Annotated in this window: 57 protein-coding genes, 2 tRNA genes, 1 pseudogene and 1 riboswitch (1 of these 61 cut by a window edge); of the genes and pseudogenes, 40 read left to right on the plus strand and 20 right to left on the minus strand. The window is 65.7% G+C overall.

Annotated features, from left to right (window positions below):
• Together QP045_RS15590 and QP045_RS15595 are read right to left on the minus strand one after the other, a co-directional pair.
• A pseudogene (locus QP045_RS15590) lies at positions 1-366 on the minus strand (hypothetical protein); the annotation flags it as partial.
• Positions 367-375: 9 nt separating this feature from the next.
• Positions 376-1569 (minus strand): toxic anion resistance protein, encoded by a 1194-nt coding sequence (locus QP045_RS15595; RefSeq protein ID WP_422515917.1) that lies wholly within the window; start codon positions 1567-1569, stop codon positions 376-378.
• Between the two features lie 262 nt (positions 1570-1831).
• On the opposite strand from QP045_RS15595, the gene typA reads away from it, so the two are divergent.
• The 3 genes from typA (at position 1832) to QP045_RS15610 (ending at position 4647) form a co-directional block, all read left to right on the plus strand.
• On the plus strand, positions 1832-3670 hold the full coding sequence (gene typA, locus QP045_RS15600) for a translational GTPase TypA (protein WP_422515918.1): 1839 nt from the start codon (positions 1832-1834) through the stop codon (positions 3668-3670).
• 195 nt (positions 3671-3865) lie between these two features.
• Positions 3866-4273, plus strand: a complete 408-nt coding sequence (locus QP045_RS15605) for a hypothetical protein (RefSeq protein ID WP_422515919.1) — start codon at positions 3866-3868, stop codon at positions 4271-4273.
• A 92-nt stretch (positions 4274-4365) separates the two neighbouring features.
• Entirely contained in the window at positions 4366-4647 is a 282-nt protein-coding gene (locus QP045_RS15610; RefSeq protein WP_422515920.1) for a DUF3297 family protein, read from the plus strand.
• Between the two features lie 60 nt (positions 4648-4707).
• Here the strand turns inward: QP045_RS15610 and QP045_RS15615 are convergent, their stop codons facing one another.
• From QP045_RS15615 to ligA, 4 genes are all read right to left on the minus strand, one after another.
• Complete coding sequence (locus QP045_RS15615) at positions 4708-5514, minus strand: LytR/AlgR family response regulator transcription factor (RefSeq protein WP_422515921.1); 807 nt, start codon at positions 5512-5514, stop codon at positions 4708-4710.
• A complete protein-coding gene (locus QP045_RS15620; protein WP_422515922.1) occupies positions 5511-6617 on the minus strand; it encodes a sensor histidine kinase in 1107 nt (368 codons plus the stop codon). The genes QP045_RS15615 and QP045_RS15620 overlap by 4 nt, the downstream gene beginning before the upstream one ends.
• Before the next feature lie 136 nt (positions 6618-6753).
• A complete protein-coding gene (locus QP045_RS15625; protein ID WP_422515923.1) occupies positions 6754-9282 on the minus strand; it encodes a TonB-dependent receptor in 2529 nt (842 codons plus the stop codon).
• A gap of 136 nt (positions 9283-9418) precedes the next feature.
• A complete protein-coding gene (gene ligA, locus QP045_RS15630; protein WP_422515924.1) occupies positions 9419-11548 on the minus strand; it encodes an NAD-dependent DNA ligase LigA in 2130 nt (709 codons plus the stop codon).
• Positions 11549-11670: 122 nt separating this feature from the next.
• Between ligA and QP045_RS15635 the strand changes: the two genes are divergently transcribed.
• Entirely contained in the window at positions 11671-13191 is a 1521-nt protein-coding gene (locus QP045_RS15635) for a fumarate hydratase (protein ID WP_422515925.1), read from the plus strand.
• A 6-nt stretch (positions 13192-13197) separates the two neighbouring features.
• Here QP045_RS15635 and QP045_RS15640 read toward each other — a convergent pair whose 3' ends face one another.
• The 4 genes from QP045_RS15640 to QP045_RS15655 all read right to left on the minus strand — a co-directional run bounded on the left by QP045_RS15640 (position 13198) and on the right by QP045_RS15655 (position 16220).
• A complete protein-coding gene (locus tag QP045_RS15640; RefSeq protein WP_422515926.1) occupies positions 13198-13707 on the minus strand; it encodes a hypothetical protein in 510 nt (169 codons plus the stop codon).
• The gene (locus QP045_RS15645) at positions 13707-13952 is read right to left on the minus strand and encodes a helix-turn-helix transcriptional regulator (protein ID WP_422515927.1); all 246 of its coding nucleotides are present in this window, start codon (positions 13950-13952) and stop codon (positions 13707-13709) included. Before QP045_RS15645 ends, QP045_RS15640 begins: the two co-directional genes overlap by 1 nt.
• A 146-nt stretch (positions 13953-14098) precedes the next feature.
• Positions 14099-15163, minus strand: coding sequence for a threonine aldolase family protein (locus tag QP045_RS15650; RefSeq protein WP_422515928.1), 1065 nt, complete (start codon positions 15161-15163; stop codon positions 14099-14101).
• 42 nt (positions 15164-15205) lie between these two features.
• Positions 15206-15314: riboswitch (SAM-I-IV-variant riboswitch) on the minus strand.
• Positions 15315-15407: 93 nt separating this feature from the next.
• On the minus strand, positions 15408-16220 hold the full coding sequence (locus QP045_RS15655) for a ferredoxin--NADP reductase (protein ID WP_422515929.1): 813 nt from the start codon (positions 16218-16220) through the stop codon (positions 15408-15410).
• Between the two features lie 158 nt (positions 16221-16378).
• Between QP045_RS15655 and uvrB the strand changes: the two genes are divergently transcribed.
• Both uvrB and QP045_RS15665 read left to right on the plus strand, forming a co-directional pair.
• The gene (uvrB, locus tag QP045_RS15660) at positions 16379-18571 is read left to right on the plus strand and encodes an excinuclease ABC subunit UvrB (protein WP_422515930.1); all 2193 of its coding nucleotides are present in this window, start codon (positions 16379-16381) and stop codon (positions 18569-18571) included.
• Between the two features lie 105 nt (positions 18572-18676).
• Positions 18677-19312: a TetR/AcrR family transcriptional regulator gene (locus QP045_RS15665; protein WP_422515931.1), complete on the plus strand. Its 636-nt coding sequence runs from the start codon at positions 18677-18679 to the stop codon at positions 19310-19312.
• Positions 19313-19340: 28 nt separating this feature from the next.
• Here QP045_RS15665 and QP045_RS15670 read toward each other — a convergent pair whose 3' ends face one another.
• A complete protein-coding gene (locus QP045_RS15670) occupies positions 19341-19988 on the minus strand; it encodes a DUF2490 domain-containing protein (RefSeq protein ID WP_422515932.1) in 648 nt (215 codons plus the stop codon).
• A 111-nt stretch (positions 19989-20099) separates the two neighbouring features.
• Entirely contained in the window at positions 20100-20795 is a 696-nt protein-coding gene (locus tag QP045_RS15675) for an HAD family hydrolase (protein WP_422515933.1), read from the minus strand.
• A gap of 138 nt (positions 20796-20933) precedes the next feature.
• On the opposite strand from QP045_RS15675, the gene QP045_RS15680 reads away from it, so the two are divergent.
• From QP045_RS15680 to QP045_RS15700, 5 genes are all read left to right on the plus strand, one after another.
• The gene (locus tag QP045_RS15680; RefSeq protein WP_422515934.1) at positions 20934-21452 is read left to right on the plus strand and encodes a hypothetical protein; all 519 of its coding nucleotides are present in this window, start codon (positions 20934-20936) and stop codon (positions 21450-21452) included.
• Positions 21440-21982 (plus strand): hypothetical protein, encoded by a 543-nt coding sequence (locus QP045_RS15685; protein ID WP_422515935.1) that lies wholly within the window; start codon positions 21440-21442, stop codon positions 21980-21982. Before QP045_RS15680 ends, QP045_RS15685 begins: the two co-directional genes overlap by 13 nt.
• Before the next feature lie 448 nt (positions 21983-22430).
• Positions 22431-23663, plus strand: a complete 1233-nt coding sequence (locus QP045_RS15690) for an AI-2E family transporter (RefSeq protein WP_422515936.1) — start codon at positions 22431-22433, stop codon at positions 23661-23663.
• Between the two features lie 21 nt (positions 23664-23684).
• Positions 23685-23761 (plus strand) — tRNA-Asp (locus QP045_RS15695).
• A gap of 212 nt (positions 23762-23973) precedes the next feature.
• Positions 23974-24050, plus strand: a tRNA-Asp gene (locus QP045_RS15700).
• A 119-nt stretch (positions 24051-24169) separates the two neighbouring features.
• Here QP045_RS15700 and QP045_RS15705 read toward each other — a convergent pair.
• The 4 genes from QP045_RS15705 to QP045_RS15720 all read right to left on the minus strand — a co-directional run bounded on the left by QP045_RS15705 (position 24170) and on the right by QP045_RS15720 (position 25634).
• On the minus strand, positions 24170-24376 hold the full coding sequence (locus tag QP045_RS15705; protein ID WP_422515937.1) for a DUF2842 domain-containing protein: 207 nt from the start codon (positions 24374-24376) through the stop codon (positions 24170-24172).
• Positions 24376-24927: a 5-formyltetrahydrofolate cyclo-ligase gene (locus tag QP045_RS15710; protein WP_422515938.1), complete on the minus strand. Its 552-nt coding sequence runs from the start codon at positions 24925-24927 to the stop codon at positions 24376-24378. Before QP045_RS15710 ends, QP045_RS15705 begins: the two co-directional genes overlap by 1 nt.
• A gap of 180 nt (positions 24928-25107) precedes the next feature.
• Positions 25108-25446, minus strand: a complete 339-nt coding sequence (locus QP045_RS15715) for a cell division protein ZapA (RefSeq protein WP_422515939.1) — start codon at positions 25444-25446, stop codon at positions 25108-25110.
• Entirely contained in the window at positions 25446-25634 is a 189-nt protein-coding gene (locus tag QP045_RS15720; protein WP_422515940.1) for a hypothetical protein, read from the minus strand. Before QP045_RS15720 ends, QP045_RS15715 begins: the two co-directional genes overlap by 1 nt.
• A 126-nt stretch (positions 25635-25760) precedes the next feature.
• Between QP045_RS15720 and tkt the strand changes: the two genes are divergently transcribed.
• The 4 genes from tkt to QP045_RS15740 are packed head-to-tail and all read left to right on the plus strand — an operon-like array spanning position 25761 to position 30483.
• Positions 25761-27728, plus strand: coding sequence for a transketolase (gene tkt, locus QP045_RS15725; RefSeq protein WP_422515941.1), 1968 nt, complete (start codon positions 25761-25763; stop codon positions 27726-27728).
• 48 nt (positions 27729-27776) lie between these two features.
• Complete coding sequence (gene gap, locus QP045_RS15730; RefSeq protein WP_422515942.1) at positions 27777-28784, plus strand: type I glyceraldehyde-3-phosphate dehydrogenase; 1008 nt, start codon at positions 27777-27779, stop codon at positions 28782-28784.
• Between the two features lie 5 nt (positions 28785-28789).
• Complete coding sequence (locus tag QP045_RS15735; protein WP_422515987.1) at positions 28790-29296, plus strand: MOSC domain-containing protein; 507 nt, start codon at positions 28790-28792, stop codon at positions 29294-29296.
• Positions 29293-30483 carry a phosphoglycerate kinase gene (locus tag QP045_RS15740; RefSeq protein ID WP_422515943.1) on the plus strand — a complete coding sequence of 397 codons (1191 nt, stop codon included), beginning with the start codon at positions 29293-29295 and terminating at the stop codon, positions 30481-30483. The genes QP045_RS15735 and QP045_RS15740 overlap by 4 nt, the downstream gene beginning before the upstream one ends.
• A gap of 67 nt (positions 30484-30550) precedes the next feature.
• On the opposite strand, the gene QP045_RS15745 is transcribed toward QP045_RS15740, so the two are convergent.
• Together QP045_RS15745 and QP045_RS15750 are read right to left on the minus strand one after the other, a co-directional pair.
• Positions 30551-31024, minus strand: a complete 474-nt coding sequence (locus QP045_RS15745; protein WP_422515944.1) for a hypothetical protein — start codon at positions 31022-31024, stop codon at positions 30551-30553.
• Between the two features lie 17 nt (positions 31025-31041).
• A complete protein-coding gene (locus QP045_RS15750; RefSeq protein ID WP_422515945.1) occupies positions 31042-31521 on the minus strand; it encodes a vgr related protein in 480 nt (159 codons plus the stop codon).
• A gap of 154 nt (positions 31522-31675) precedes the next feature.
• Here QP045_RS15750 and QP045_RS15755 point away from each other — a divergent pair, with 154 nt between their 5' ends.
• Positions 31676-32584, plus strand: coding sequence for a class I fructose-bisphosphate aldolase (locus QP045_RS15755; protein WP_422515946.1), 909 nt, complete (start codon positions 31676-31678; stop codon positions 32582-32584).
• 173 nt (positions 32585-32757) lie between these two features.
• Here QP045_RS15755 and QP045_RS15760 read toward each other — a convergent pair whose 3' ends face one another.
• Positions 32758-33507, minus strand: coding sequence for a DUF72 domain-containing protein (locus QP045_RS15760; protein WP_422515947.1), 750 nt, complete (start codon positions 33505-33507; stop codon positions 32758-32760).
• Here QP045_RS15760 and thiE point away from each other — a divergent pair.
• From thiE to QP045_RS15880, 24 genes are all read left to right on the plus strand, one after another.
• Positions 33506-34210: a thiamine phosphate synthase gene (gene thiE, locus QP045_RS15765; protein ID WP_422515948.1), complete on the plus strand. Its 705-nt coding sequence runs from the start codon at positions 33506-33508 to the stop codon at positions 34208-34210. The two genes, QP045_RS15760 and thiE, sit on opposite strands and share 2 nt — an antisense overlap.
• Positions 34211-34357: 147 nt before the next feature.
• Complete coding sequence (locus QP045_RS15770) at positions 34358-34963, plus strand: M23 family metallopeptidase (RefSeq protein WP_422515949.1); 606 nt, start codon at positions 34358-34360, stop codon at positions 34961-34963.
• 69 nt (positions 34964-35032) lie between these two features.
• Positions 35033-35596: an elongation factor P gene (gene efp, locus QP045_RS15775; RefSeq protein ID WP_422515950.1), complete on the plus strand. Its 564-nt coding sequence runs from the start codon at positions 35033-35035 to the stop codon at positions 35594-35596.
• A gap of 17 nt (positions 35597-35613) precedes the next feature.
• On the plus strand, positions 35614-36021 hold the full coding sequence (locus QP045_RS15780) for a hypothetical protein (protein ID WP_422515951.1): 408 nt from the start codon (positions 35614-35616) through the stop codon (positions 36019-36021).
• Positions 36022-36026: 5 nt separating this feature from the next.
• Complete coding sequence (locus QP045_RS15785) at positions 36027-36842, plus strand: inositol monophosphatase family protein (protein WP_422515952.1); 816 nt, start codon at positions 36027-36029, stop codon at positions 36840-36842.
• Positions 36843-37144: 302 nt separating this feature from the next.
• On the plus strand, positions 37145-37519 hold the full coding sequence (ndhC, locus tag QP045_RS15790) for an NADH-quinone oxidoreductase subunit A (RefSeq protein ID WP_422515988.1): 375 nt from the start codon (positions 37145-37147) through the stop codon (positions 37517-37519).
• Between the two features lie 2 nt (positions 37520-37521).
• Complete coding sequence (locus QP045_RS15795; RefSeq protein WP_422515989.1) at positions 37522-38082, plus strand: NuoB/complex I 20 kDa subunit family protein; 561 nt, start codon at positions 37522-37524, stop codon at positions 38080-38082.
• Positions 38079-38936 (plus strand): NADH-quinone oxidoreductase subunit C, encoded by an 858-nt coding sequence (locus QP045_RS15800; protein ID WP_422515953.1) that lies wholly within the window; start codon positions 38079-38081, stop codon positions 38934-38936. Before QP045_RS15795 ends, QP045_RS15800 begins: the two co-directional genes overlap by 4 nt.
• Positions 38936-40168 (plus strand): NADH-quinone oxidoreductase subunit D, encoded by a 1233-nt coding sequence (locus tag QP045_RS15805; protein WP_422515954.1) that lies wholly within the window; start codon positions 38936-38938, stop codon positions 40166-40168. The genes QP045_RS15800 and QP045_RS15805 overlap by 1 nt, the downstream gene beginning before the upstream one ends.
• Positions 40168-40845 carry a complex I 24 kDa subunit family protein gene (locus tag QP045_RS15810; protein WP_422515955.1) on the plus strand — a complete coding sequence of 226 codons (678 nt, stop codon included), beginning with the start codon at positions 40168-40170 and terminating at the stop codon, positions 40843-40845. Before QP045_RS15805 ends, QP045_RS15810 begins: the two co-directional genes overlap by 1 nt.
• On the plus strand, positions 40842-41012 hold the full coding sequence (locus QP045_RS15815) for a hypothetical protein (protein WP_422515956.1): 171 nt from the start codon (positions 40842-40844) through the stop codon (positions 41010-41012). Before QP045_RS15810 ends, QP045_RS15815 begins: the two co-directional genes overlap by 4 nt.
• Positions 41013-41014: 2 nt before the next feature.
• Positions 41015-42319 carry an NADH-quinone oxidoreductase subunit NuoF gene (nuoF, locus tag QP045_RS15820; RefSeq protein WP_422515957.1) on the plus strand — a complete coding sequence of 435 codons (1305 nt, stop codon included), beginning with the start codon at positions 41015-41017 and terminating at the stop codon, positions 42317-42319.
• Entirely contained in the window at positions 42319-44319 is a 2001-nt protein-coding gene (nuoG, locus tag QP045_RS15825) for an NADH-quinone oxidoreductase subunit NuoG (protein WP_422515958.1), read from the plus strand. Before nuoF ends, nuoG begins: the two co-directional genes overlap by 1 nt.
• The gene (nuoH, locus tag QP045_RS15830; protein ID WP_422515959.1) at positions 44316-45371 is read left to right on the plus strand and encodes an NADH-quinone oxidoreductase subunit NuoH; all 1056 of its coding nucleotides are present in this window, start codon (positions 44316-44318) and stop codon (positions 45369-45371) included. The genes nuoG and nuoH overlap by 4 nt, the downstream gene beginning before the upstream one ends.
• The gene (nuoI, locus tag QP045_RS15835; protein ID WP_422515960.1) at positions 45368-45853 is read left to right on the plus strand and encodes an NADH-quinone oxidoreductase subunit NuoI; all 486 of its coding nucleotides are present in this window, start codon (positions 45368-45370) and stop codon (positions 45851-45853) included. Before nuoH ends, nuoI begins: the two co-directional genes overlap by 4 nt.
• Before the next feature lie 127 nt (positions 45854-45980).
• A complete protein-coding gene (locus QP045_RS15840) occupies positions 45981-46592 on the plus strand; it encodes an NADH-quinone oxidoreductase subunit J (protein ID WP_422515961.1) in 612 nt (203 codons plus the stop codon).
• Positions 46589-46894: an NADH-quinone oxidoreductase subunit NuoK gene (nuoK, locus tag QP045_RS15845; RefSeq protein ID WP_422515962.1), complete on the plus strand. Its 306-nt coding sequence runs from the start codon at positions 46589-46591 to the stop codon at positions 46892-46894. The genes QP045_RS15840 and nuoK overlap by 4 nt, the downstream gene beginning before the upstream one ends.
• Before the next feature lie 7 nt (positions 46895-46901).
• Positions 46902-48980: an NADH-quinone oxidoreductase subunit L gene (nuoL, locus tag QP045_RS15850; RefSeq protein WP_422515963.1), complete on the plus strand. Its 2079-nt coding sequence runs from the start codon at positions 46902-46904 to the stop codon at positions 48978-48980.
• 109 nt (positions 48981-49089) lie between these two features.
• Positions 49090-50658, plus strand: coding sequence for an NADH-quinone oxidoreductase subunit M (locus QP045_RS15855; RefSeq protein WP_422515964.1), 1569 nt, complete (start codon positions 49090-49092; stop codon positions 50656-50658).
• Positions 50658-52118 carry an NADH-quinone oxidoreductase subunit NuoN gene (nuoN, locus tag QP045_RS15860; RefSeq protein WP_422515965.1) on the plus strand — a complete coding sequence of 487 codons (1461 nt, stop codon included), beginning with the start codon at positions 50658-50660 and terminating at the stop codon, positions 52116-52118. Before QP045_RS15855 ends, nuoN begins: the two co-directional genes overlap by 1 nt.
• Positions 52115-52828, plus strand: coding sequence for a biotin--[acetyl-CoA-carboxylase] ligase (locus tag QP045_RS15865; protein ID WP_422515990.1), 714 nt, complete (start codon positions 52115-52117; stop codon positions 52826-52828). Before nuoN ends, QP045_RS15865 begins: the two co-directional genes overlap by 4 nt.
• Positions 52829-52866: 38 nt before the next feature.
• On the plus strand, positions 52867-53661 hold the full coding sequence (locus QP045_RS15870; protein ID WP_422515966.1) for a type III pantothenate kinase: 795 nt from the start codon (positions 52867-52869) through the stop codon (positions 53659-53661).
• A gap of 73 nt (positions 53662-53734) precedes the next feature.
• Positions 53735-55372: a ribonuclease J gene (locus QP045_RS15875; protein WP_422515967.1), complete on the plus strand. Its 1638-nt coding sequence runs from the start codon at positions 53735-53737 to the stop codon at positions 55370-55372.
• A gap of 5 nt (positions 55373-55377) precedes the next feature.
• Complete coding sequence (locus QP045_RS15880) at positions 55378-55638, plus strand: DUF1467 family protein (protein WP_422515968.1); 261 nt, start codon at positions 55378-55380, stop codon at positions 55636-55638.
• A 120-nt stretch (positions 55639-55758) separates the two neighbouring features.
• On the opposite strand, the gene QP045_RS15885 is transcribed toward QP045_RS15880, so the two are convergent.
• Positions 55759-55915 carry the 3' portion of a hypothetical protein gene (locus QP045_RS15885; protein ID WP_422515969.1) on the minus strand. 2117 nt of this gene lie beyond the right edge of the window, so the window shows 157 of its 2274 coding nt (coding positions 2118-2274); its start codon lies beyond the right edge, outside the window; its stop codon occupies positions 55759-55761.

The raw sequence follows: 55915 nt of genomic DNA on the forward strand, positions 1-55915 counted from the left end.
GGGCAGGGCGGGGCGCTGAGTCTCCAGCCATCGTTCAGTCTGCTGCGGTAGCGCCTTGAGTGGAGCGGTCGCGAAGGTTTCGGGCGTCGCCGCCTTTACCACGGGGAAGATCGCGAACAGGGCGGTGGCTGCGATCAGCAGGGCCATCACCAGCATGGCGCCGCCGATGCCCAGCGGCACGAACCAGCCGACCACCATTGCCCCGATCACGATCGCAAGGTCCGCCGCCGCGATGCGGCCGACGCGGCGCAGCACCTCGGCCTCGCGCCGGCGCTTCACACGTTGCGAACCGCCGCGATAGCGGTCGCGGGCGCGCTCCAGCACTTCTGTCGATCGGGCGATCTGGTGGTCGACTTCGCTCTGCATGGCGGTTCCTTACAGCGCCTCGAGCTTGAAGGTCTCGCCGCCGCCACCGGCGTTCTGCGCGGCGCCTTCGGCCCTGGCGATATAGCCCTTCGAACGCTCGACCTCGTTCGACAGCGTGTTGACCGTGGCCTTCATGCTGTCGAGCGACTTGAGCTTGAACGCATCGATCGCATCCATGGTGTCATAGATGTTCTGGAACGCGCGCTGCAGCGTCTCGACCGGGATGGTGGAGGCTGCCGCCTGCTCGTGGATCTGCGCGGTCTGCGACTTCAGTAGCTTGCCGGTCGAGTCGATGATGTTCGCGGTTGTGGTGTTGAGCGCGGTGATCTGTTCGAGCACCAGCTTCTGGTTGGTGAGCGCCTGCGCGACCGTCACCGCCGTGCGCAGCGCACCGACCGTGGTGGTGGAGGCGCGATCGACGCCCTTCACCAACTCGACATTGTTCTTCTTGACCAGATCGAGCGCCAGATACCCTTGCACCGTCACCGCCATCTGCGTCAGCAGGTCCTGCGTACGCTGGCGGACGTAGAACAGGGCCGTCTCGCGCACGGCCTTTGCCTTGGCCGGGTCGGTATGGTCGAGTTCGTTGGCCCGGTCCTCAAGCTTGCGATCCATCTCCTTGGACAGATAGATCATCTGCTCCAGCCGGCCCATCGCCGCCCACAGGTTCTGCCGTTCCACGTCGATCGCGGCATTGTCCATCAGCAGCTCGTCCTTGCCGGACTGCAGGCTCTTCAGGATCTGCGCGATGTGAGTCTGCGAGCTTTTGTAGCTGTCGAAATAATCCCGCATCTTGTTGCCGAACGGGACGATGCCGAACAGCTTCTTGGGCGCCAGCAGGTTGCCCTGCTTGCCGGGATCGAGGTCCTCGATGGTCCGGCGCAGCTGCGCCAGGTCGGCGCCGACGCCGTTCTCGCGGTCCATCGCCTTGACCGGACGATCCAGGAAGCGGTTGGACTGGCCGGCCGCCTCGCGGATTTCCCGCGCGCCCATGTTGGTGATCGCGTCCACGCGCTTGCCGAACTCGGGGCTGTTGACGTCCTGCGCGATCAGGTCATCGATGAAGCTGTCGACACGGGACTCCAGCTCGGACTTCTTGGTGTCGTCGACCGGCACGAGCCCGGCGGCCTTGGCAGGCACGACGGCGGGCACGGGATCCGGTGCTTCGAGCTTCAGCTCCTGTTCCGCCAACTCCGTCGCCATACCGTCTCCTGTCCTTGTGGTCCCTGAGGATAGTTGCTTGCCGCGGCCGCGCAAGTGTATCAGTCAAATAACACGCTATGCTGTCCCGCCAAGATGGGCCGCCGATGCGGCGCCGAAGCCATGAACTAACGCCCATGTCGACCAGGCTGGCGGTGCAGAATGGGACACGCTTTTTCGAATGACCTTTCCGCGAGAGCCAAAATAAGCTAAGGGCCGCGCCGAAACCGCCTGCGCCTTGCGTAGGCCACTTCCGGGAAATTGAATGAGCCTGCGCAACATCGCCATCATCGCGCACGTCGATCATGGCAAAACCACCCTTGTCGACCAGCTGTTCCGCCAGTCGGGTACCTTTCGAGACAATCAGCGCGTGGAAGAGCGCGCAATGGACTCCAACGACCTCGAGAAGGAGCGCGGGATCACCATTCTCGCCAAGCCGACCTCGGTCGAGTGGGCACCTCCGGGTGGTGGCGAGCCGGTCCGCATCAACATCGTCGATACCCCTGGCCACGCCGACTTCGGCGGCGAGGTGGAGCGCATCCTCTCGATGGTCGACGGCGTGATCCTGCTGGTCGACTCGTCGGAAGGCGCAATGCCGCAGACGAAGTTCGTGACCGGCAAGGCGCTGAAGCTCGGCCTGAAGCCGATCGTGGTCGTCAACAAGATCGATCGTTCGGACAGCCGCGTTCAGGAAGTCCTGGACGAGGTGTTCGACCTGTTCGTGTCGCTCGACGCTACCGACGAGCAGCTCGACTTCCCGGTGCTCTACGCTTCGGGTCGCAACGGCTATGCCTCGACCGACCAGGATGCGCGCGAAGGCACGCTGATCCCGCTGTTCGAGAAGATCGTAGAGCATGTTCCGGCGCCGAACCTCGACGAGGAGGCACCGTTCAGCTTCCTGGTGACGCTGCTCGACCGCGACAACTTCCTCGGCCGCATCCTGACCGGCCGCGTCCAGTCGGGCACGGTGAAGCTTAACCAGCCGATCCACGCGCTCGACATGGCGGGCAACGTGATCGAGACCGGTCGCGCCTCCAAGATCATGACCTTCCAGGGTCTTGAGCGCGTTCCGACCGACGAAGCCCGTGCCGGCGACATCATCTCGCTCGCCGGTCTGGCGGTCGCGACCGTGTCGAACACCATCTGCGATCCCTCGGTCACCGAGGCGATCCAGGCGCAGCCGATCGATCCGCCGACGCTTTCGATGCGCTTCGCCGTCAACGACTCGCCGCTGGCGGGCCGTGAGGGCAGCAAGGTCACGAGCCGCATGATCCGCGACCGTCTGGAGCGCGAAGCCGAGTCCAACGTCGCGATCAAGGTTACCGAGAGCGAGGACAAGGACAGCTTCGAAGTCGCCGGTCGCGGCGAGCTTCAGCTGGGCGTTCTTATCGAGACGATGCGCCGCGAGGGCTTCGAGCTCGGCATCAGCCGTCCGCGCGTGCTGTTCGGCACCGACGAGGAAGGCAAGAAGACCGAGCCGTACGAGACGGTCGTCATCGACGTGGACGACGAATTCTCGGGCACGGTCGTCGACAAGATGAACCAGCGCAAGGCCGAGATGACGGACATGCGTCCGTCCGGTGGCGGCAAGACCCGCATCACCTTCTCGGCACCGTCGCGTGGCCTCATCGGCTACCATGGCGAGTTCCTGTCGGACACGCGCGGTACCGGCATCATGAACCGCCTGTTCGAGCGCTACGGTCCCTTCAAGGGCACCATCGAGGGTCGCAAGAACGGCGTGCTGATCTCGAACGGTGCCGGCGAAGCCCAGGGCTATGCGCTCGGCCCGCTCGAGGACCGCGGCGTCCTGTTCGTCGGTCATGGCGAGACGCTCTACGAGGGCATGATCATCGGCGAGAACGCCAAGACGGATGACCTTGAGGTCAACCCGATGAAGGCGAAGCAGCTGACCAACTTCCGCGCATCGGGCGGCAAGGATGATGCCATCCGCCTGACCCCGCCGAAGAAGATGACCCTGGAGCAGGCCATCGCCTACATCGACGACGATGAGATGGTGGAAGTCACGCCGAAGAACATCCGCCTGCGCAAGCGCTACCTGGACCCGAACGTGCGCAAGCGCATGTCGCGTGCAAAGGCTGCCTGATCCGGCCTGACCGTCGCGATCTGCGAACCAACGAATGGGCGTCGGATGCACCAGCATCCGGCGCCTTTTTCGTCGATAAACGGCGGCTGAACAGTCGGTTTCCGGTCGGTTCAGCGCTGCCACGATACGGTCTTAGCTTCGGCGTCCGTCCTGCGTTTGCCGCTCAAGCCCCGGGCGCCAAGAGAGGAGTTGGGAATGAAGACGTTGCTGAAGAAGGCTGGCCTGGGCGTGGCGCTTGCGGCGACCGCGCTGACGGCGGCGGCCCCGGCGGAGGCGCAGCGCTACCGCGGCGGCTATTATCCGCGCTACCACCACCATTACCACGGCCGCAGCTCGGCCGGCCCCGCGATCGCCGCAGGTGTCGTCGGCGTCGTGCTCGGCGCGGCTCTCGCATCCAGCGCGAACGATCGGCGCTACCGCGAAAGCTACTATCGCGACCGCGGCTACGACTATGATTACGACGATCGCTACTATCGCGACCGGGGCTATTATCCGGCCGACGGCTACTACGCCCACCGTTACCGCAACTATCGCCAGTGTTGGAACGAGCAGCGCTTTGATCCGTATTATGGCTATCCGGTGCGCGTGCGCGTCTGCAACTGACGCTGCCACCATCGGGGAAGGCGGCGCGGGCAGGGGCCACGCGCCGCCTTTTTTTGTTGGCGCGGGCGCGCTTTTGGGCCATGCGGCCGCGCATGAGCGATACACCCCCGGACCATCTTTCGATCAACCCGCGCAGCCCGTACTTCGACCGTGAGGCACTGGAACGCGGCGTCGGCATCCGCTTCAAGGGCGTCGAGCGCCGCGACGTCGAGGAATATTCGATTTCCGAGGGCTGGATCCGAGTCGGTCTCGGCAAGAAGGTCGATCGTCACGGCCAGCCGCTGACCATCAAGCTGATCGGCCCGGTCGAGGCATGGTTCCAGACCGGCACCGAAGACGCCGCCGCCGAAGCTTCCGAAGAGTCGCAGGGCTGAACGAACAAGGGCCACCCCGCAGGGTGGCCCTTCTTACATCGGCAGGGGTCGCGCGCCGCCTCAGTGGACGAAGCGTGCCACCACGTCGCGATAGCTGCGGCTGACCTTTACCTGTGCGCCGGAGTCGAGCACCAGGAAGCACTCGCCGTTGGTGTGCGGTTTCACCTGCTTGACCAGGTCCAGGTTGACGATCGTCGAGCGGTGCACCCGCTGGAACCGCCTGGGATCGAGCCGCTTCTCCAGGTCCTTCATCGTCTCACGCAGGATCAGCGTGTTGTCGCCGGTGTAGATGCACATATAGTCGCCGGCGGCGTCGATGCGCTCGATCGTGTCGACGTCGACGCGGAAGATCTGCCCGCGATCCTTGATGTTGATGAGCTTTTCGAACCGGTTCGCATTGTGGGCGCCGCCATCGCCGCTGTCCGACAGGGTTTCCGCGGCCTCGGGGGCGACTTCCGCCAGCACTTCCTTCAGCCGGTCGACCTCGGCCTGGCCGCGCTTCTCGTTCAGCCGCTGCCGCACACGATCAAGCGTGTCCGCCAGCCGCGCATCGTCAACGGGCTTCATGAGATAATCGACCGCCTGCGCTTCGAACGCGCGCAGTGCGTGGTCCGAATAAGCGGTCACGAACACCACCAGCGGTGGTTCGACCTCCATGAGGCCCTGGACGACCGAGAAGCCGTCGAAGCCCGGCATCTGGATATCCAGGAACACGAGGTCGGGCTTGTGCGTCTTGATGGACCGGATGGCCTCGCGGCCGTTGACGCACTTGTCGACGATCTCGACGTCTTCATGCGCCTGAAGGCGCAGTTCCAGCCCCTGGATAGCCAGCGGCTCGTCGTCGACTAGGATGGTACGGATGGTCATGCAGCCTCTCGCGTGCGTTCCTCGACCTGGAACGGAATTTCGATCTCGACGCTGAAACCGCTGCCAGGGATCGAACGCGTATCTAGCCGATGGTCTTCACCATATGCCTGCGCCAATCGCTCCCGGATGTTCGCCAGTCCCACGCCGGTCGATAAGGTCGGCCTCCGCGACGCCTCGTTCAACCCCGGACCCGTGTCGGAAACGCTAATCTGCACCCGATCCCCGGCGAGCCGAGCCGTGACCGCGATTTCCGCACCCTCCTCCTTCGGGGTGACGGCATATTTGATGGCATTTTCGACCAGCGGCTGCAGCAGGAGCGACGGAAGCCGAGCCTGCGCCACGCGCGGGTCGATGTCGAAGCGGGTCTGCAGCCGCTCCTCGAAACGCATTTTCTCGATGTCGAGGTAGAGCTTCAACGTCTCCACCTCCTGCGCGAGCGTCACATGCGCGGTGGGTTCGTTGGCCAACGTGTAGCGCAGGAACGACGCAAGCCGCGACAGCATGATGTTGGCACGCTCGGTGTGCTTGAGCAGTACCAGGGTCGAGATCGAGTTGAGCGTGTTGAACAGGAAGTGCGGGTTCAGCTGATACCGCAGCATCGCCAATTGCGCGGAAGACGCCTGGTTCTCCAGCGCCTGCATCGCGCCCGTCTGCTGCTCGACGATCAGGTAGAAGTTGATGCCGAAATAGAGGGCGGACCAGCCCGCGAGCACGGTGAACGTCAGGAACAGCAGCGCCGGCAGCAGCGACAGGTCCAGCGTCGCGGCCGGGGCGTTCGTGCGGAACAGCGAGAAGGTATAGGCCTCGATGATCGCATAGAGCGCGGTCGCGACCAGCAGCGTCACCAGGGTGGCGATTACCGCCCACAATCGCGGCAGCCGGCGGTAGCTGCCGTACAGCACCGACATCAGCAGCGTCAGGCAATAGCCGACGATCGACTCCACGATGACGCCCAGCACCACCTTGACCGTCGGCGCGTTGAACACGGTCGAGACGGTGCGCAGCAACAGGTAGCCGCTCCATCCCGCAGCCTGGAGGATCCAAAAGGCGCGGCTCTTCTCTTCAAAGAACGGGCGCGAAAACAGGGATGAGATGGCAGACATCGTGTCGCCGCCTTACTGCGGCTCCCCTCCGCGCGGAAGAGGCGCGACGGCCACACAGCTTCCCAAAAAGCGAAACCGCCGCTCCCCGGCTGGGGAGCGGCGGTTCACACGTGCGATCGATCGATCGGACGAAGGCTTAGAAGTTGAACACCAGCGATCCGCTGACGGCGCGGGGTGCGCCGAACTGCACGAACGGGATCGTCGTGTTGTTCGAGCTGCCGCTGACGTAGCCGACGTAGAACTTGTTGAAGAGGTTCGACGCGTTGAGCTGGAAATAGGTCTGGCGAAGGCCGAACTGCTCCAGCGACACGCGCGCGTCGAGGTCGACCAGCGTGTACCCGTCCACCTTGGCCGGGAAGACCTCGGTGTTCGGAACGTTGTTGATGGTCTGCACCAGCGGCAGGTTCAGGTCGTTGATGTAGCGCGGGCCGGTGTACTTCACCTGCGCGCCCAGCTCGATCGGGCCCAGGGTGCCCTGCAAGCGGCCACCAAAGCTCCACTTCGACATGCCGGACTCCTGCTTGCCGGCAGTCGGCAGGAAGGTGTTCGTGCCCGTCTGGATGTCGTCCTTGATCTCGGAGTTCAGGTACGAACCGAAGAGGTAGGCCGTGATCTCACGGATCGGCTGCACCGAGATGCTGCCGTCGAAGCCATAACGGTCCACCTTGCCGATGTTGCGCGAGATGCTCTCGCCCAGTTCGGCATCAAACGCGGTGGCGATGCGGTTGTTGAACTTGATGTAGTAACCGCCGACCTGGGCGGTCACGATGCCGGAGCGATACCGCAGGCCCAGGTCGAAGCTGTCGGTGGTTTCCGGAGCGGGGTTCGCACCTTCCACGCCATCCGGGAAATAGACCGCACCGTAGAGCGTGTCCGTACCCGGAACCGAAAGGCCCTTCGCATAGCTTGCGAAGATGCTCGCGCGCGGCGTGAAGTTATAGGTCAGGCCGACGTTCGGAAGCGCGCGGTCATACTTGTAGGTGCGCGAGCGCGGTACCGCAAAGCGATTGCTCGGCGTGGCGTACGTTCCCGCATTGCCCGAAGCCAGGCAGTCGACGTTGCCGTTGGCCGCCGTGGTGAAGCAATATTGGTTCAGGTCGCGCTTGAAGAACGGAACGCGCAGGCCCAGGTCGACGACCAGGTTGTTCTCGAGGAACTCGCCGCGATACTGACCGGAAACCTGGTTCAGGATGGCGAAGGACTTGCGGTCACGCTTCTGAACGACGTTGCCGTTCACGTCCGTCAACGGGTCGTTGATCGGGAAAACGTCGACCGGCTCACCATTGCTGAAGAGCAGGCCGGTTTCGCCGGTCTGGCGGTGACGGGCGCGGTCCCAGGTGTAGGACAGGCGGACGCGGTGCGCGTCGTTGATCTGATACACCAGGTTGGAGATGACCATGTACCGGTTGGTCACGGTCTGGCTCGGCGCAAGCAGGGTGACGCCGTTGAAGTTGCTGCTGGAGCATGCGGCGCCGGTCGGGCTGCAGGTGTCCAGCGTGTCGCCGTCACCGTTCAGGTCGCGGCCGAAGTAATACTGGCCGCCGATGAAGCCGGTGTAGTCGACGCCGCCGATGGTGCGCACGCCCTCGCGGCCGGTCACCGTGCCGCCGCCGTTCGCCTTGGTGTACTGGTAGCTCGGGTCGACCGTCAGGGTCAGGCCATTGCCCAGCGTGAAGCGCGACGTACCGCGGATGTTGCCCGTGTTCGACGGGTTGTAGCGGCGGTCATACTGAGTGCCGCAGGTGTTCGCTGCGTCGACCACGCCAAAGACCGGCGTCGTCGTGCTGCAGACCGGCACGTCATACTTGGCTTCGCTGAAGCTGGTGGGGAAGCGGTTGCCGCTGCCGGTGCCAGTTTCACGGCCGGGATCGCCGCGCAGCGGGCCGGAGCCGAAGAAGTTGTTGCGCGCCTGATTATAGTGGCCGGCGACCGAGATGAAGTCGCCGTTGCCGCCCAGGTCCTGATGGATGCGGGCGTTGTACTGCTGCTTGCGGATGCGGCCATAGTTGTTGAACGGGTTGTCGTACGAGACCCAAGAGGCCGACCCGAACGCCTTGGTGCCCATGCCGGTGATGTCGCCGGTGTCGATCATACCGAACACGCGATGATAGCCGTACTCACCGTAGGAAGCGGTGGCCATCGCGCCCAGATCGTCGCCCGGAACGCGCGTGCGCAGGTTCACGGTGCCGCCGACTGCCGATGCGGTCGGGCTGTCGACGTCGGTCGCGCCAAGGTTGACGTTGACGTTGTCGATGATCTCGCTGTCGACCTGCTGGTTGGTGTAGATGGCGTAGCTGCCGCTGTCGTTCAGCGGAATGCCGTCCAGCGTCTGCGAGATGCGCGAGGAATCGAAGCCGCGGATGCGGAAGCCGCCGCCCGACGAACCATAGGGGTCGTTGTTCTGGAAGCTGACACCCGGAACCAGGTTGATCACGTCGTTGATCGTCTGGCCGGGACGCTGGCGCTGGATGATCTCGCTGTCGAGAACCACCTGAGCCTTGGGCGTGTTCGGAAGGTCGACACCGCCGACAGACCGGTCGGCGCGACCGGTTACGATGACTTCGCTACCCTCGTTGAACTCCTGCGAGGCAGTCGACTGCGCAAAGGCGGCAGCCGGAATCACCAGCGCAGCAACCGCCACGCCTGCAAAAAGCTTCGTACGCATGTATTCCCCTATCGTGAGCGGATGCTCAGACGCGGTGCCCGTTCACCGTCTGGCCGCCCCCTGCGCCGGGCTTATGTCGACTTTGTGACAATCAGGGGAGATGCGTAACAAACGTTTTTTGTGCGTTGCAATAAAATCACACCGCAGCCGCAACAATCTCCGCCCACTGCGCCTCGTTGACCACGCGGACCCCCAAATCCGCGGCCTTCTTCAGCTTGGAACCCGCGCTGGCGCCAGCCACGACGAGACCCGTCTTCGCAGAGACCGAGCCCGCGACTCGGGCGCCGAGGGCCTCGGCCTGCGCCTTGGCCTCGTCGCGCGACATAGTCTCCAGCGTGCCGGTGAACACCACGGTTAGCCCGGTTACCTCTGATTCGCGTACTTCCGGAACGAACGGCGGCGGCGAAACCTCCCCAAGAAGATCGTCCCAAAGCGCCTGGTTGTGCGGTTCAGCAAAGAAGTCGGCCAACGCGTGGCCTACGGCAGCTCCTACGTTTTCGACGCCGATGTGCTCGGCGATCGCCTTGTCCAGCCGGACCTGGTGCTTCTGCTCGGTTTCGCCGACCGCAGGGGGCGTGTTTTTCCGCAGTGCGATAAGCTCTTCTGCCAGCGCCCGGATCGCGGGGAGGGTGGTGTAGCGCTTCAGCAGGTCGCGCGCGGTAACGATGCCGATGTGGCGAATGCCCAGGCCGAACAACAGCCGCACGGGGTCCGGCTCGCGCTTCGCTTCAATGGCGGCAAGGAGGTTGTCGACCGAGATCTCCGCCCAACGCTCCCGCGCCAGGATGTCGGCACGGCGGTTCTTCAGGCGAAAGATGTCGGCCGGGGAGTGTAGCAGCCCGTCCCGCACGAAGGCCTCGATCGTGGTCGCGCCCAGCCCCTCGATGTCGAGCGCACCGCGACTCGCGAGATGCTTGAAGCGCTCCACCCGTTGCGCGGGGCAGATCAGGCCGCCGGTGCAGCGGATATCGACTTCACCCTCTTCGGCGACCGCGTCGGATCCACATTCCGGGCAGTGGGTAGGGAAGTGCCAGGGCTCCCGCGCTACCTCGCGCGTCAGATTGTCGACAATCTGCGGGATCACGTCGCCCGCGCGTTGCAGCACGACACGATCGCCGGGGCGAACCCCAAGCCGCGCGATCTCGTCGGCATTGTGCAGCGTCGCGTTGGTGACGACGACGCCGCCGACGGTCACTGCCTCCAGGCGCGCCACCGGCGTCAGCTTGCCGGTGCGCCCGACCTGTATGTCGATCCGCTCCAGCGTGGTCTGCGCGCGTTCAGCCGGGAATTTGTGCGCCAGTGCCCAGCGCGGCGCGCGGCCGATCTGGCCGAGTCGCGCCTGCCAGTCGAGGCGGTCGACCTTGTAGACGACGCCGTCGATGTCGAACGGCAGGTCCGCGCGCTGTGCCTCGATCGCACGATAGATGCCGAGTGCGTCCTCCAGCGTGGGGGTGAGCGCGAAGCTGTCGGCAACCGGGAAGCCCCAGCCGCGAATCGCCGTCACCACCTCGGCCTGGGTGTCGCCCGGCAAGCTGCTGGTTTCGCCCCAGCCGTGCATCAGGAATCGCAGCGGGCGGGTGGCGGTCACCCCCGCGTCCTTTTGGCGCAGCGATCCGGCGGCGGCGTTGCGCGGGTTCGCGAACTGCCGCGCCTTCGCCGGATCGACGGCTTCGGCGAGCAGCCGCGCGTTCAGCGCCGCGAACGCCGCCTTCTCCATGTACACCTCACCCCGGACCTCGAAGAGCTCGGGCGCGTCGTCGGGGAGGGTCTCGGGGATGTCAGCAATGGTGCGGACGTTCGCGGTCACGTCCTCACCCACGGCGCCGTCGCCGCGAGTCAGCGCCCGTACCAATCGACGGTTTTCATACCGTAGCGAGCAGGAAAGCCCGTCGATCTTGGGCTCGGCCGTGAGCACCACGGGCGTGTCGGCCGACACTGCCAGGAACCGCCGCACGCGGCCCACGAAGTCCGCGACTTCTTCGTCGGTGAACGCATTGTCGAGGCTCAGCATCGGCCGCGCATGCGCGACCTTCGCCAAATGCCCGGTCGGCGTCGCGCCGACCTGCCGTGCAGCCGAGTCGCTCAGCACCAGGTGCGGGAAGGCGGCTTCGATCGCAGCGTTCCTGCGGACCAGCGCGTCATAGTCGGCATCGCTGATCTCCGGTGCATCGGCGTCGTGATAGAGCTGGTTGTGGCGCGCAATCTCGGCAGAGAGTGCGGCGAGCTCCTGGGCGGCGTCCTGATCGGTCTGGGGCAGCGGGTCCATGTCGGGTCGGTACGCACGGCTGCAGCCGCGATCAAGAAGGCGCGCGGCCGCCACGGCGCGGACAGCGGTTTTCGTGAGCGCCGCCATGTTGCATAGGGGCCCAAACCGAACATGGACCCGCAATGACCACCATCATCACCGAAGCAGACCTGATCGAAAGCGTCGCCGACGCCCTCCAGTTCATCAGCTACTACCACCCGATGGATTACATCCGCGCGCTGGGCCAAGCCTATGAGGCGGAGCAGAGCCCGGCAGCCAAGGACGCAATCGCCCAGATCCTGACCAACAGCCGCATGTGCGCGGAAGGGCATCGGCCGATCTGCCAGGACACCGGCATCGTCACCGTGTTCGTGAAATGGGGCCAGGATTGCCGCCTCCAGTCGAACCGATCGCTGCAGGAAGTGATCGATGAGGGCGTCCGCCGCGCCTATCTCCACCCGGAGAACAAGCTGCGCGCCTCGATCCTCGCCGATCCGGCCTTCACCCGCCGCAACACCCGCGACAACACGCCCAGCGTCATGCACGTGGAAATGGTGCCGGGCAGCACCGTCTCGATCGATGTCGCGGCCAAGGGCGGCGGGTCGGAGAACAAGACCAAGTTCAAGATGATGAACCCCAGCGACTCGATCGTCGACTGGGTGCTGGAGATGGTCCCCCAGATGGGTGCCGGCTGGTGCCCGCCCGGCATGCTCGGCATCGGCATCGGCGGCACCGCGGAAAAGGCGATGCTGCTCGCCAAGGAATCGCTGATGGGCGCGATCGACATGGCGCACCTGAAGCAGCGCGGCCCCCAGAACGATATCGAGGCGTTGCGCATCGAACTGTTCGACAAGGTCAACGCACTCGGCATCGGCGCGCAGGGGCTGGGTGGCCTTTCCACCATCCTCGACATCAAGATCCTCGACTGGCCGACCCATGCCGCGTCCAAGCCGGTGGCGATGATCCCCAACTGCGCCGCCACGCGCCACGCGCACTTCACGCTCGACGGTTCGGGGCCGGTCTATCTGGAAGCGCCCAAGCTCGACGAATGGCCCAAGGTAGAGTGGAAGCCCTCGGCCGAGGCAAAGCGCGTGGACCTCGACACGCTCACCCCCGAAGTGGTGCAGTCGTGGAAGCACGGCGACCGCCTGCTCCTCAACGGTAAGATGCTGACCGGCCGTGACGCCGCCCACAAGCGGATCGCCGACATGCTCGCTCGTGGCGAATCGCTGCCGGTCGAGTTCAAGGGTCGGGTGATCTACTATGTCGGGCCGGTCGATCCGGTGGGTGAGGAAGTGGTCGGCCCCGCCGGCCCCACCACCGCCACCCGCATGGACAAGTTCACGCGCATGATGCTCGACCAGGGCCTGCTCGCGATGGTGGGCAAGGCGGAGCGCGGTCCGGCCGCGACCGACGCCATTCGCGAGAACAAGAGCGCCTATCTGATGGCGGTCGGCGGTGCTGCGTACCTCGTCGCCCGCGCGATCAAGGGTTCCAAGGTCGTCGGCTTCGAGGACCTCGGCATGGAAGCCATCTACGAGTTCGAGGTGCAGGACTTCCCCGTCACCGTCGCGGTCGATGCAGAGGGGCAGAACGTCCACACGCTCGCGCCGCTCGTCTGGCGCGAAAAGATCGCCCGCGAACGCCTGCTCGAAAACGCCTGACTTCGGTCAGGCGTCCTCGTCCTCCGGTTCCGGCCGCAGTGCCCAGCTCGCATAGAGCGTGGGCACTGCGGAATATAAGGTGGCGAGGTAGTAGGCGAGCACCATCAGCCGGAAGCAGAGCTGGTAGGTCGACCAGCCCAGCGCCAGCGACAATCCTGCAAGCAGCAGGATGCCGGCAAAGGCCGTGGCCGCGACCGCGGTGAGCGCCACCAGATACGCTGTCCTGCGAAGCTCGCGTTCCCGCTCGTCGGCCGCTTCGGACGCCGTCCAGTTCTTGACCGGGCCGGACAGCGGCATGAACACTGCCACCGCCCAGCCCACGGCCACGAGCACATTGCCGAAGAATAGCCCCGTGTCGTCTGCAATGGCATAGAGGAGGCCGCCCGTCGCGAGGGTCAGGGCCAACAGCGGCGCCCACCGCCGCGGGCGCCGATGCGGCGGGCTCTTCGCCAGGTCGGGGATGCCGGTCCATCGAACGCTGTCGTCCAGTCGCTCGGCCAGGGTCTTTCGAACCATCATTGCTCTCCTGCGCGACGCAGCGCGTCCGCCACCGGGGGAAAGGGCGAAAACGAAAACAGCAACTCTATCGGTACCTCGAAAACGGCGGCGATCTTCATCGCCAGTTCCAGGCTCGGTTTGTAATCGCCGCGCTCAAGATAGCCTATGGTCTGCGGGTTCACGTCGACTGCCTCGGCGAGTGCGCGCCGGCTCAGACCCCGTTCGGTTCGGAAAAGCGCGATCCTGTTGTAGAGACTTGGCATACCGGGAATAGGTACATCCGTTGTGAATACACAACAATCCTGTATCGAACCTGCACGACGAAAACCGCCGCGGGACGCGCGACGGGAAGATCAGTCGATGTGGAGGCGCCCCGCCGCAAGCCGCGCGGCCGCAGCGGGGCAGGCGTTCAGGCAGCCAGCGTTGTGCTCGCCTGCGCTTCGTTCACCGCCGCGCGCAGGTCCTGAGCAAGCGCATCCACGCGGGTAAGGTCCGCGTCCCAAGCGAACATGAACCGCGCTCCGCCGCCGATGAAGGTGTAGAAGCGCCAGCCGCGGGCGCGCAGGCCTGCCAGCACCGCTTCCGGCGCGCGCAGGAACACGGCGTTCGCCTCCACCGGGAACATCGGCTCGACATCGGGCAGGTCGGCGATGGCGGCGGCCAGCCGGCGCGCGCACTCATTGCCGTGCGCTGCGTTGCTCAGCCACACGCCGCTTTCCAGCATCCCGACCCAGGGGGCCGCGAGGAAGCGCATTTTCGATGCAAGCTGCCCCGCCTGCTTGCAGCGATAGTCGAAGTCCTCGGCAAGGGCGTGGTCGAAGAACAGGATCGCTTCGCCCGCAGCCATGCCGTTCTTGGTCCCGCCGAAGCACAGCACGTCGACGCCGGAGCGCCAGGTCATCTCGGCCGGGGAGCAGCCGAGCGCGGCACATGCATTGGCAAAGCGCGCGCCGTCCATGTGCAGGCGCAGGCCCAGTTCACGGCAGGTGGCGGAAAGGGCGCGGATCTCGTCCAGCGTATAGACCTGGCCCGTCTCGGTCGGCTGGGTGATCGTCACCGCGCGCGGCTTGGGAAAGTGGATGTCGGAACGCCCGGTCGCCAGCGCGCGCACAGCGGCCGGCGTCAGCTTGCCGTCGTCGGTCTGCGCGACCAGCAGCTTGGACCCGTTGGAAAAGAACTCCGGCGCTCCGCATTCGTCGGTTTCGACATGGGCGGAGGAGGAGCAGATCACGCTGTGGTAGGACTGGCACAGCGCGGCAAGCGCGAGCGAGTTGGCGGCGGTGCCGTTGAACGCGAAGAACACCTCGCAGTCGGTTTCGAACAGCGCGCGGAACGAGTCGGAGGCACGCTGCGTCCACGGGTCCTCGCCATAAGCGGGGACATAGCCGTGGTTGGCTTCGGCCATCGCCGCCCATGCTGCGGGACAAATGCCGGCGTAGTTGTCGCTGGCGAACTGCTGGGGTTCTTGGGTCATGCCTTCGTCGTACCTCCTTGGAGAGTCGGCGCGACGCGTGGCTTGGGTCCCGTGGTTTGCCGACCGGCCACATCCCTTACGCAAAGCGCAAGGCACCACCTTGCTCGGGAGCAGGTTGGTGTCGGGGTCGCCCCGACTCTCGATGCTGGCGCGCCTGTAGCAAGCTCGCTGCGGCGCGGCAAGGCAGGGCTAGATTGGTTCTACCTATATGCGACCGGCGTGCTGGCGCCGGTCGCGGACAGTGTCAGTCGACGAAGGCGCGTTCGATCACGAACTGGCCGGGAGTGGCGTTGGAGCCTTCGACAAAGCCCATACCCTCGAGCATGGCAGCAAAGTCGCGGATCATCGCCATGCTGCCGCACAGCATGATGCGGTCCGTCTCAGGATCGAGCTTCTTGGGACCCTGCACCGGGTCGCCGAACAGCGCTGCGCTCTCGATCAGGTCGTTGATGCGGCCGGTGTTGCGGAACGGCTCACGCGTCACAGTCGGCACATAGTGGAACTGGGCCTGTGCCTCATCTGACACGAGCGGGTCGTCGGCCAGGCGCGCGGCGAGCTCGTCGTGATAGGCAAGGTCGCTCACCTTGCGCACCGAATGCACCAGGATCACCTGCTCGAACATGGAGTATACGTCCGGGTCGCGCGCCAGGCTCAGGAACGGCGCCAGGCCGGTGCCGGTCGAAAAGAAGAACAGGCGCTTGCCCGGGGTCAGCGCGTCGGTGACGAGGGTGCCGGTGGGCTTCTTGCCCAGGTACACTTCGTCGCCCGGCTGGATCAGCTGCAGCTTGGAGGTGAGGGGGCCGTCCTCGACCTTGATCGACAGGAATTCCAGCTCCTCGGCATAATGCGGGCTGGCGATCGAATAGGCGCGCATGATCGGCTTGGGATCGCCCGGAAGCCCGATCATCACGAATTCGCCCGACCGGAAGCGGAAGCTCGACGGCCGCTCGACCGCGAACGAGAACAGCCGGTCGTTCCAGTGGCGGACCCACAGCACCTTGGCGTTGAGGAACGCCTTCGTCTCGGGGATGAGCGCGGGTTCGCGGACGTCAGTCATGCACTTCTTCCTTCAGCCGCGCCGGAACAGGCGCGGTGCGTCTTGCCTGGGCTAGTTGCGAGGGCATCGCACTATGGGCTGCGCGGCGATGGGTCAACCAAAGCAAAGCTTGGGGTGCGCGTTGCCGCTGCTTGGCCGCATCCCCATATTGCTTCCCTATGGCGATCCAGATCCGCACCAACCTTGCCGAACCCGAGACCGGGCCCGCCTTTGTGCCGCACCGCCCCGCGCGTCCACCCAAGGTGGAAGGGGGCAAACCCTTCAAGCTCGTGTCCGAGTACGAACCTTCGGGGGACCAGCCGACGGCCATCGCCGAGCTTGTCGCCGCGGCACAAGCGGGCGAGCGCGACCAGGTGCTGCTCGGCGTCACGGGTTCGGGCAAGACGTTCACCATGGCCAAGACGATCGAGGCGCTGCAGCGTCCGGCGTTGATCCTGGCCCCGAACAAGATCCTCGCGGCCCAGCTCTATGGCGAGTTCAAGAGCTTCTTTCCGGAGAACGCGGTCGAGTATTTCGTCAGCTACTACGACTATTACCAGCCCGAGGCCTATGTGCCGCGGTCGGACACCTACATCGAGAAGGAAAGCTCGGTGAACGAGGCGATTGACCGCATGCGCCACTCGGCGACGCGGTCGCTGCTCGAACGCGACGACGTCATCATCGTGGCGTCGGTGTCGTGCCTGTACGGCATCGGCTCGGTCGAGACCTATTCCGCGATGGTGTTCGACCTCAAGAAGGGCCAGGTCGTCGACCAGCGCGAGATCGTGCGCAAGCTCGTCGCACTCCAGTACAAGCGCAACGATGCCGCCTTCCAGCGCGGCGCTTTCCGCGTCCGCGGCGACAGCCTCGAACTCTTCCCGTCGCACTATGAGGACAGCGCCTGGCGCATCACCTTCTTCGGCGACGAGATCGAAGCGATCACGGAGTTCGATCCGCTGACCGGCAAGAAGGTGGCCGAGCTGAACTCGGTGCGCGTCTATGCGAACTCGCACTATGTGACGCCCGGCCCGACGCTCAAGCAGGCGAGCGAGGCGATCAAGCACGAGCTTTCGGAGCGCCTCAAGGAACTTCATGCCGAGGGCAAGCTGCTGGAGGCCCAGCGGCTGGAGCAGCGCACGAACTTCGACCTGGAGATGATCGCCGCCACCGGCAGTTGCGCCGGCATCGAGAATTATTCGCGCTTCCTGACGGGCCGCCTGCCCGGTGAGCCGCCGCCCACGCTGTTCGAGTATCTCCCAGAAAACGCGCTGCTGTTCGTGGACGAGAGTCACCAGACGATCGGCCAGGTCAACGGCATGGCCCGCGGCGACCACCGTCGGAAGATCACGCTGGCCGAATATGGCTTCCGCCTGCCATCGTGCATCGACAACCGTCCGCTGCGCTTCAACGAATGGGACGCGATGCGCCCGCAGACCGTCTGCGTCTCTGCGACGCCGGGCGGTTGGGAGCTGGAACAGACCGGCGGTGTCTTCTCCGAACAGGTGATCCGCCCCACCGGCCTCATCGACCCGCCGATCGAGATCAAGCCGGTCGAGGATCAGGTCGACGACCTCATCCATGAGGCGAAGAAGACCGCAGAGGCCGGCTATCGTACGCTGGTGACGACCCTCACCAAGCGCATGGCAGAGGATCTCACCGAGTTCATGCACGAGGCGGGGCTTAAGGTCCGCTACATGCACTCCGACGTCGAGACGCTGGAGCGTATCGAGCTGATCCGTGACCTGCGGCTGGGCGTCTATGACGTGCTGGTCGGCATCAACCTGCTGCGCGAGGGCCTCGACATCCCGGAGTGCGGCCTGGTCGCGATCCTGGATGCCGACAAGGAAGGCTTCCTGCGATCGGAGACATCGCTCATCCAGACGATCGGCCGCGCCGCCCGCAACGTCGACGGCCGCGTGATCCTCTATGCCGATCGGATGACCGGCAGCATGGAGCGCGCGATCGCCGAGACCGACCGCCGCCGTGAGAAGCAGAAGGCGTACAACCTCGAGCACGGCATCACGCCGACCACGATCAAGCGCAACATCGGCGACATCATCGCCCATGTCGCGTCGAAGGATCAGGTCACGGTCGAGATCGACGAGGAACGGCCGCACATGGTCGGCCATAACCTGCGCTCGTACATCGAGAGCCTGGAAAAGAAGATGCGGGAAGCCGCATCCAACCTCGAGTTCGAGGAGGCCGGTCGCCTGCGTGACGAGATCCGCGCTCTGGAAAGCGAGGAACTCGGCCTGCCGGTCGCGGAGCACAAGGCGCCTCTCATGGGCCGGTCCAACGAAGGTAAGCCCGGCACCCGCAAGACCCGATTCGGCAAGCAGCAGAAGACACGCATGAGCCACCGGCGCGCGTAGCATGGGCGGTGGGGAAGCTCGGGGTGCACCTGCGCATCCGAGGCTTGCCTCACGCAGTAACCAGCGACTAAATCATCGAGGGATGATTTACCGTTGGACCACTGGATGACCGTCGAAACAGCCGTTCCGTTCAAGCGCAGCCGGGGGCGCCCCCGCCAGGATCAGGGGCCCGATCCCGAGGAAATCCTCAGCGCGGCGCTGTCCGCCTTTGCGAAATACGGCTGGGCCGGCGCCGACCTGCGCAAGATCGCGAAGGTCGCCGGCGTCGACTCCGCGCTGATCGCCCGCCGCTATGATGGCAAGGTCGGGCTGTGGCGGGCGATCGTCGACCATGTCTCGACGACTCTTAAACGGTGGCAGGCGCTCGACGATCTCGAAGGGCTGCCGCTCGCCGATCAGCTCCGCGTCGTGATCGAACGGTTCGTGCTGCTGAGCCTGGAACAGCCCGATCTCGGCCGCTTCTTCATCGACCAGATTGCCGAGCCCGGGGAGCGCCGGACCTATGTCATCGAGCAGATCTGGTCTGTGCATCGCGCCCATGTCATGCCGCTGCTCCAGCGCGCGGCGGAGGAAGGGCTGCTGCCCCCGGGATCCGATCCCGAGACCTTCCATGCGGTCCTCGTCGGCGCGGTGGCTATGCCGTTGCTCACCCGCTCGATCGCGCTTCCGGACATCGACACCGATGCGGGCCGGGAGCGGTTCGTGAGCACGATCATGGGGCTGTTCCGGCCGGCAGGCTGACGGAAGCGCGGCGAGGCAAGAGCGTCGGTTAGAAGGTAGCGAAAATCCCCGTCATCAACCCGTGCTCCATCACATCGGGATCGTCGTCGTTGAACCGGTACTGGTTCATGTAGCCGAGCTGCGCGTTCAGGCCCTCTGCGACTGGGAATATCACGACCGCCCAGTTGCGCATCCGCTCATGCCCACGCTCCTGGAAGCCCGTGGTGTTGAGGTTCTGGTAACTTTCGTGGGCAATCCGTAGCCTCACGTCGCCATGGATTGGCACTGTGTAGGTGATTTCAGGCCGAAGCCGATGACCGGTGTGGCTGTCATCGCTCCGGAATCGCTGTTCCAGGCGCAGCCGGCCCGCGAGTTGCCCCGGCCCCAGCTTGGCGATCGGAAATCCGATCTGCTGGCGCGGTCGCCATTCGGTGCTCTGTACCCGCCCATCGCGGGGCCGGACGACCCGGTTGACCCCGCCCGTCAGCGTGACGCCCTTGGCAAGCCGGACAGCGAGCGCGGCGAGATACTGGCTTTCGTACAGCTCGCCATTGTTGTTGCTGATCCGCTGGTTGGTTTCGAGCTCCAGCTTCACGCCGTCCGCGAGCTCCGTCGAGGCGTTGGCGGTCAGCCACAGCTGCGCGTCATGCTCCTGCGCAAAGGCTGGCGTGGCAATGAAGGCGAATCCAGTCGCCAAGAGAACAGACAAACGCAACCCGGGGACTCCTGCCGCTCTCGGCGGCCTCCCTCTGCCTCGAAAATGCATCGCGGACAACGGCGCTTTTGCGTGCGCCGGTGTTGTCGCCCCTTAGACGATCGTGTCGATCCATCCGGGCAGCTCAGCCAGTCCCTCCAACTGGCAGAAGCGGGGGTGGCCGGCCGGGAGCTGCGCCGTCTCGTGGGACCAGGCGCCGTCCTGCGGGATGAATGCCGCCCAGGCCCCAGCATTTAGCGCTGGGTGGATGTCGGACCGTAGCGAATCGCCCGCCATCACTGCTTCCTCCGGGGCGACGCCCTCCTTCGCGAACAGCCGGCGAAACGTGTCGGCCGTCTTTTCGCTAACGATCTCGATCCCGCTGAACCAATCGCCCAGGCCGGATGCGGCGAGCTTTGCTTCCTGGTGGAGAAGGTCACCCTTGGTCACCAGCACCAGCCGGCCCCGCTGGGCAAGCTCCTCCAGCGTGTTGTCGATCCCCTCGAACAGCTCGACCGGGTGGGACAGCAGCGCGCGCCCCGCCGCCAGGATGTCGGCAATTACAGCCTTTGGCAGCGGATCGTCGGCAAGCTCGATCGCCGTTTCGATCATCGACAGGGTAAAGCCCTTGGCCCCATAGCCATAGAGCTTGAGGTTGCGGATCTCGCAGGCATTCAGCCGTTCCCGGGCGATGTCGCGTGCTGCGAACGGTTCGATGAGCGCGAGCAGCGCCTCCTCCGTCGCGTGGAAGTGGCGCATGTTGTGCCACAGCGTGTCGTCCGCATCGACGCAGATGAGCTTGATCGTCATTGCGCCGAAATAGCGCATGTCGCAGGACGACCGCCAGCGAACCCGCCAGCTTGCGGCCGTTGTTGCGGCGAACCGCTGGCCGCGTTGCACACGGGACAGGTGGTTGAGCCGGTCGCCGGCTTCGCCCATAAGCCGCCGATGCGTCGCATCGTCCTAATCCTGCCGCTGCTGGTCCTGACCCAGTGCGTCCGCCCATCCGAGCCGCCGCCGGCGCCGCCACCGCCCGCGCCCGTCGCGCCGCCCCCGGCTCCCGCCGCGCCGGCCCCGGTCGGCGATTGGCGCGATTGGCCGATCACCCCGGGTACCTGGCGCTATCAGCAGGACGGGGAGGGCTCGTCCGCCGCGTTCGGTCGGCCGGGCGCAGCGCCGCTCCTCACGCTGCGCTGCGATCGCGCACGCGGGCAGGTCCTGTTGACCCGCACCGGAACGGTTGCACCCGGTGGCGCGATCACGATCCGGACTTCCAGCACGTCGCGCAGCCTGCCTGCGGTCGCGGGTGCCGGCACCGCTGCGGTAGCGCTTCCCGCAAAGGACCCGCTGCTCGACGCGATGGGCTTCAGCCGTGGGCGTTTCATCGTCGAGCTGCCCGGCCAGCCCGCGCTGGTGGTGCCTGCCTGGGCCGAAGTCTTGCGCCTGACGGAAGATTGTCGCGGGTGATCCGCTGGCGTGCGGGGTTGCTGGCACTGGCGCTGGCCGGCTGTTCGGATGAGCAGCCGGCGCCGGCGCCAAGCCCGACGCCACAGCCGACTCAGCGTCCAGCGCCAGCGCCGATCGATCCCGCCTCGCTCGCCCCGGGGGAACTGCCGGCGCCCGAACTGGCGGGCGTTCAGGCGGCTGTCGGCGGCTGGTCCACGAGCCCCGGCTTCGCGCGCTTCCTGACCAGCGACGGCACTGCGGCCTTCGCGATCCGCTGCGACTCAGAAAAGCGGCAACTGATCCTTGCCCGAAGCGGGGCGGCGGACGCGGGGGAGATGCTGCGGATCGTGACCGGCATGGCAGCGGCTTCTTACCCGACGACGCCGGTCGGCCGCCGGGTCGAGGCGCGGGTGAGCATCGACGACCGATTCGTTGCCGCACTGGCGAAGGCAAAGGGGCCAGTCGGCATTTCGGTGGGAGAGGGGCCGGTGCTGATGTTGGCTCCCGATCCTGCCATCGCCCGCGTAATCCGCGGCTGTGACGGCCGCTGATCTCGATCCGGCCAAAGAGGCTCCTAAATTCCGCACTGCATTACAAGACTTGTTTGCACACGCGTGGTGTCACACACTTCCTCTCGTGATCGCAGCAGTGGTCACGCTCTAGCTCAACTAGCGAAAGGAGGTGATCCGATGTCTCATGGTTCAGCAATGGGGTCGGTTCAGTTCGTTCGGGAGACGCGCCGCTGATCGGCTGCCCGGTCGCATGATCGGGCTTCCTGATGCGGCTCGCATGGTCTCCCGGGCTGGAGCTTCCGGCCGCTGACCATGCTTGAGGTCGTCGGGCTCTTTCGCGGGGCTCGGCGACCTCTTTCATATCTGCGCCATACGGCGCGCGCAGGGCGGGCTTACACCGACCCGCAAAGCCGCTAGGGTGCGGGCGAAAGGACCTGCGCTCTTGGTACACACCGGACTTGCCGAGCCACTTCAAGACCGTTCCCCTGTGCCCCCGGGCACGGCCGAGGAACCGCAGTCCGATGCCCTCGACAGCCCGCCCAAGGATGAGCTTCGCCGCGATCGCCTGCTCGCGGCGCTGACGCTGATTGCAGGGGCGGGGTTCGTCCTCGCGCTGCCATTCGCGCTCAAGGCCGGGTCGCAGTTCTTCCTGCCCCTCACTGCGGCGATCGTGATCGCGATTGCGCTGGTTCCGCTGCTGGAATGGCTGGAGCGTCGGGGGCTGCCTGCCGCGCTTGCGGCCTTTGTGTGCGTGCTCCTGTTTCTAGTCGTGGCGAATGGCGCCATTGCGTCGATCGTCCTTCCGGCCTGGGGCTGGGCGGAGATCCTGCCGGAGCGCATCCAGCGCGTGCAGGAGAACATCGCGCCGCTGATCGATTTCTATTCCAACCTGGAGCGGTTCGTGAACGAACTGCTCGCCAACGTCGCCAATACGCCCGTGCGGACGGCGGGGAGCGCGCCCGCCGAACGGCCCGCGTCCCTGCTCGACTTCACCGCCAGCACGGCCCCCTCGGCCCTGATCGAGATGTTTTTCGCGATCCTGGTGATCTACTTCTTCCTGGCGGGCTGGACCCGACTGCGGCGTTCCGCGATCACCAGCCGCAACAGCTTCGGCGGCGCGATGGCGACCGCGCGCGTGATCCAGGACGTGGTCGATTTCACCTCGGCCTATCTCGGCACGATCTCGTTCATCAACCTGACGCTCGGCGCGCTGGTGGCTGCTGCCCTGTGGTTCGTCGGCATGCCGACTCCGCTGATGTGGGGCGGGATCGTCGCGGTGCTGAACTACATCCCCTATTTCGGGCCGATCCTCTCGGCCGCGCTGCTGGCGCTGGGCGGGCTGATGACCTTTACCGACGTCTGGTGGGCGCTGCTGCCGGCTGCGATCATGGTCGGCGCGCACCTGGTCGAGGCCAATGTCGTGACCCCGCTGATCGTCGGCCACCGCCTGACCATCAGCCCATTGATGATCCTGGTCACCCTCAGCTTCTGGGGGTGGGTCTGGGGCACGCCGGGCGCGCTGTTGGCGGTGCCGCTGCTCATCATCATCCAGACGGTCGTGCGCGCGGCCGGCAAGCCGGATATCGCAGGCTTCCTGTTCGAACACGGCACGCTGGTGAAGGACCTCGTCCCGCCGGGCACCCCGGTTCAACCGCCTAATTCGCCGCTCGGCGACAAAGGCGACGGGAAGCCGGTTGACACGTCCGGGCCCCTCGCTTAGAGGCCGCCTCCTCGCAAGCAAGCGGGTGTAGCTCAGTTGGTTAGAGCGCCGGCCTGTCACGCCGGAGGTCGCGGGTTCGAGCCCCGTCACTCGCGCCATTGCTGCGGTTTTTAGAACCGCCGATGGCTTGGCCCGCTGCTTGCGATATCCTCTCCAGCATCGATGTACTTACCGCGCGACACTGCTTGCGCGTGGGCTGCGGGGCTTTTTGATACGCATTCGAAACTTTTTTGCGAAAAGCGGCGAAAGGGCCAAATCGGCCTTTGACAGCGCCGGATGCGTCGCCTAGAGCCCGCCTCCTCGCAAGCAAGCGGGTGTAGCTCAGTTGGTTAGAGCGCCGGCCTGTCACGCCGGAGGTCGCGGGTTCGAGCCCCGTCACTCGCGCCATTGCCGCGGTTCATGGAACCGGCAATGGCCTGGCCCGCCGCTTGCGAACCTTCCTTAAATCATACACTTGCTACGCATTGCTGCGAGCGTCTGTCATGCGAGCAACCGGCGCCGCCGCCTTAGCGCCAGCGGCCCGTCTCCATCCAGCGCAGCGCCGGCTTCAGGGGCGCGATCCACATCACGCCAGCCACTCCATAGATCAGCAGCTGCACGATCGCGGGCAGGGCGCCGATCCAGCGCGACAGGCTCGCGATTGCCACCAGCCACACCAGGATGAAGACGAGGATGCCGAGCATCCCCACGGGTTTGCGCCAGGTGGGTTCCATCAATGTTGCTCCGGCAGGTGCAGCGCCTGCTCTGTAAGAAGGGCGTGCAGCGGCACGTCCCAGGGATCGGCAGGGAGTTCCGGCACCTGCTGCGCCGACCAGGCAAGGCCCAGCCGCCACGCATGGGGAAGCCGGGCGAACGCGCGGTCATAGAAACCTGCACCCTGGCCAAGGCGGTTGAGCCGGGCATCAAAGCCTACCAGCGGCGTCAGGATCACGTCGGGCACGACTTCGGGTGCGCTGCGTGGCGGCTGTTGCAGGCCCATCGGACCCGCCTCGATCGCGGTGTCCGGGTCCCAGCGCAGGAACGCCATCGGCGTGCTGCGATCGGCGACCCAGGCGAGCGCGAGCACGCAGCCGGCGTCGCGCGCGGCTGCGACCAGCGGGGCGGGATCCGCCTCGCTTCCGATTGGGAGGTAGCTCGCAACCACGATGCCGGGGCCAAGCCGCTCGCGCAGCAAGTCGGGGACCGGAAGTTGCGGCTTCTTCTGGAGAAAGAATGCGTCCCGGGCGGCGCGAAGCTGCGCGCGCAGGGCTTTTTTGTCCGTCATGCGGGAAAGCGGGTGGCGGGACCGCCCTGGCCGTTGGCCGGAATATCCTCTGACGCCCGGTACGTCAGGTGGGGACCATGTACGTCAGACCAGGATCTGCGCAGGGACAGCCCCCATGGATGATGAATAGCCTCAGGGATAATGAAGGCTCGTACCGGGCAGTGCCCGCCGTGGACCAACTTAGGCGACGTGGCCGTCATCCTCAAGGGCTGCCGCGACCGCTTCGAGCCTTTCGGCGAGTTCTTCGAGCAATTCGACGGGAATTCCGGATTCCACGGCGGGTTCGGGCTCCGGCTGCGATGGAGAGGCAGGCAGCTTCTCCCGCTCGGACAGCTCGTCCGCCAGCATCAGTGCGATCAGCAGCAGCGTGCGCTCGCTCGACGTGCCGGCCGACGCCCGCATCGCCGCCGGGGCGTGCTTCTGCAGCCGCTCGACCAGGGCCAACAGCTGCGGCTCCTCACCGTCGCGGGTCGCGACGGTGTGGGACTTGTTGGCGAGGGTGAAGGTGACCTGTGCCATCAGGCTTCGTCCTCGCGAGCGATCACTTCGTCCAGGGCGGCGATCGCCTCTTCCATGCGCAGGCGCAGCGCGGCGTGGCGGCGGCCGAGCGAATCGACCTCTGCCCTGCGGGCGCGTGCCGCAGCCTCGATCCGCGCAAGGGCGGCATCGATGCGGGCAATGCTGGTGTGCGCTCGGGCCTCGTCCATGCCCCCCGGATAGGCAGGGCGGACCGCCGCGGCAAGCACGGCTCGCCGGTTGACGAAGGCGGGTCGCCGCCCCAAAGGCGGGGCGAACGCGGTCACGAAGGACCGCGCCTTGCAAAAGGATGTTTCATGGCCGCCTCGGATACCCTGCTCGCCAACGCGATTCGTGCGCTTGCGATGGATGCGGTGGAGGCCGCGAACTCCGGCCACCCCGGCATGCCCATGGGCATGGCGGATGTCGCCACCGTATTGTGGACCCGCTACCTCAAGTTCGACGCTGCTGATCCCAAATGGCCGGACCGCGACCGCTTCGTGCTGTCCGCGGGCCATGGCTCGATGTTGATCTATGCGCTGCTGCACCTGACCGGCTATGCGCGCCCGACGATCGAGGACATCAAGAATTTCCGCCAGCTGCACAGCCCGTGCGCCGGCCACCCCGAGAATTTCGAGCTGCCGGGGATCGAGACGACCACCGGTCCGCTCGGCCAGGGCCTGGCCACCGCGGTCGGCCTGGCGCTTGCCGAACGCCACCTCAACGCCACGTTCGGCGACGACCTGGTCGATCATCGCACCTGGGTGATCGCCGGGGACGGCTGCCTCATGGAAGGCATCAACCACGAGGCGATCGGCCTTGCCGGTCACCTCGGCCTCGGCCGCATGATCGTGCTGTGGGACGACAACCGCATCACCATCGATGGCGCGGTCGAATTGTCGTCGAGCGAGAACATCGCCGCGCGCTATGCGGCGACCGGCTGGCACACGATTGCCTGCGACGGCCACGACCCCGCCGACATCTGCCGCGCGCTGGATGAAGCCATCGCCGATCCGCGCCCGTCGCTGGTCGCCTGCCGCACCATCATCGGCAAGGGCGCGCCCGGCAAGGAAGGCACCAGCGCCGTCCATGGCGCCGCGCTCGGCCCCGACATCGTGGCCAAGACCCGTCTCGCCATGGGCTGGGAGCCCGAGGCGTTCGTGATCCCGGAAGAGATCGCCGAAACCTGGGCCGAAGCCGGCACCCGCAGCCGCGACGTGCGCGTAGCGTGGGAAGCGCGGTGCGATGCTGATCCGCAAGGCGCGACCTTCCGCCGCCGCATGTCCGGCGAGCTCACGGAGGGCTTTACGCTCAAGCCGTATCTCGACGGCCTGCTCGCCAATCCGCAGAAGCTCGCCACCCGCAAGGCGTCGGAACTGGTGCTCGGCACCATTACGGAGCAGCTGCCGGAAACCGTCGGCGGCTCGGCCGATCTCACCGGGTCGAACAACACCAAGACCAAGGCGCTGCAGCCGCTCAACCGCGACAATTATGCCGGCCGCTATGTCTATTACGGCATCCGTGAGTTCGGCATGGCCGCGGCGATGAACGGCCTGGCGCTGCACGGCGGGATCGTTCCGTTCGGTGGCACCTTCCTGGTGTTCGCGGACTATGCCCGACCGGCGATCCGCCTGTCGGCGCTGCAGAATGCGCGCGTCATCTATGTCATGACCCATGACTCCATCGGTCTTGGCGAGGACGGCCCGACGCACCAGCCGATCGAGCATCTCAACAGCCTGCGCCTCATCCCGAACCTCGACGTCTATCGCCCGTGCGACACGATCGAGACCGCCGAGTGCTGGGAATTGTCGCTGAAGGATGCGACCGGCCCGTCGCTTCTCGCGCTGTCGCGCCAGAACCTGCCGCAGCTGCGCACCGATGCATCCGAAAACCTCTGCGCCAAGGGTGCGTACCGCCTGGTCGCGGCCGAGGCTCCGCGCCGCGTGGTGCTGGTCGCTACCGGTTCCGAGGTCGAGCTTGCGGTTTCTGCCCGCGCGCAGCTTGAAGCGCAGGGGATCGGTGCCGATGTGGTGTCCATGCCCTGCTGGTCGCGCTTCGACGCACAGCCTGCCGACTATCGTCGCGATGTGCTGCCAAAGGATGCCCTGATCGTCTCGATCGAGGCCGGCACGACCATGGGTTGGGAACGGTACACCGGGCTCGACGGGTTGCGCTTCGGCATCGATCGGTTCGGCGCTTCGGGGCCGGCACCCGAGCTGTACGAATATTTCGGACTGACCGCATACGCGATTTCCACCAAGGTCGCGGCTGCGCTCGAGAATTGAGCCTGCGGCAACGCGGGCTTTGGACCATCCATCTGAAAGGATCGGCAAATGACGAAGGTAGCGATCAACGGGTTCGGGCGCATCGGCCGCCTGGTGGCGCGGGCCATTCTGGAGCGCCCGGAATGCGGGCTCGAACTGGTCACCATCAACGACCTGTCCGACGCGAAGTCGAACGCCTGGCTGTTCAGCCGCGACAGCGTGCACGGCCGCTATCCCGGTGAGGTTTCGGCCGACGGCAACGACCTGGTCATCGACGGCAAGCGCATCAAGGTGACGGCAGAGCGCGATCCCGCGAACCTGCCGCATGGCGAAAACGGCGTCGATCTGGTGCTGGAGTGCACTGGCTTCTTCACCGACCGCGCCAGCGCCCAGAAGCACATCGACGCCGGCGCCAAGAAGGTGCTGATCTCGGCTCCGGGCAAGAACGTTGACCTGACCGTCGTCTATGGCGTGAACCACGACAAGCTGGAGGCCGACCACACGATCGTCTCCAACGCATCGTGCACCACCAACTGCCTGGCGCCGGTCGCCAAGGTGCTGAACGACACGATCGGAATCGAGCGTGGCCTGATGACCACGATCCACGCCTACACCAACGACCAGAAGATCCTGGATCAGATCCACAAGGACCTGCGCCGCGCACGTGCGGCAGCCATGTCGATCATCCCGACCACCACGGGCGCTGCCCGCGCGGTGGGTGAGGTGCTTCCGGAGCTGAAGGGCAAGCTCGACGGTTCGTCGGTGCGCGTGCCGGTGCCGGACGGCAGCCTGATCGACCTGACCTTCACGCCCAAGCGCGACACGACGAAGGACGAGGTCAACGCCATCCTGAAGGCAGCCTCGGAGGAGGGCCCGCTCAAGGGCATCCTGGTCTATTCGGACGAGCCTTTGGTCTCGATCGACATCGTCCACACGCCGGCGTCCTCGACCGTCGACAGCCTCGAGACGGCCGTGATCGACGGGAAGCTGGTGCGCGTCGTCAGCTGGTACGACAACGAGTGGGGCTTCTCCAACCGCATGGTCGACACGGCCTGCGCGATGGCCAAGTTCGGCTGATGTCGATGCCCGTCGCGCTGGCGGATGCCGGGCAGGACGGGCAAGCGGGCGCGCGGGTCGGCACCATCGCCGGCATCGCGCGCCACGCCTTTGCACGGGCACCCATGGAGGTGCTCGATCGTGCCGAGGTCAGCGTGGAAGCCGGCATTGCCGGCGACCACCGCGGCCGGCGCAAGCCCGGGGGTACCGGCAGGCGCCAGGTGACCCTGATGGAACGCGGCGACTGGGAAGCCGCCACCGCAGAGGTCGGCCGGGACCTGCCCTGGCAGGAACGTCGGGCGAACCTGCTGGTCGACGGGTTCGACCTGCCGCAGGTGCCCGGCACGCGGCTCCGGATCGGCACGCAAGTGGTGCTGGAAATCACCTATGAATGCGACCCGTGCGCTCGCATGGATGCCCTGGTCCCGGGACTTCGTGAGGCGATGCTCCCCGACTGGCGCGGCGGCGCCTGCACCCGGGTGCTGACGGGTGGAGCCATCGCCGTTGGCGACACAATCAGGATCGAGACATGACACGCAACTTCAAGACCCTGGACGACATGGGTGAGATCTCGGGCAAGCGCGTGCTGGTCCGTGAGGATCTGAACGTGCCGATGGCCGATGGCCATGTCACCGACGACACTCGCCTGCGCGCGGCGATCTCTACCGTCACCGAACTCGCCGATCGCGGCGCGATCGTGCTGGTGCTCGCCCACTTCGGCCGGCCCAAGGGCCTGCCGAGTCCCGAGCTCTCGACGGCCCAACTCGCTGGCCCCTTCGGCCAGGTGCTCGGACGTCCGGTCCGCTACATCGATTGGGAAGGTGCGGCCGAAGCCGTCGCCACGCTCCAGCCGGGCGACATCGCGCTGCTGGAAAACACCCGCTTCTTCGGCGGTGAGGAAAAGAACGATCCGGCCGTGGTCGACCGGTTCGCGGCCCTTGGCGAGCTCTACGTCAACGATGCCTTCTCCGCCGCGCACCGTGCCCACGCCTCGACCGCGGGCCTCGCCCACAAGCTGCCGGCATTCGCCGGCCGCCAGATGGAGGCAGAACTCGACGCGCTCGACAAGGCGCTCGGTGCGCCCGAGCATCCCGTTGCGGCCGTCGTCGGTGGTGCCAAGGTCTCGACCAAGCTCGATGTGCTCAAGCACCTCGTCGGCCGCGTCGATCACCTCATCATCGGTGGCGGCATGGCCAACACCTTCCTCGCCGCGCGCGGCGTGAACGTCGGCAAGAGCCTGTGCGAGCACGACCTCATCGGCACCGCCGAAGAGATCTTCGAGGCGGCCGACAAGGCCGGTTGCACCATCCACCTGCCGTATGACGTAGTGGTCGCGACCGAATTCCGTCCGAACCCGCCGACGCGCACCGTCAACGTGCATGAAGTCGCTCCCGACGAGATGATCCTCGACATCGGTCCGGCCGCCGTCGAGGCGCTCGGCGATGTGCTGAAGAACTGCCGCACTCTGGTCTGGAACGGGCCTTTGGGCGCGTTCGAGACGCCGCCGTTCGACGCCGCCACCGTCTCGCTCGCCAAGACCGCGGCGGCGCTCACCACCGACGGTTCGCTGGTGTCGGTAGCTGGCGGTGGCGACACCGTTGCGGCCCTCAACCAGGCCGGTGTCGCGGGGGCCTTCACCTTCGTCTCGACTGCAGGCGGCGCGTTCCTGGAATGGATGGAAGGCCGGGAGCTTCCCGGCGTGGCGGCGCTCGCGCGCTAACGGCGCCTGAAGCCCGTACCTCGGCCAGGTCCGCGGTACGGGCTACTCAATGGTGCCTTCCGCCTCGTTACCGCCGGGCGGCCCGCATCGCGATACACACCGGTGCGGGCTGTTCGCGTGCCTCGACCGCCCGCCAGCAGTGGGCGAGGTCGGCACGGGGCGCCATCGCCCGGAATGCGCCGCTGCCGACTCCGCGCTCGAACCAGAGCCGCAGATGTTGTGGCGCAATATCAGCCGCTTCCCCGCGACCGCTTGCAGCCTGTTCCAACAGCGTTAGTCCCTGATCCAGCGTCGCTGTCGGCCGCCGCTCGGGGTGCATCTCGCGATGGCCCGCGACGATCAGGTTGCCGGTCTCCAGCGCGATCGTGGCATTCGGGCGGCCCGAGCGTTCGATCGCGGTGATTGCTCGCGCATAGTCAGGCGGCTCGGCCGCAAGCGATTCCTCGACGATCTGGTCGGTCGCCCGTTTGCTCGAATGCCAGTCGAAGTCTTCGGCCGCGGTGTCCGGTGAACACCCCGACGGGGCCGCCGTCAGCGCCATCAGGGGGAGCGCCCACCTCATGCCAGCGGCAGCAACGGCGCATAGTCCGCCAGCGTATAGGGCAGGGGGATGCGCCCCCCGTTCGCCAGCATGAAATAATGCTCGGCGATCATCCCCATCTGCTCCAGCCCATAGGCGGTGAACGGCTTTCCCGCCTCCAGCCGATAGTCGTAATTGCGTTGGAAGGGGCCGCGCGCCCAGACCCACTGCCGCAGTCCGTACCATTGGTAGAGATGCGTCCCTTCGTGGACGAAGTTCGCCTTGCGCCACAGCGGCACGCCGGGTGCTGCGAAGTCGGTGACGTGGGTTTGGCCTGGGAAATAGGCGTGGCCGTTGGGCGCCATCGGCCGGTCGCCGGGGAACACGAACCACCATTTGCGCGCATGGATGCGGACCCGGGCATAGTTGATGCCTTCACCAAAGACGCCGCGCAGCATGGCCGTTTCGCCCGGCGTCAACGGGCGGCGGCGGGCGGTCACGATCGGCCTTTCAGTCACCCGGAAGATACGCCTTGGCGAGGATTTTGTTGCGCCGCGACAGTGTGAGCGCTCCCAGCGGCGGGGCGACCTTGTGGGGGGGAGGGCACCGGCCTAACGAGATCGGGCAAGCGGTAATAGCCGCAGCGAACCAGCCTCATGGGAGACCTTCAGAATGACGCCGACCGTCAGAGCAATTCTCGCGAACTATGAATCCGACAATCCCGGGGTGAAGGCGAACCTCGCCCGCATCTTGATGCAGGGTCGGCTGGGCGGCACCGGGAAGCTGGTCATCCTGCCGGTCGATCAGGGTTTCGAACATGGCCCCGCCCGCAGCTTCGCGGTGAACGAGCCGGCCTATGATCCCCATTATCATTTCCAGCTCGCCATCGATGCGGGCCTTTCGGCCTATGCGGCGCCGCTCGGCATGCTGGAGGCGGGTGCGGGCACCTTTGCCGGCCAGATCCCGACGATCCTGAAGGTCAATTCGTCCAACAGCTGGGCGACGGGCATCAACCAGGCGGTGACCGGCGGCGTCGACGATGCGCTCCGCCTCGGCTGCTCCGCGATCGGTTTCACCATCTACCCGGGCGCAGACGACGTGTTCGACATGATGGAGGAGATCCGCGAGCTTTCGGCACAGGCGAAGTCGGTCGGCATCGCCACGGTCATCTGGTCCTATCCGCGCGGCGGCATGCTGTCGAAGGACGGAGAGCTTGCGCTCGACGTCGGTGCCTATGCGGCACACATGGCGGCGCTGCTCGGCGCCCACATCATCAAGGTGAAGCTGCCGACCGACCATATCGAGCAGAAGGAAGCCAAGAAGGTCTATGAGGGCTTCGACGCTTCCACCCAGGCCAAGCGCGTCAGCCACGTCGTGAAGAGCTGCTTCAACGGACGTCGCATCGTCGTGTTCTCGGGCGGCGCGGCCAAGGGTGCCGATGCCGTCTACCAGGATGCGCGCGACATCCGCGACGGCGGCGGCAATGGCTCGATCATCGGCCGCAACACCTTCCAGCGTCCCCGCGACGAGGCACTGGCGATGCTCGACAAGATCATCGGCATCTACCAGGGCCAGGAATAATGCAGCGGCGCCCGCTGCTGGCCGGGCTCGCGCTCGGGCTGGTCGGCGGGCGCTTCCTGTAAGGAGAGGTGGCGATCGCGAAGGGGCGACCGTTGATCGCAGGTTTTGAGCTGGGTGCGGAAACCCGCCCCGTGCCCGGCAGTTTCCTCGCCAGGACCTGATTGTCAGGAGCCCTAGGGCGCGGCCTGCCGCAGCATTGCCTTCAGCGTCAGCGCATCCTGAATGGCGTGGGCCTCCGCATCATTGTTGAAATACGCCCAGACCTCGCGGCCTTTTCGCGCCTCCGCCATCATCCAGTCCGTCCAGCGCAACAGCGCCGCATCGGAATAGCGACCCCAATATTTCCCCTCGCCGCCGTGGAAGCGCACGTAGGCGACCGGCCCCACCGCCAGATCCGGGCTGTTCGATCCCGGCATATCGTGCGCGCAAAAGCTCGCGCCATAGCGCTCCAGCAGCGAGAACACCGCGTCATCGTGCCAGCTATTATCACGAAATTTGAAGACGTTGACGACGTCCTTTGGCAAGAGTTCTAGGAACTGTTCGAGCCGATCGAGGTTCAGCTTGAACCGTGGCGGGAGCTGGTAAAGCACCGGCCCGAGCGTCTCGCCGAGGTGCCGGAACGCCGGCATCATCCGTGCCATCGGCTCCTCGCAGTCCTTCAGTTTCTTGGCCTGGGTCAGGTAGCGGTTGGCCTTCACCGCGTAGCGAAAGCTCGCCGGCGCCTGCGCGGCCCAGGCGTCGAACGTCTCAGGTTTGGGCAGGCGATAGAAGCTGTTGTTGACCTCGACGGTGTCGAAATGCTCGGCATAGAAGGCGAACCAGCGCTTGACCGCCAGCTTCTCGGGGTAGAAGCGGCCACGCCAATGCGGGTAGATCCAACCCGAACTACCCACCCGAACTGCCGCGAACCCGGAGCTTCCCATGCACGATCCCGAAGATGACCTTGAAGCCGACAACGCGCTGGAAGGCTTCGCGGATCAATTCGAAAGCCACAACCGCCGCCCGGCGTGCCAGCTCTATCTGATTTCGCCCAACGATGTGTCGGGCGCCTTTCCGGATCGGCTGGCCCGCGCACTTGACGCCGGCCCGGTCGCGGCGTTCCAGTTCCGCGTAAAGGGCGTCGACCAGCACGCGGCCGCACGCCTGGCCGAACCACTCCAGCGCATCTGCGCCGATCGCGATGTCGCCTTCATCGTCAACGACAGCGTAAGCCTGGCCAAGCGCATTTCCGCCGACGGGGTCCACCTGGGCCAGGAAGATGGCGACCCCCGGGAAGCGCGTTCGATCCTCGGCCCGTCGGTGCAGATCGGCGTGACCTGTCACGACAGCCGCCATCTGGCGATGGGCGCGGGCGAGGCGGGGGCGGATTACGTCGCCTTCGGTTCCTTCTACCCCACCACCACCAAGGAGGTCCGGCATCAGCCGGACCCTGCGATCCTGGCCTGGTGGACGACGCTGTTCGAAATTCCCTGCGTCGCGATCGGCGGTATCACGCCGGCCAATGCCCAGCCGCTGATCGACGCGGGCGCCGACTTCCTCGCGGTGAGCGGTGCCGTCTGGAACGGCGACGAGGCTGAGGCCGTACGCGCCTTCACCGAACTGCTCGCCAAGGGCAAAACTGCCTGACGCCACCCCCGTATCCCACGCTCTGGCGGTAGTCTGCTCGGGCCGGGATACCAGCGCAGCCTCGAACGTTCTCCACCCGAAACTATCTCGGGAGCGGGTGATGGGTGGAGCAGCGAACTGCGTCGCGGAGCGGGGAGGGCGCTCGCGGTGAACCGCCTTGGCTGGACGATCCTGCTGCTGGTCCTGCTCGCGGGCGGCGCCTTTTTCCTGATGCTCTCGCCCGGCAGCGCGCCGTCGCCCGATGCGACGGCGGAGACGGCCGCCGGCAGTGCGGTAGCCGAACCGGCCGAGCTATGGCGGGCGGATCCCTCCGGCTTCGTCATTCCCGTGGCGGGCGTCGCGCCCGCCCAGCTCGTCGACACTTGGGGCCAGAGCCGGGCGGGCGGCGATCGTGCCCACCAGGCCATCGATATCATGGCCCCGCTCGGCACCGCCGTTGTCGCGGCGCGCTCCGGCGAGGTCGAGAAGCTTTTCGACAGCGCTGCCGGTGGTCACACCATCTACATCCGCACTCCCGATGGCGGCTATGTCGATTATTACGCTCACCTCGACGGCTACGCCGCTGGCCTTCGCGAAGGCCAGGTGGTGCAACAGGGGCAGACGATCGCCACCGTCGGCTCTACCGGCAATGCCAGCCCGGAAGGACCGCACCTGCATTTTGAGGTAAAACGCATGGCGCCGGGCGACCGTTGGCATGAGGGGGAGCCGCTCAACCCCTATCCGCTGCTTGCCGGAACCCGCGGCGGCAGCTAAAGCCGCGCGCATCGTGGCCCGGGTGACTTGCGTCGCCGGCCCTTGGCTCTTTCCACCACAGGTCCCAGCATGAAGATCAGCGGCGTCGACATCCGTCCCGGCAACATCATCGAATATGAAGGCGGCATCTGGCGTGCGGTGAAGATCCAGCACACCCAGCCGGGCAAGGGCGGCGCCTATATGCAGGTCGAGCTCAAGAACCTGCGCGATGGCCGCAAGAACAACGTCCGCTTCCGCTCGGCAGAGACGGTGGAGCGCGTGCGCCTCGACACCAAGGACTTCCAGTTCCTGTTCGCGGACGGCGACACGCTGACCTTCATGGACAAGGAAACCTACGACCAGATCACGCTCCCGCGCGACCTGCTGGGTGACGCCGCGGCGTTCCTTCAGGACGGCATGGACGTGGTGATGGAGCTGTACGAGGACGACCCCATCAACGTGCAGCTGCCCGACACGATCGAAGCGACGATCGTCGAAGCCGATGCCGTGGTGAAGGGGCAGACCGCTTCCTCCTCCTACAAGCCGGCGGTGCTGGACAACGGCGTGCGCGTAATGGTGCCGCCGCACATTTCCAGCGGAACCCGCATCGTGGTTGACGTGTACGAGCAGACCTACGTCCGCCGCGCGGATTAACAGCGAGAGTAACGCGTATGAAGCTTCTCCTCCCCCTCGCGGCTGCGGCCGTCCTCGTTCTCGCCCCGGCCGCTTCGGCGCAAAAGGCGAAGAGCGGCGCGGCCAAGCCCGCAGCTGCAAAGCCGGCGGCTGGTCAGCCGTCGCGGGATGAGGTCGAGAATGCTTCGCGCACGCTCGCTGCGATGATGGGCGGGCTGCAATCCGACAAGGTGCCCGAAGAGGTGAAGAGCGCGCTGTTCGCGTGCATCTATCGGGCGCCGCTTTCCGAAATCAGCATTCGCACGACGCAGATGCTGAACCAGAACAAAGACAAGCTGAACGCGTCCAACCCAAGCGACCGCCTCTCTGCGATCGCGGCGGTGTGTGGCGTGCGCGAGGCGCCCCCGGGTGCCGCGCCGGCTGCCAAAAAGCCTCAGGGACGCTAAACGACATGGTTGCACAATCCGGCCTCTTCACGGTGATGGAGCGCGCCGCGCGCAAGGCGGGGCCCCGCCTGCGCCGTGACTTCGGTGAGGTCCAGCACCTCCAGGTCAGCCGCAAGGGGCCGGCCGATTTCGTCTCGGTTGCCGACAAGCGCGCCGAGCAGACGCTGGTCGAGGAACTTCGCAAGGCACGGCCCGACTGGGGCTTCCTTCTCGAGGAAGGTGGCTCGATCGAGGGCGATCCCACCAAGCCGCGCTGGATCATCGATCCGCTCGACGGCACCAGCAACTTCCTTCACGGTATTCCCCACTTCGCGATGTCGATCGCGGTCGAGGAGCCGATGGGTGCGGGCGGCCAGCCCGAAATCACGACCGCGCTGGTCTATCAGCCGATCACGGACGAGAGCTTCTGGGCCGAAAAGGGCCGCGGCGCCTGGCACCAGGACCAGCGCCTGCGCGTCTCGGCGCGCCGGGATCTTACCGAGTCCCTGATCGCCACCGGCATTCCCTTCATGGGCCATGGCAACTTTGCCGAGTGGAGCCGCATATTCGGTGCGGTCGCACCCGAAGTCGCCGGCATCCGCCGCTTCGGCTCGGCAGCGCTCGACCTGGCATGGGTCGCGGCGGGTCGCTTCGACGGATATTGGGAGTCGGGGCTGCAGCCCTGGGACATCGCGGCCGGCATCCTGCTGGTGCGTGAGGCCGGTGGCTTCGTCACCGACTTCAAGGGCGCCGATCGCGCCTACATCAAGCGCGAGGTGCTTGCCGCCAACGACGCGCTCCACTCTCGTCTTCACAAGCTGGTCGCAAGCTCGCTTCGCTGACCAATCCGCGGCGGGGCGCAAGATGCTCCGCCGCCACCTGCCTCGTCCGAATCGCCGCAGTCTCCGCCACATCCAGCAGGGGCTGGCCCGCGACGCCAACCGGATCGTCCGCCCTCTTCCCGCTTGCTCCAGGTTAGCCGTCGCCCAAGCGGTAGCGGCGGGACTCACTTTTGTCCTGGGTTCAAGGCTTTGGCAGCACATACCAGAGCCTAATTGCGAGCGATTCTCAAGGCCTTTGCGCCTTGATGCCTCCGGGCCATGCGCCTAGAAGCCCCTCAGCATTCCGCAACCGCGAGAAGACCTTGGTCGACCTGTCGCAATATCTGCCGATTCTGATTTTCCTCGGGATCGCGCTCATTCTGTCCGGCGCCTTTGTGGGGCTGCCGATCCTCGTGTCGCGCCTGACGGGCACCGACAAACCCAATGCCGAGAAGCTCTCTGAATATGAGTGCGGCTTCCCGGCGTTCGAGGATTCACGCAGCCAGTATGACGTGCGCTTCTACCTGGTGGCGATCCTCTTCATCATCTTCGATCTGGAGGCTGCGTTCCTGTACCCCTGGGCGGTGTCGGTGTTCGACCTCGGCTGGACGGCGTGGATCTCGATGATGATCTTCATCGGCGAGCTGGCGTTGGGTCTCGTGTACGCGTGGAAGATGGGAGCGTTGGATTGGGAGTAGAACTGAACCCGTCGTCTGCCGCCTTTGGCGAGCAGAACGCACTGGTCGCCGGCGCGCACGTCGCGCCGGACCAGCGCTTCTTCGACGACCTCAACGGTGAGCTCACCGACAAGGGATTCCTGGTCACCTCGACCGAGGATCTGTTTCATTGGGCTCGCACCGGCAGCCTGTGGTGGATGACCTTTGGCCTCGCGTGCTGCGCGGTCGAAATGATCCACGTCAACATGCCGCGCTATGACATGGAGCGTTTCGGCGCTGCGCCGCGCGCTTCTCCGCGCCAGTCGGACGTGATGATCGTCGCCGGCACGCTGGTGAACAAGATGGCGCCCGCGCTGCGTCGCGTCTACGACCAGATGTCTGAGCCGAAGTACGTGATCTCGATGGGATCGTGCGCCAACGGCGGCGGCTATTATCATTATAGCTACAGCGTCGTGCGTGGCTGCGACCGTGTCGTGCCCGTGGACATCTATGTCCCCGGTTGCCCGCCGACCGCAGAGGCGCTGCTCTATGGCGTGATGCAGCTGCAGCGGAAGATCCGCCGTTCGGGGAGCATCGACCGGTGAGGGCGCCTGCACCTGCATATGCGCCCAACGACGGCGTGATCGAGACGGCGACGGCTGCCGTCGGTACGGCGCTGCTCGAGGCGCAGGACCTGGTCGGCGAAGTGACGCTGCTGGTCGAGCGCGACGCGCTCGTGCCGGCGATGATCGCGCTGCGCGATACGCCGGGCCTCGAATACCAGCAGCTGATGGAAATCGCCGGCGTCGATTATCCGGAGCGGGCGGAGCGTTTCGACGTGTGCTATCATCTGCTCTCGGTCACTCGAAACCACCGTATCCGCGTGCGTGTCCGCACCGACGAGGTGCAGCCGGTGCCGACCGTCACGGGCATCTGGCCGGTCGCTGGCTGGCTCGAGCGCGAAGTGTTCGACATGTATGGCGTGGTCTTTGAGGGCAACCTCGACCTGCGCCGCATCCTCACCGACTATGGCTTCCGCGGCCACCCGCAGCGCAAGGACTTCCCGCTCTCGGGCTTCACCGAAGTGCGCTATTCCGAAGCATCGAAGCGCGTGATCTATGAGCCAGTGGAACTGGCCCAGGATTTCCGCAGCTTCGACTTCATGAGCCCGTGGGAGGGCGCGGAATACGTCCTGCCGGGCGATGAGAAGGCTGCGCCTGCCGGCGAGCCCAAGCCCGCCCTGCCCGAAGCGAAGGGTGCTCCGTCGCCGGTGACTGCTGACCAGGTGGTTCGAGCCGACGACGACAAAAAGGATTCTTCGCCGAACGCGCCGATCAGCAAGACGACGGAGTCCCGCGCGGAAACCGGCGTGGGCGACCGCGACGCAGGCAACAAGCCTGAGGAAAAGCCCGCGGATCCGGACGTGGTTCCGACCAAGGGCAAGGGGCAGAACCAGTAATGGCCGAGTATCTCCAGGAGCTCGAACAGCGCACCGACGATGCCGTGTCGCCGGGCGATGTCGAAATCCAGAACTACACGATCAACTTCGGGCCCCAGCACCCGGCGGCGCACGGCGTGCTCCGACTGGTCATGGAACTCGATGGCGAGATCGTCGAGCGCGTCGATCCGCACGTCGGGTTGCTGCATCGTGGCACCGAGAAGCTGATCGAGCACAAGACCTATCTGCAGTCGATCCCGTATTTCGATCGCCTCGATTACTGCTCCCCGATGTGCATGGAGCACAGCTATGTGCTCGCGATCGAGAAGCTGCTCGATCTCGAAGTGCCGCTGCGTGCGCAGTATCTGCGCGTGTTCTTCGCGGAACTGACCCGTATCAAGAACCACATGCTGAACCTTGGTTCGCACGTCATGGACGTGGGCGCGATGACGCCCAACCTGTGGATGTTCGAGCTGCGCGAAGACTGCATGAACTTCTATGAGCGGGCCTCGGGCGCGCGCATGCATGCGAACTATTTCCGACCCGGCGGCGTCCGCCAGGACGTGCCGCTCAAGCTGCTGACCGACATCGCCGACTGGCTCGACACACGCCTGCCGCGGCTGTTCGAGGACGCGATCAGCCTTGTGGCCGAGAACCGCATCTTCAAGCAGCGTAACGTCGACATCGCCGTCGTCAGCCGCGAAGACGCGCTGAAGTGGGGCTTCTCCGGCCCGATGATCCGCGCTGCCGGTCTGCCGTGGGATCTGCGCAAGTCGCAGCCGTACGACGTCTATGATCGCATGAACTTCGACGTGCCGGTCGGCACGCGGGGCGACTGCTACGATCGGTTCATGGTCCGCGTGGAAGAGGTGCGCCAATCCGCGCGCATCATGAAGCAGTGCTTGGCCGAAATGCCGGAGGGGCCGACGCTCAGCCTTGACCGCAAGGTGGCGCCGCCCAAGCGTGGCGAGATGAAGCGCTCTATGGAAGCGCTCATCCACCACTTCAAATACTTCACCGAAGGCTTCCACGTGCCCGCCGGCGAGGTCTATGTCGCGACCGAAAGCCCCAAGGGTGAGTTCGGCGTGTACCTGGTCTCCGACGGCACCAACAAGCCGTACCGGTGCAAGATCCGTCCGACCGCGTTCAGCCACCTGCAGGCGATGGATTTCATGGCGCGCGGGCACATGCTCGCCGACACGACCGCCATCCTGGGCGCGATGGACATTGTTTTTGGTGAATGTGACCGCTGATGGCTGATGCTCCCCACATCCCGGACGAGGCAGAGACCCGCGCACGCTGGGGCAATTTCGCCTGGAACGAGGCGAATGCCGAAAAGGCGCGCGAGATCCTGTCGCGCTATCCGGCCGGCCGCGAACAATCGGCCTCGATCCCGTTCCTCGATCTCGCCCAGCGGCAGGTCGGCGAGGAGACGAACACCCAGGGCTGGCTGCCGGTCCCGGTGATCGAGTTCGTCGCGCGCCAGATCAACCAGCCCTATATCCGCGTGTTCGAGGTCGCGACCTTCTACACGATGTTCAACCTGGCGCCGGTCGGCCGCTATCATGTGCAGGTCTGCGGCACGACGCCGTGCATGCTGCGCGGGTCGGACGACGTGCTGGCGGCGTGCAAGAACCGCGGCCTAGCCAAGGGCAAGACCACGCCGGACGGCCTGTTCACGCTGACCGAGGTCGAGTGCCTTGGCACCTGCGCCAACGCGCCGATGGTCCAGATCAATGACGACAATTTCGAGGATCTGGACTACGACAAGACCGTCGCGATCCTCGATGCGCTGGCTCGTGGCGAAAGCCCCAAGCCGGGTCCGCAGATCGAGCGTCAGGCAAGCGCGCCGGAAGGCGGCCCGACCTCGCTTCAGGCGATGGTGGGCGAGAACCACGACTATCGCGGTGAATGGGGCTCTGCGGCGTGAAGGCGCTCGGCTCCCTGCTCCTGGCGATTGTCGTCGGGTTCGTGCTGCTCTGGGTGCTGTTGCAGCTGTTCGTCGGCGCGCTGAAGCTGATCGGCGTGCTGATCGCGATCGCGGCCGCCGTGGTGGTCTATTTGCTGGCTGAAAAGCTTTTCGGGAAGGGGCGCTGACCGTGCTCGCGGACAAGGACCGGATCTTCACCAACGTCTACGGCTTCCAGCCGTGGAACCTGGACGCTGCGATGAAGCGCGGCGACTGGGACAATACCAAGGCGCTGCTCCAGCTCGGCCCGGATGTGATCATCGATCGCATCAAGGCATCGGGCCTGCGCGGGCGCGGGGGCGCAGGCTTCCCGACCGGCATGAAGTGGAGTTTCATGCCCAAGAACCCGACGCCGGAACGGCCAAGCTTCCTGGTCATCAACGCCGACGAGTCCGAACCTGGCTCGTGCAAGGACCGCGAGATCATCCGCCACGATCCGCACAAGCTGATCGAGGGTGCGCTGGTTGCCGGTTTCGCGATGCGGGCGCGCGCCGCCTACATCTACATTCGCGGCGAATATATCCGCGAGGCAGAGACGCTGTTCGCGGCCGTGGCCGAGGCATATGCCAAGGGCCTCGTCGGCAAGAACGCGTGCGGCTCGGGCTATGACTTCGACGTCTTCGTGCACCGCGGTGCCGGCGCCTACATCTGCGGCGAAGAGACCGCGATGCTGGAAAGCCTGGAAGGCAAGAAGGGCCAGCCGCGCCTGAAGCCGCCGTTCCCGGCCGGTGCCGGCCTCTATGGCTGCCCGACGACGGTCAACAATGTCGAGTCGATCGCGGTTGCTCCGACGATCCTGCGGCGTGGGCCGGAATGGTTCTCCAGCTTCGGGAACGAGAACAACCGCGGCACCAAGCTCTTCCAGATCAGCGGCCATGTGAACCGTCCGTGCGTGGTGGAGGAGGCGATGAGCATCCCCTTCCGCGAACTGATCGAGAAGCATTGCGGCGGTATTCGCGGTGGTTGGGACAATCTGCTCGCCGTGATCCCGGGCGGCTCGTCCGTGCCGCTGGTTCCGGCCGCGCAGATCATGGACGCGCCGATGGACTTCGATGGCCTGAAGGCCTTGGGCTCTGGCCTGGGGACCGCGGCGATCATCGTCATGGACAAGTCCACCGATATCGTCCGCGCGATCAGCCGCCTGTCGTATTTCTACAAGCACGAGAGCTGCGGCCAGTGCACGCCTTGCCGTGAAGGCACGGGCTGGATGTGGCGGGTGATGGAGCGGCTGCGCACCGGCGACGCCGACATCTCCGAAATCGACACCCTGCATCAGGTCACCAAGCAGGTCGAAGGCCATACCATCTGCGCGCTCGGCGACGCGGCGGCATGGCCGATCCAGGGCCTGATCCGCCACTTCCGCCCCGAAATCGAACGTCGCATCCTCGAGAAGCGCGGCGGCGGCCTGGAACCGATGATGGAAGCTGCCGAGTAATGCCGAAGCTCAAAGTAGACGGGATCGAAGTAGAGGTCCCCCAGGGCGCCACCGTCCTTCAGGCGTGCGAGATCGCGGGCAAGGAAATCCCGCGCTTTTGCTACCACGAACGGCTGTCGATCGCCGGCAACTGTCGCATGTGCCTGGTCGAGGTGAAGCCGGGTCCGCCCAAGCCGCAGGCTTCGTGCGCGCTTCCGGCCGCCGACGGTCAGGAAATCCGCACCGACAGCGCGATGGTGAAGGCCGCGCGCGAGGGCGTGATGGAATTCCTGCTCATCAACCACCCGCTCGACTGCCCGATCTGCGATCAGGGCGGCGAGTGCGACCTGCAGGACCAGTCGGTCGCCTATGGCCGCGGCATTTCTCGTTATGACGAGAACAAGCGCGCCGTGACCGAGAAGTACATGGGGCCCATCGTCAAGACGGTGATGACCCGCTGCATCCAGTGCACGCGCTGCGTCCGCTTCTCGGAAGAGGTTGCGGGTGTGGAGGAAATCGGCGCGATCTATCGCGGCGAGGACATGCAGATCACCTCCTACCTCGAACGCGCCGTCACCAGCGAGCTTTCGGGCAATGTGGTCGACCTGTGCCCGGTCGGTGCGCTCACCTCGAAGCCCTATTCGTTCGAAGCGCGTCCGTGGGAGCTCAAGAAGACGCTCGCCATCGACGTCATGGACGCGGTCGGCACCAACATCCGCCTTGACAGCCGGGGACGCCAGGTGATGCGCGCGCTGCCGCGCATCAACGAGGACGTCAACGAGGAGTGGGCGCACGACAAGACCCGCCACGCAGTCGACGGTCTCGTGCGCAAGCGGCTCGATCGTCCCTATGTGCGTCGCGACGGGAAGTTGGTCGCCGTGGACTGGGACGATGCATTTGCCGCCATCGCTTCGGTCAACGCCGGGTCCAGCGTCGCGGCGATCGCCGGCGACCTGCTCGACTGCGAGACCATGTTCGCTGCCAAGGCGCTGGTCCGGAACCTCGGCTCTTCGCTGATCGAGGGCCGCCAGACCGGCATGGCCTATGACGTGACGAACCTCGGCGCGGTGGCGTTCAACACGACCATCGCCGGCGTGGAGCAGGCGGACGCCATCCTCCTGGTCGGCACCGACCTTCGCCACGAGGCACCGCTGGTCAACACCCGCGTGCGCAAGGCGATCAAGCGCGGCGCGCGCGTGTTCGCGATCGGGCCGGAGACGGACCTCACCTACAAGGTCGAGTGGCTGGGCGACGACCTGTCGCTGCTGGGCGGTCTTCCCGACCGCGCTGCAGAGGCGCTGGACGCCGCTGAACGGCCGATGGTCATCGTCGGCCCGGGCGCGCTCAAGAACGGCCATGCCGCCGCGCTTAAGCTTGCCGCCGACGGCAATCTGGTGCGCGATGGCTGGAACGGCTTCAACGTCGTCCACACCGCGGCTGCGCGCATGGGCGGGCTGATGCTCGGCTTCGCACAGCCCGGCGGCATCGCCGACGTGGTCGCCGCCAACCCGAAGCTTGTGTTCTTCCTGGGCGCGGACGAGGTGGACTTCACCGCCTTCGCCAACAGCTTCAAGGTCTACATCGGCCATCACGGCGACAAGGGCGCGCACCATGCGGACGTGATCCTGCCGGGTGCGAGCTACGCCGAAAAGGCGGGCACCTACGTCAATCTGGAAGGTCGCGTGCAGCGTGGCGACCGGGCGGTGTTCGCTCCAGGGGACGCGCGTGAGGATTGGACGATCCTGCGGGCGCTGTCGGACAAGCTGGGCGCGACCCTGCCGTTCGACACGTTTGAGGGGCTGCGCGCCGCGATGTTTGCCGAAGTGCCGGCGCTCGCGGCTGAGGGTCTGGTCCGGTACGACTGGAACCCGCCGGTGCTCGACACTCGCGCTGAAGGTGGCGTCACCTATCCGATCGCCGACTTCTATCTCACCAACGCCATTTGCCGCGCGAGTCCGACGATGCAGCGCTGCTCGGCTGAACTGGTCCATGGCCAGGATTTCGCGGAGGCCGCGGAGTGACTTCGTTTTTCCAGAACACCGTAGGGCTTCCCTATGAATGGGCGTGGTTCGTCGGCACGGTCGTCGCGATCCTGCTGATCGCACTGCCGCTGATGCTGGCGGTCGCGATGGTCATCTACGCCGATCGCAAGATCTGGGCGGCGATGGCGCTGCGTCGCGGCCCCAACGTGGTCGGCCCCTTCGGCCTGCTCCAGAGCTTCGCCGACGGCCTGAAGGTTTTCCTTCAGGAAACCATCATCCCGTCGAGCGCCAACAAGGGCCTGTTCCTGCTCGCACCGATCATCACCTTCACGGTGGCGCTGATCGTCTGGGCGGTCGTTCCGTTCCAGGCGGGCATGGTCCTGTCCGATATCAACGTCGGCCTCCTCTACGTGCTCGCGGCCTCGTCGCTGGGTGTCTACGGCATCATCATGGCGGGCTGGGCGTCCAACTCGAAATATCCCTTCTACTCGGCGCTTCGCGGTGCCGCGCAGATGGTGTCCTATGAAGTCGCGATCGGCTTCGTGCTGGTCGCGGTGGTGCTCTGGGCCGGGTCGTTCAATCTCTCGACGATCGTGACGGAGCAGCGCGGCCATATCTTTGGCTTTATCAACGGCTTCGGCTTTAATCCTCTGCTGTTCCCGATGGCGGTGGTGTTCCTGATCTCGTCCATGGCAGAGACCCAGCGCGCACCGTTCGATCTGACCGAGGCGGAGTCCGAGCTCGTCGCCGGCTACCAGACCGAGTACAGCTCGATGGCGTTCGCGCTGTTCTGGCTGGGTGAATATGCCAACGTGCTCCTGATGTGCGCGCTCAACGCGACGCTGTTCTGGGGCGGATGGCTGCCGCCGGTCGACTGGGCGCCGCTGTATGTGGTTCCGGGGATCATCTGGTTCCTGGCCAAGACCCTGTTCTTCTTCTTCGTGTTCAGCTGGGTGAAGGCGACGGTGCCGCGGTACCGGTACGACCAGCTGATGCGGCTGGGCTGGAAGGTCTTCCTTCCGCTGTCGCTGTTCTTCGTGTTCATGGTGTCGGGTTACCTCATGCTCGACCGCGTTGGAGTGCCGGCATGAGCGTCGCTCAGGTAATTCGATCGTTCACGCTGTGGGAGTTCCTCAAGGCCCACGCGCTGACCTTGCGCTACTTCTTCCGGGCCAAGGCGACGATCAACTATCCGTACGAGAAGAACCCGATCTCGCCCCGCTTCCGCGGCGAGCATGCGCTGCGCCGCTATCCCAGCGGTGAAGAGCGCTGCATAGCGTGCAAGCTGTGCGAGGCGGTGTGCCCGGCGCTGGCGATCACGATCGAGTCCGAGCCGCGTGACGACGGCAGCCGCCGTACCACGCGCTATGACATCGACATGACCAAGTGCATCTACTGCGGTCTTTGCCAGGAGGCGTGCCCGGTGGACGCCATCGTCGAGGGGCCGAACTTCGAGTTCTCGACCGAGACGCGTGAGGAGCTGATCTACCACAAGGACAAGCTGCTCGCGAACGGAGACCGCTGGGAGCGCGCGATTGCCGCGAACCTTGCGAGCGACGCGCCGTACCGGTAATGCGCGCGACTTCTATAACCATGCCGTTCGGGCCGCGTGTTTCGGGGCCCTGCGCTGCTTCCTCAAGAAGTGAACCGGCCTCGCATGCTGCGCGGGGCGAACGGAGGGCAGGGGGCCCGATGCGTCCGTGATCCAGACACTCGCCTTTTATCTCTTCGCCGCGGTGGTGATCCTGTCGGCTGCGCTGACGATCACCTCGCGCAACCCGGTCCACGCCGTCCTGTGGCTGATCCTGGCGTTCTTCAACGCGGCCGGCCTGATGGTGATCGTCGGTGCCGAGTTCATCGCGATGCTGCTCGTCATCGTCTACGTGGGCGCGGTCGCCGTGCTGTTCCTGTTCGTGGTCATGATGCTCAACATCGACTTCGCCGAACTGCGCGCGGGCTTCGTGCGCTACCTGCCGCTGGGCCTGGCGCTCGCGGTGGTGCTGGTGTCGGAGATCCTGATCGCGGTCGGTGCCTGGAGCGCGGGCCGGATTGAGCTTGGCCGGCGCATCGCGCCGATCGACGGGGCCGTCCCCAACATCGAGGCGATCGGCCAGCTGCTCTATTCGCGCTATCTTTATGTGTTCGAAGGTGCCGGTCTGGTGCTGCTGGTCGCGATGATCGGCGCGATCGTGCTGACCCATCGCAACCGTTCGGACAGCCAGCGTCAGAACATCAGCCGCCAGATCAATCGTCGTTCGAAGGACGCGACCCGCAACGTCAATCAGCCCGTTGGGCAGGGAGTGGAGCTGTGATCGGCCTGGTCCATTATCTCGTCGTCGGGGCGATCCTGTTCACGCTCGGCGTGCTCGGTATCTTCCTCAACCGGAAGAACCTGATCGTGCTGCTGATGGCGATCGAATTGATCCTGCTCAGCGTGAACATCAACTTCGTGGCCTTCTCCTCCTACCTGGGCGACCTGGTCGGGCAGGTGTTCGCGATGTTCGTGCTCACCGTCGCCGCGGGCGAGGCTGCGATCGGTCTTGCCATTCTGGTGATCTATTTCCGTGGTCGCGGCTCGATTGCCGTGGACGACGTCAACCGGATGAAGGGGTGATCATTCGGTGATCCAGCTTATCGTTCTCCTGCCGCTCCTGGCCGCCGCGATTGCGGGCCTGAGCAACCGTGCGTTCGGCACCGCATTCCCGAAGATCGTGACCACGGGTGCGCTGTTCGCCTCGTGCGCCATGTCGTGGCCGATCTTCATCGGCTTCATGACGGGCTCGATCAGCCCTCATGTCGAACCGCTGTTCCTCTGGATTCAGTCCGGCGGCATGGACATCGCCTGGGCACTGCGCGTCGACGCGATGACGGCCGTGATGCTGGTGGTGATCACCACCGTGTCGGCGCTCGTCCACCTCTATAGCTGGGGCTATATGAGCGAGGACCCGTCGCAGCCGCGCTTCTTCGCCTATCTCTCGCTGTTCACCTTCGCGATGCTGATGCTCGTGACCGCGAACAACCTGGTGCAGATGTTCTTCGGCTGGGAAGGTGTGGGTCTCGCGTCCTACCTCCTTATCGGCTTCTGGTACCAGAAGCCGAGCGCCAACGCCGCGGCGATCAAGGCGTTCGTGGTCAACCGCGTGGGCGACCTCGGCTTCATGCTCGGCATCTTCGGCACCTTCCTGGTGTTCGGCACCGTGTCGATCCCGGAGATCCTGGAAGCGGCCCCGACGATGGCGGGTTCGACGATCGGCTTCCTCGGCGCGCGGTTCGACACCATGACGGTGCTCTGCCTGCTGCTGTTCGTCGGCGCGATGGGCAAGTCGGCGCAGCTCGGCCTCCACACCTGGCTTCCGGACGCGATGGAAGGCCCGACCCCGGTGTCGGCGCTGATCCACGCGGCGACGATGGTCACCGCCGGCGTCTTCATGGTGTGCCGTCTCTCGCCGATGTTCGAGGTGAGCCCGACCGCGATGACGGTCGTCACCGTCATCGGCGCCGCGACCTGCCTGTTTGCCGCGACGATCGGCCTGGTTCAGACCGACATCAAGCGCGTGATCGCCTATTCGACCTGCTCGCAGCTCGGCTACATGTTCTTCGCGGCCGGCGCCGGCGCCTATGGCGCGGCGATGTTCCACCTGTTCACCCACGCCTTCTTCAAGGCGCTGCTGTTCCTGGGTGCGGGCTCGGTCATCCACGCGATGCACCACGAACAGGACATGCGCTTCTACGGTGGCCTGCGGAAGTCGATCCCGATCACCTTCTGGGCGATGATGGCGGGCACGCTCGCAATCACCGGCGTTGGCATCTACGGCGTGGGCGGCTTTGCCGGCTATCACTCCAAGGACGCGATCCTCGAGGCGGCGTTCGCAGCCGGCGGCACCGGCCAGATGGCGTTCTACATCGGGACGTTCGCGGCCCTGCTGACCAGCTTCTATTCGTGGCGGCTGATGTTCCTGACCTTCTTCGGCAAGCCGCGTTGGGCCGCGTCGGAGCACATCCAGCATGCGCTCCACGACGCCCACGGTCATGGCCATGACCATGACGCGCACGACCAGGAAGCCCATGCAGATGCGGAGGATGCGGGCCACGCTCCGTCCACCCATGCCGCGCATGCGGACCAGGTGCCGGTGGGTACGGGTGGCTATCATCCGCACGAGAGCCCGCTGCCCATGCTGATCCCGCTGATCGTGCTGACGGTCGGCGCGGTCGCTGCGGGCTTCGTGTTCCACCACTGGTTCATCGGGGACGAGGGCGCGCGCTTCTGGGGCGGCAGCCTGTTCTTCAATGAGCATCTGATGCACGCGATGCACGAGGTGCCGATGCTGGTGAAGCTGGCGGCCACGATCGTCATGATCATCGGCTTCGTGGCGGCGCTGTACACCTATGTACTCCGGCCCGGTACGTCGCGCGCGGTCGCGACCGCGCTGCGCCCGCTGCACCAGTTCCTGCTGCGCAAGTGGTACTTCGACGAGCTGTACAACTGGCTCTTCGTTCGTCCCGCGTTCGCGCTCGGCCGCTTCTTCTGGAAGCGCGGCGACGAGGGCACCATCGACCGGTTCGGGCCCAACGGCTCGGCGGCGCTGGTGGCGCTTGGCAGCCGCGGCGCGGTCAAGATGCAGAGCGGCTATCTCTACACCTATGCCTTTGTCATGCTGATCGGCCTCACGGCTGCGGTCACCTGGGCGATCGCGTCGTGACCGGCGGCGCGGACGCACCGGAAGGAACCGGCAACAACATGGCGGCAAACGCTACAGGGGGACCGGCTATGGCCGGCTATGGAACGATGACGGTTCGGGGGTTCGCCAAGTGACTGATTTCCCGATCCTGTCGGTGATGCTGGCGGTCCCCGCGATCGCCGCCGTCGCCTGTCTGCTCGTGAAGGCGGAGAGCGCGCGCTGGATCGCGTTGCTCGCCACCCTGATCGACTTCGCACTCGGCATTCTCCTGTGGGCGTCGTTCGACGTCGGGGGTGCCCAGTGGCAGTTCGTCGAGGGTCCGATCTCGGTGGGCGTGTTCAACTGGGCGCTCGGCATCGACGGCTTCGCGCTGATGCTGATCATGCTCAGCGTCTTCCTGATGCCGATCTGCATAGGCGCCAGCTGGAAGTCGGTAACGGAGCGCGTGCCTGAATATATGGCCGCCTTCTGCCTCACCGAAATGCTGATGATCGGCACTTTCGCGGCGCAGGATCTGCTGCTGTTCTACGTCTTCTTCGAAGGCGGCCTCATCCCGATGTACCTGATCATCGGCATCTGGGGCGGTGCGAACCGGATCTACGCGTCGTACAAGTTCTTCCTGTACACGCTGCTCGGCTCGGTGCTGATGCTGATCGCGATGATCTACATGCGCGCGACTGCGGGCACGACCGACATCCCGACGCTGATGGCCTACGACTTCCCGCCGGAGGTTCAGACCTGGCTGTGGCTCGCCTTCTTCGCTTCGTTTGCGGTCAAGATGCCGATGTGGCCCGTCCACACCTGGCTTCCGGACGCGCACGTCCAGGCGCCGACCGCGGGTTCGGTCATCCTGGCAGGTGTTCTGCTGAAGTTGGGCGGCTACGGCTTCCTGCGCTTCTCGCTGCCGATGTTCCCGAACGCTTCGGGTGAGCTCGCGTGGCTGATCTTTGCGCTGTCGGCGATCGCGGTCGTCTACACCTCGCTCGTCGCGCTGGTGCAGTCGGACATGAAGAAGCTCATCGCCTATTCGTCGGTCGCGCACATGGCGATCGTGACCATTGGCCTCTTTGCCTTCAACCAGCAGGGCATCGAAGGCGCGATGATCATGATGCTCAGCCACGGCCTGGTGTCGGGCGCGCTGTTCCTGTGCGTGGGCGTCATCTACGACCGGCTGCACACGCGTGAAATCGCCCGTTACGGCGGTCTTGCGGAGAATATGCCGCGCTATGCCGTGTTCTTCCTGTTCTTCACCATGGCTTCGATCGGCCTGCCGGGGACCAGCGGGTTCGTCGCTGAATTCCTCAGCCTCGCCGGTCTCTACCAGGTGTCGACCTGGGCTGCGCTGATCTGCACCACCGGCATCATCCTGGGCGCCGCCTACATGCTCTACCTCTATCGCCGCGTCGCCTATGGCCCGCTCGACAAGGAAGACGTGCGGGCGATGCCGGACGTGTCCATCCGTGAGGTGGCACTGCTGGCGCCGATCGCAGCCGTGACGCTGTGGATGGGTGTCTATCCGGAAAGCTTCATGGCGCCGATGCGCAACGACGTTACCACGCTGCTGGCCCGCATCGAGCGTGCGGCCCCGGCCAGCGATTCCCGACCCACCCCCGGCAATCCCGAAGCGGCTGCGGCCGCGGCGGGTTCGCATGGCGGCGAAGCGGCCCATGGCGCCGCTGCAGTTTCCGAGGCGCACTGATGAGCTACGCATCCCAACTCGCGGCCACCCTGCCGGAGCTCGTGCTTGCGGTCGGCGCGCTCGTGCTGCTGCTCGTCTGCGCATGGGGCAAGCAGCGATCGACCCGTGCGGTCAGCATCGCATCCGTTTTCGTGCTGGTCGGGGCGGGCATCTCGCTCATCGGCCCTGCCTCTTCGGGCATCACCGCCTTCGACGGCATGTACAGGGCGGACGCGTTCGCGGCCTATTCGAAGGTGCTGATCTACGCGGCGTCCGCGATTGCGATCATGGTGGCTCCGCGCTTCTTTGCGCAGACCGCCGGCGACAATCTGCGGCCGGAATATCCGGTACTCATCCTCCTGTCCTGCGTGGGCATGGGGATGATGGTGTCGGCGGGCGACATGCTGCTGCTCTACGTTGGCCTGGAGCTGCAGAGCCTTGCGGCCTACGTCCTCGCCAGCTTCATGCGCCGCGATACGCGCTCTGCCGAAGCCGGCCTGAAATACTTCGTCCTTGGCGCGCTTGCTTCGGGCATCCTGCTCTATGGCATCAGCCTGGTGTACGGCTTCAGCGGTACGACCCTCTTCGTCGACATCGCCCAGGCCTATGACGGCAACCTCGGTTCCGATCGTTCGCTCGGCCTGCTGTTCGGCCTGGTGTTCGTATTCGCGGGTATCGCCTTCAAGATGTCGGCCGTGCCGTTCCATATGTGGACGCCGGACGTGTACGAGGGCGCCCCGACGCCAGTCACCGCCTTCTTCGCCTCCGCGCCGAAGGTGGCAGCACTGGGTCTCGGCATGCGGGTCGCGATCGAGGCGATGGGCCCGGCGACCGCCGACTGGCGCCAGATCGTGATCTTCGCGGCGCTCGCGTCGATCGTGCTGGGTGCGGTTGCGGCGATCGGCCAGACCAACATCAAGCGCCTGCTCGCCTACTCGTCCATCAACAACGTCGGCTTCGCGCTCGTCGGCCTCGCGGCCGGTACGCCGGAGGGTGTCGCCTCGGTGCTGTTCTACATGGCGATCTATATCGTCATGACGCTCGGCTCCTTCCTGGTGGTGCTGCAGATGCGGGATGTCGCGGGTCGCCCGATCGAGACGATCGCGGGCTTTGCCGGCCTGTCGCGTTCGCGCCCGGCGCTTGCCGCGGTGCTCGCGATCATGATGTTCTCGCTCGCGGGTATCCCGCCGCTGCTCGGCTTCAACACCAAGCTGGCGGTGTTCGATGCAGCGGTGCAGGCGGACCTGTTCGTCCTCGCGGTGGTCGCCGTGGTCGGTTCGGTGCCGGGTGCCTATTACTACCTGCGCATCGTCAAGACGCTCTACTTCGACGCCCCGGCGGAGGGTGTTGCCCACACCCGTACCGATCCGGTCGAAGGTGGCCTGATGGCCGCTTCGGCAGTGTTCATCTCGCCGGTTGGCTGGTTCCTGCTCGCTCCGCTGGGCGTCTGGACCATGACGGCGGCACGGTCGCTGTTCTGACGACGATCCGCGTCGTTGCGGAAACCGGCTCCACCAACGCCGACTTGTTGGCGTTGGCTGGGGCCGGTCTCGCATCCGAAGGTCTGTGGCTGCGCGCCGAGCGGCAGACCGCAGGGCGCGGGCGCCTCGGTCGCCCATGGGTTTCGCCGGCCGGCAATTGCTACGCCAGCACCGTCGTTTGCCTTCGACCGACGGATCCGCCCGCCTCAACGCTCGCCTTCGTCGCGGCGGTGGCGCTGGACGAGGCGGTCCGGGTTTACCTGCCAGACGCACGCGGGCTCGCGCTGAAATGGCCGAACGACCTCCTGCTTGCCGGTGCCAAGCTTTCGGGCATGTTGCTCGAGCGGGCGGGGAGCACGGTGGTGATCGGCATCGGCGTCAATCTGGCGCATCATCCCGATCTGCCGGATCGGCGTACGACAAGCCTCTCGGCGCACAGCGCGCACGTCGGCCCGGATGGTTTCCTTGAGACCCTTGCCGAGGCCTTTGCACGCTGGCTCGGCCGGTGGCGTGGGGAGGGGCTTGGTCCCGTTCGCCAGCGCTGGCTCGATCGCGCCCATCCGCTCGGCACCGCGCTCACCGCGCGCCTTCCGGACGGGGAGGGCATCACCGGGCTGTTCGACGGCCTGGATCACGATGGCGCGTTGCTCCTGCGCTTGGCCGATGGCACGCGCCATGCCATGCACGCAGGCGACGTGCTGCTGGCGTGAACGCCGGCACATCCGCCACAGAAAAAGGGTAGGGCGCCATGCTGCTCGCGATTGACGCCGGCAACACCAACATCGTGTTCGCGCTGATGGAGGGCACGACCATCCATGCACGCTGGCGGATCGCGACCGATCCGCGGCGGACGGCCGACGAATATGCGGTGTGGCTGAGCCAGTTGCTGGCGCTGGAAGGGCGCGGGCGGGCAGACGTGGAGGCGGTGATCCTGGGCACGGTCGTGCCGCGCGCGCTGCACAACCTGCAGGTGCTGTCTCAGAAATACTTCGGGGTGGAGGCGGTGATCGCCGGCAGCCCCGCCGCCCCCTGGGGCTTCCCGCTGGACGTGGAGGAGCCGCAGAACCTCGGCGCGGATCGTGCGCTCAACGTCATCGCCGCCCATGCCGAACACCCAGGCGATTTGATCGTTATCGACTTCGGGACGGCGACCACCTTCGACGTCGTCGATTTTCGCGGCGCCTATAAGGGCGGGATCATCGCGCCCGGCATCAACCTTTCGCTCGACGCGCTGGTGACCGCGGCCGCCAAGCTTCCGCGCATCGCGATCGAGGCCCCGGCGGATTCCTCCGTCATCGGCCTCAACACCGTCAGCCAGATGCACATTGGCATCTATTGGGGCTATATCGCCATGATCGAGGGGCTGGTCGCCCGGCTGAAGGCGGAGATCGGGCGTCCGGTAAAGGTGATCGCCACCGGCGGCCTTGCCGTGCTGTTCGAGCAGCGGACCCAGGTGTTTGACGTGGTCGAGGCCGACCTCACCCTGCGGGGACTGGCGATGCTGTGGGAAAGAACCCATATGGCAGCCAAACCGAAGGCATGATTTTGCAAAGTGGCACCGGCAACGCCGGGCCCCTCGTCGCGGGATGGCGGCGAGTTACTGAAGAAAGAACCAAGTGACTCCCGGAAACGAACTTCTTTTTGTCGCGCTCGGCGGATCGGGCGAAATTGGCATGAACGTCAATCTCTACGGTACCCAGGGCAAGTGGGTGATGGTGGACTGCGGCATCACCTTCGCCGACCCGGCCTACCCGGGGATCGACGTGATGCTGCCGGACCTGCAGTTTATCGAGGATCGCCTCGACGACCTCGTCGGCATCGTCATCACCCACGGGCATGAGGATCACATCGGCGGGCTCCCGTACCTCGCTGCCGACCTTGGCGTGCCGATCTACGCCACGCCCTTCACCGCCGGTCTCATCCGCGGCAAGCTTGAGGAAGAAGGCATCGCCGACAGCGTCGAGCTGAAGGTGATCGAGCGTGGCGGCAGCTTCCGCACCGGCCCGTTCGGCTTCCGCTTCGTGCCGCTGGCCCACTCGATCCCCGAAGCCAACGCGCTGCTGATCGACACGCCGCATGGGCGCGTGTTCCACACCGGCGACTGGAAGCTCGACCGGACGACGCTGGTCGGGGCAGCGTCGACCCCGGCGGAGCTCGAGGCGATCGGCGATGAGGGCGTGTTCGCGCTCGTTTGCGATTCCACCAACATCCTGAACGAGAACGCTTCTGGTTCGGAAGACGACGTCTACGCTGGCCTGATCGATGTGGTCGCGAGCGCGCGCGGCCGGGTGATGGTCACGACCTTCGCTTCCAACGCCGCCCGCCTCTCGACGCTCGGCAAGGTTGCGCAGGAAACCGGCCGCGCGGTCTGCGTCGCGGGCCGCTCGCTCGACCGCATCCTGCGCGTTGCTCGCGCGACCGGCTACCTCACCGATTTCCCGCCAACGGTCGACTTCGACACCGCGATGTCGATGCCCCGCAACGAGGTGCTGATCATCGCCACCGGCGGGCAGGGCGAGGCACGCGCCGCGCTTGCGCGCGTGGCCGACGGCAGCCACCAGATCAGCCTGGAGCAGGGCGACCGCGTCGTCTTCTCCTCCAAGCAGATCCCCGGCAACGAGGTCGCCATCGGCCGCATCATGAACACGCTTGCGACCAAGGGCGTGGAGATGATCACCGATCGCCAGGCGCATGTTCACGTCTCCGGCCACCCGGGCCGGCCGGAACTCGCCGCCATGTACAAGTGGATTCGCCCCGAGCTGGTGGTGCCGGTGCATGGTGAAGCCCGCCATCTCGCCGAACACACCCGCTTTGCGCTGGCACAGGGCGTGCCCGATGCGATCATGCAGCAGAACGGCGATATCCTGCGCCTGGCGCCCGGTAACCCGCGCCGCATCGGCCATGCCGTGGTCGGTCGCCTGGCGCTCGACGGTGACGTGATCCTCCCGGCCGACGGCAACACCGTCAACGAACGTCGCCGCATCTCGCTTTATGGCCAGATGTCGGTCGCCGTCGCGGTCGATCGTCGCGGCAATCTGGTCGGCACCCCCGTGGTCCGCACCCAGGGCGTCCCGGTCGAGGACGAGCAGGACCCGTTCCTTGAGGAAGCGTCTGCCGCTGCCGAGGCCGCCGTCCGCAAGGCCGGCAAGGACCGTGACAAGCTGCGCGAGTCGCTGCGTCTTGCCGTTCGTCGGGTGGCCACGCGCTGGACCGGCAAGAAGCCGATCGTGGACGTCCTTTTGATCGAGGCCTGAGGATTATGCGCTGGCAGTCGGCACTGGCAATCTATCTGCTGTTCTGGGTGCTCAGCGCATTCCTTGTCCTGCCGCTCGGTATGCGCACGGCAGAAGAGGCGGGGCACGCAACCGTGCCCGGGCAGGCGGAAAGCGCGCCTGCCCAGTTCGCCCCGGGCAGGATCGTGCTGCGGACGACGCTTGTCTCGCTCGTCCTGTTCGGCGCCTTTTACCTCAACTATCGCTACGGTTGGGTGACGGCGGAAAGCCTCGACTTCTTTAACTAGGGGCCGGCGTCGAGCTGGGGCGCATTGCAGCGCCAGCAGCACGCCATCTCTGTTCTTTGATTGGCTCTTCCGAAGATTGGATGCGGCCGGCCCAAAGCCACGGCCGCATCCTTCGTGCCGTTAGCCCCGCAGGCGTTCGATCGCCTGGGCGAGCGCCACATAGAGCTTGCCCATATCCGAAGACAGAAGCGTCACGCTTAGCGGCGACCCGTCGCGCAGCGTCAGGATCTGGCGCAGCATCGCCTCGAAGTCATGGATGTAGCGGTTCACCTGCTCG

Source organism: Sphingomonas sp. 3-13AW (assembly GCF_049311085.1).
GTDB lineage: Bacteria > Pseudomonadota > Alphaproteobacteria > Sphingomonadales > Sphingomonadaceae > Sphingomonas.

Bases quoted from the DNA above. Each gene is read 5' to 3' on its own strand.
- QP045_RS15595 (WP_422515917.1), bottom strand. From the start codon at position 1,569: ATGGCGACGGAGTTGGCGGAACAGGAGCTGAAGCTCGAAGCACCGGAT.
- typA (WP_422515918.1), top strand. From the start codon at position 1,832: ATGAGCCTGCGCAACATCGCCATCATCGCGCACGTCGATCATGGCAAA.
- QP045_RS15605 (WP_422515919.1), top strand. From the start codon at position 3,866: ATGAAGACGTTGCTGAAGAAGGCTGGCCTGGGCGTGGCGCTTGCGGCG.
- QP045_RS15610 (WP_422515920.1), top strand. From the start codon at position 4,366: ATGAGCGATACACCCCCGGACCATCTTTCGATCAACCCGCGCAGCCCG.
- QP045_RS15615 (WP_422515921.1), bottom strand. From the start codon at position 5,514: ATGACCATCCGTACCATCCTAGTCGACGACGAGCCGCTGGCTATCCAG.
- QP045_RS15620 (WP_422515922.1), bottom strand. From the start codon at position 6,617: ATGTCTGCCATCTCATCCCTGTTTTCGCGCCCGTTCTTTGAAGAGAAG.
- QP045_RS15625 (WP_422515923.1), bottom strand. From the start codon at position 9,282: ATGCGTACGAAGCTTTTTGCAGGCGTGGCGGTTGCTGCGCTGGTGATT.
- ligA (WP_422515924.1), bottom strand. From the start codon at position 11,548: ATGGACCCGCTGCCCCAGACCGATCAGGACGCCGCCCAGGAGCTCGCC.
- QP045_RS15635 (WP_422515925.1), top strand. From the start codon at position 11,671: ATGACCACCATCATCACCGAAGCAGACCTGATCGAAAGCGTCGCCGAC.
- QP045_RS15640 (WP_422515926.1), bottom strand. From the start codon at position 13,707: ATGGTTCGAAAGACCCTGGCCGAGCGACTGGACGACAGCGTTCGATGG.
- QP045_RS15645 (WP_422515927.1), bottom strand. From the start codon at position 13,952: ATGCCAAGTCTCTACAACAGGATCGCGCTTTTCCGAACCGAACGGGGT.
- QP045_RS15650 (WP_422515928.1), bottom strand. From the start codon at position 15,163: ATGACCCAAGAACCCCAGCAGTTCGCCAGCGACAACTACGCCGGCATT.
- QP045_RS15655 (WP_422515929.1), bottom strand. From the start codon at position 16,220: ATGACTGACGTCCGCGAACCCGCGCTCATCCCCGAGACGAAGGCGTTC.
- uvrB (WP_422515930.1), top strand. From the start codon at position 16,379: ATGGCGATCCAGATCCGCACCAACCTTGCCGAACCCGAGACCGGGCCC.
- QP045_RS15665 (WP_422515931.1), top strand. From the start codon at position 18,677: ATGACCGTCGAAACAGCCGTTCCGTTCAAGCGCAGCCGGGGGCGCCCC.
- QP045_RS15675 (WP_422515933.1), bottom strand. From the start codon at position 20,795: ATGACGATCAAGCTCATCTGCGTCGATGCGGACGACACGCTGTGGCAC.
- QP045_RS15680 (WP_422515934.1), top strand. From the start codon at position 20,934: ATGCGTCGCATCGTCCTAATCCTGCCGCTGCTGGTCCTGACCCAGTGC.
- QP045_RS15705 (WP_422515937.1), bottom strand. From the start codon at position 24,376: ATGGAACCCACCTGGCGCAAACCCGTGGGGATGCTCGGCATCCTCGTC.
- QP045_RS15710 (WP_422515938.1), bottom strand. From the start codon at position 24,927: ATGACGGACAAAAAAGCCCTGCGCGCGCAGCTTCGCGCCGCCCGGGAC.
- QP045_RS15715 (WP_422515939.1), bottom strand. From the start codon at position 25,446: ATGGCACAGGTCACCTTCACCCTCGCCAACAAGTCCCACACCGTCGCG.
- QP045_RS15720 (WP_422515940.1), bottom strand. From the start codon at position 25,634: ATGGACGAGGCCCGAGCGCACACCAGCATTGCCCGCATCGATGCCGCC.
- tkt (WP_422515941.1), top strand. From the start codon at position 25,761: ATGGCCGCCTCGGATACCCTGCTCGCCAACGCGATTCGTGCGCTTGCG.
- gap (WP_422515942.1), top strand. From the start codon at position 27,777: ATGACGAAGGTAGCGATCAACGGGTTCGGGCGCATCGGCCGCCTGGTG.
- QP045_RS15735 (WP_422515987.1), top strand. From the start codon at position 28,790: ATGCCCGTCGCGCTGGCGGATGCCGGGCAGGACGGGCAAGCGGGCGCG.
- QP045_RS15740 (WP_422515943.1), top strand. From the start codon at position 29,293: ATGACACGCAACTTCAAGACCCTGGACGACATGGGTGAGATCTCGGGC.
- QP045_RS15745 (WP_422515944.1), bottom strand. From the start codon at position 31,024: ATGGCGCTGACGGCGGCCCCGTCGGGGTGTTCACCGGACACCGCGGCC.
- QP045_RS15755 (WP_422515946.1), top strand. From the start codon at position 31,676: ATGACGCCGACCGTCAGAGCAATTCTCGCGAACTATGAATCCGACAAT.
- thiE (WP_422515948.1), top strand. From the start codon at position 33,506: ATGCACGATCCCGAAGATGACCTTGAAGCCGACAACGCGCTGGAAGGC.
- QP045_RS15760 (WP_422515947.1), bottom strand. From the start codon at position 33,507: ATGGGAAGCTCCGGGTTCGCGGCAGTTCGGGTGGGTAGTTCGGGTTGG.
- efp (WP_422515950.1), top strand. From the start codon at position 35,033: ATGAAGATCAGCGGCGTCGACATCCGTCCCGGCAACATCATCGAATAT.
- QP045_RS15780 (WP_422515951.1), top strand. From the start codon at position 35,614: ATGAAGCTTCTCCTCCCCCTCGCGGCTGCGGCCGTCCTCGTTCTCGCC.
- QP045_RS15785 (WP_422515952.1), top strand. From the start codon at position 36,027: ATGGTTGCACAATCCGGCCTCTTCACGGTGATGGAGCGCGCCGCGCGC.
- QP045_RS15805 (WP_422515954.1), top strand. From the start codon at position 38,936: ATGGCCGAGTATCTCCAGGAGCTCGAACAGCGCACCGACGATGCCGTG.
- QP045_RS15810 (WP_422515955.1), top strand. From the start codon at position 40,168: ATGGCTGATGCTCCCCACATCCCGGACGAGGCAGAGACCCGCGCACGC.
- nuoG (WP_422515958.1), top strand. From the start codon at position 42,319: ATGCCGAAGCTCAAAGTAGACGGGATCGAAGTAGAGGTCCCCCAGGGC.
- nuoI (WP_422515960.1), top strand. From the start codon at position 45,368: ATGAGCGTCGCTCAGGTAATTCGATCGTTCACGCTGTGGGAGTTCCTC.
- nuoN (WP_422515965.1), top strand. From the start codon at position 50,658: ATGAGCTACGCATCCCAACTCGCGGCCACCCTGCCGGAGCTCGTGCTT.
- QP045_RS15870 (WP_422515966.1), top strand. From the start codon at position 52,867: ATGCTGCTCGCGATTGACGCCGGCAACACCAACATCGTGTTCGCGCTG.
- QP045_RS15880 (WP_422515968.1), top strand. From the start codon at position 55,378: ATGCGCTGGCAGTCGGCACTGGCAATCTATCTGCTGTTCTGGGTGCTC.